We start from the raw sequence: 57,671 nt of genomic DNA on the forward strand, positions 1-57,671 counted from the left end.
GGGGGGGGCTCTTATGCCCCCGCCGGGGCCGGGTCCCGGGGGGGCCGGGGTGTTGGGGCCGTCCTGTTGGCGGCGGGGGGGGGGGGGGGGGGGGCGGCCCCCGCCCCCCCCCCCCCCCCCCCCCCCCCCCCCCCCGCTCCTACAATTGCGGTAGGGCGGGCGCGTCGTGATACCGAACGCGCGCCCGAAGACCCGCCGCCATCACCGATCCGGGACATCCCAATGCAACTCACAGGCTTCGACGGAAAGATCGCGCTCGTCACCGGCGCCGCTGGCGGTATCGGTGCTGCGGTCGTGCGGCTGCTGCATGCGAGCGGCGCGACAGTGGTGGCGACTGACCGGGAAGCACCTGTTGTGGAGGCATCTTCCGAAGCGATTGCATCAACTGGGGTGAGGGCAGGTCTCGCGACATTCCATTCCCACGCCCTCGACGTCACTGACGCGGATGCCGTCGACACCCTCGTCGCCACGATCGAGGCGGACATCGGTCCGATCGATCTTGCTGTCAACGTCGCAGGCGTGCTGTCCACCACGGCGGTCCTCGACCTCACTGCCGAAGAGTGGCGCCGCACTTTCGCGGTTAACACCGACGGCGTGCTCCACGTGTCCCAGGCCGTGGCTCGCGTGATGGCACCGCGCCGTCGCGGTGCGATGGTGACCGTCAGTTCCAACGCGGCGGGCATTCCCCGCCACAACATGGCGGCCTACGCCGCGTCCAAGGCCGCGACGACGATGTTCGTGCGCTGCCTGGGTCTGGAACTCGCGCCGCTCGGCATCCGCTGCAACATCGTCGCGCCGGGTTCGACGCGCACGCCGATGCAGACCGGGATGTGGACCGATGCAGGCGGCGAGGCGCGGACCATCGCCGGCACGCTGGAGACGTTCAAGAGCGGTATTCCGCTGGGCAAGCTGGCCGAACCCGAGGACATCGCGAATGCGGTGATGTTCTTGCTGTCCGACCAGGCCGGGCATATCGCGATGAGCGATCTCTACGTCGACGGTGGGGCGACGCTGCGCGGCTGACCTCAGCCGTGTCGTGGTGCGCGCGGCACCGGACGGTGCGTGTCGAACCTCCCTTGGCATGCGATGACGTGGACACGGCCGGCACGTGCTTGCACAAAGACGGCGCGCCCGCGGCATCCTTGGGAACGTCCGGGCAGTGATGCGATTGCGGGGGCGCCGCGTCGCCGCTCCGGTTGGACGGGGCAGACATGGCCTCCGCACGGATCCCGCGTCGCGTCGCATCGACGACGCTCTGCGCCGCATCGCGCTGCATGCATCGATCTTTCCGCAGCGCAGCAAGCCATTTTTCGAACTGCTGCTAGAGTGCAGCCATCGTCGATTTCCACCGACCGCACCCATGTCGCCAGTCGTTCCAATGCGTGTCCTTTTTTTTATCCCGGTAAATGTTAGCGCTAACTTTATTGGCCGGGCGGTGGTGCCGTGACCGTCGTCGCCGGGCTCGATGCGGGCACCCAGAGCGTCAAGCTGGTGGTCTATGACGCGGCCACCCGGCGCGTCGTTGCCGGTGCCAGTGCGCCGCTGGATCTGATCAGCGGTGAGGATGGGAGTCGCGAGCAGCATCCGGCTGCATGGGTCGACGCGATGCACGCCTGCTTCGGCGCCATCGACGTCAGCCTGCGACAGCGCATCGCCGCCGTTGGCGTGTCCGGCCAGCAGCACGGCTTCGTGCCGGTCGATGCGGCGGGCGAGGTGCTGGGCCCCGCCAAGCTGTGGTGCGACACCAGCACCAGCGCCGAATGCGGCGAGATCATGGACGCGGTCGGCGGCGCGGCGCGCTGCATCGAGACGGCCGGCAACCCGATTCTTGCCGGTTACACCGCATCGAAACTGCCCTGGACTCGTCGGCATCGTCCCGAGGTCTATGCGCGACTCGCGACCATCCTGCTGCCGCACGACTATCTCAACTTCGTCCTGACCGGCGAGCGCTTCTGCGAATACGGCGATGCGTCGGGCACCGGATGGCTCGACGTGCGCACACGCCAATGGTCGTCAGCGATGCTCGTCGCGACCGACAACACGCGCGACCTGCGCGATTGCTTGCCGCCACTGGTCGAGCCCGACGCGTCGTTCCCGATGTTGCCGGCGATCGCCAGTGCGCTCGGGCTGCCGGCAGGCGTGCGGGTCTCGGCCGGCGGCGGCGACAACATGATGGCCGCGATCGGCACTGGCTGTGTGGCCGAAGGCCGGCTCACGATGAGCCTCGGTACCTCGGGCACCTTGTTCGCCTATGCCGACCGGCCGATCGTCGATGACGGCGGCGCCTGGGCGGCGTTCTGTTCCTCGAGCGGCGGCTGGCTGCCGCTGATCTGCACGATGAACTGCACCGTGGTCACCGAGCAGGTCGCGAAGATGTTCGGCTTCAGCACGCGAGACGGCGACACGCGCATCGAGGCGACGCCGCCCGGTGCCGACGGCCTGAGCTTCCTGCCGTTCCTCAACGGCGAGCGCACGCCCGACCTGCCGCTGGGCAAGGGTGTGCTGGCGGGGCTGGGCGCGCACAACATGCGCGAGGCGCACGTCTATCGCGCGGCGATGGAGGGCGCGACCTACAGCCTGCGCTACGGCTACGACGCGTTCGTCGATGCCGGCATGGGTTTCGATCGCATCGCGCTGACCGGCGGCGGCGCCAACAGCGCGGCCTGGCGGCAGATGGTGGCCGACGTGTTCGACCTGCCGGTCGACGTGCCGGCGCAGGTCGAGAGCGCCGCGTTCGGCGCCGCACTGCAGGCCTTGTGGTCGCTGCAGCGTGCGCAGGGCGAGACCGGTTCGCTGGCCGATGTGGCCGCCGCGCATGTCGCGGTGGATCCGGCGCTGGCCTGCACGCCCGATCCGGAGCGAGTACGCGCCTACCGGCCCGCGTACGAACGTTTCCTGCGTCACCTGGACGCGGTGCGACCGCTGTACGGCGCGCCACCGCCGTCATGACCCGCCCGGCATCGACACGGGCGCGCTGCGCGCGTCCCGATGCCGTCCATCGCGGCCCGCGCCGCGCGCATCTTCCTTTCCACGCACTGCACGAGAACCCCACATGAGCGCACAGCACTTCATCGGTGGCCGCGAGTACTTCGGCGGCATCGGCACGATCCCCTTCGAAGGCCGCGATTCGGACAATCCGCTCGCGTTCAAGGTCTACGAGGCCGATCGCCGGATCGGCGGCAAGACGATGGCCGAGCACCTGCGCTTCGCGGTCTGCTACTGGCACACCTTCTGCAACTCGGGCCAGGATCCGTTCGGTCCGGGCACGCGGCGCTTTCCGTGGGACGGCGGCGCGCCGCTCGCCGCGGCCGAAGCCAAGCTCGATGCGGCGTTCGAGTTCTTCACCAAGCTCGGCGTGCCGTACTGGTGCTTCCACGACATCGATCTGTCGCCGGACGCCGACGACATCGGCGAGTACGAGAAGAACCTCAAGCACATGGTGGCGCTGGCCAAGGAGCGCCAGCAGGCGACCGGCATGCAGCTGCTGTGGGGCACGGCGAACCTGTTTTCGCATCCGCGCTACATGAACGGCGCTTCGACCAACCCGGACTTCGCGGTGGTCGCGCGCGCGGCGGTGCAGGTCAAGGCCGCGCTCGACGCGACCGTCGAGCTGGGCGGTGAGCATTACGTGTTCTGGGGCGGCCGCGAGGGTTACGCCAGCCTGCACAACACCGACATGAAGCGCGAGCTCTCGCACTTCGCACGCTTCCTGACGATGGCCCGCGACTACGGTCGCAGCATCGGGCTCAAGGGCAACTTCCTCATCGAGCCCAAGCCGATGGAGCCGATGAAGCACCAGTACGATTTCGACAGCGCCACCGTTGCCGGCTTCCTCAAGGCGCACGGGCTGGACAGGGACTTCAAGCTCAACATCGAGGCCAACCACGCCACGCTGTCGGGTCACACCTTCGAGCACGACCTGCAGGTGGCCAGCGATCACGGCCTGCTCGGCAGCATCGACGCCAACCGCGGCAATGCCCAGAACGGCTGGGACACCGACCAGTTCCCGACCGATCTCTACGACACCGTCGGCGCGATGCTGGTCGTGCTGCGCCAGGGCGGTCTGGAAGGCGGCCTGAATTTCGACGCCAAGCCGCGGCGTGAATCCACCGACATGGAAGACCTGTTCATCGCGCACATCGGCGGCATGGATGCATTCGCGCGTGGTCTGGAAGTCGCACACGCGCTGCTCGATAAGTCCCCGTGGGAGCAGTGGCGCAAGGACCGTTACGCGAGCTTCGACGCGGGTGATGGCCAGGCGTTCGAGAACGGCACGCTGTCGCTGGCCGACCTGCACGGCATCGCGTCGAAGGCCGGCGAACCGCAGCAGCGCAGCGGACGCCAGGAGGCGTACGAGAACCTGCTCAACCAGTACCTGCTGCGCTGAGGCCGCGGACGCATGACGCCGCGGGCCGCCCGCACGCATACCGGACCGACGTCCGCGCGCACGGCGGCCCGGTTCCGCGCACCGCTGCGCTCACTTCGAGCGGGGCGGGCGGGCGACCGAATCGCGCACGATCAACCGGTGGGCGATCACGTGATCGGCGAGCACGCGCGTGCTCGCGTCGTTGCGGCGGATGCCGCGCACCAGCACTTCGATGGCGGTGTTGGTCATCGCCTCGATCGGCTGGTTGATCGTGGTCAGCTCGGGCCAGACCGTGGTCGCGGCCGAGCTGTCGTCGAAGCCGACAACCGACAGGTCGCGCGGCACGTCGAGGCCGCGTCGGTGTGCGACCGAAATGGCGGCGGCGGCCATGTCGTCGTTGCTGGCGAAGATCGCGGTCGGCGGCTTGCGCAGCGCCAGCAGCGTTTCGGTGGCGGCGAGCCCGGAGCGATAGGTGTAGTCGCCCTGCTGGACGAGGCTCGCGTCGAGCGGGATGCCGGCCTCGTCGAGCGCCGCCTTGAACCCCTCGAAACGTCGCGCAGTAGCGCTGAGGTAAGTGCCGCCCTTGATGCAGGCGATGCGGGTGTGGCCGTGCTCGATCAGATGCCCGGTGATCTCCTTCGCGGCGCGGAACTCGTCGACACGGACGCAGGAGATGTCGTCGCTGAACCGTCCGGACGCGATGGCGACCACCGGCACGCCGGCGCGCACGAATTCGGTCACCGCGGCCTTGGACTCGCACAGCGGCGGCGGCAGGATCACGCCGTCGACGCGCTTGGCGAGCGCGCGCGCGGATTTGCGCTCGGCATCGGCGTCGAGCTCGTCCCAGTAGTCGATGACCAGCTGGATTGCGGTGCCCGAGGCCACGCGCAACAGGCCGAGCAGCAGTTCGCGCAGATAGGCGCCGCTGGGATTGGTGTAGACCAGTGCGATTCGCGTGTGCTGGGCCGCGGCCAGCGAACTGGCGGCGAGGTTGGGCGTGTAGTTGAGCTCGCGCACCGCGCGCATCACCCGCTCGCGGGTGCTCTCGCGCACCTTGCCCTGGCTGTTGATCACCCGGGAGATGGTCATCGGCGAAACACCGGCAAGCGCGGCCACCTCTGCGATGGTGACGCCGCGGGTCTTGCGGCGCACCGACTTCTTGGTCTTCTCCAACGTTCGTTCCTTCACTCGCCAGGCGATGGGCCGTGCCCGTCGCACGCGGCGGGCCCATGTGCATGAAAGCCGGTTCCGGGGAGGGAATCCAGATGCCGATGATGTTACCGCTAACCCGTTCAGCGGGCGAGACGCGCGGATCGCGCGCGGTCCGGTTCGCGTTGTCGTTGCTGTGCTGGATCACGCTGCTTGCCGGCGCGCCGATGTTGCAGGCCGAGGACGGCTACGACCTGTGGCTGCGTTACGCGGCGCCCGACACCGCATCCGCGACGGCGTCACCCGTTATCACGCAACTGGTGGCCGTCACCGGTTCGCCGGTGCAGGCGGCGACGCAACGTGAGCTGCAGCGTGGACTCCACGCCCTGTCGGACGCGGCGCCGGCCTACGCGAAGACGGTCACGCGCGCCGGTGCACTGCTGGTCGGCACGCCGGCCTCGTCGCCGCAGATCGCGCGCCTGGGCCTCGATCTCGACGGGCTGGGGAGCGAGGGGTACCGGATCCGCAGCGCGGTCGTCGACGGTCATGCAACGACCGTCGTGGCCGCGAACGAGGATGTCGGCGCCTTGTACGGCGCGTTCCACGTCCTGCGCCTGTTGCAGACCGGACAGCCGCTGCGCGACCTCGACATCCGCGAAACGCCGCGCATCGCGGTGCGCGTGCTCAACCACTGGGACAACCTCGACCGCTACGTCGAACGCGGCTATTCGGGCCAGTCGATCTGGGACTGGCATCGCCTGCCGGGCTGGCTCGACCCGCGCTATACCGATTACGCGCGTGCGAACGCCTCGATCGGCATCAACGGCACCGTGCTCAACAACGTCAACGCCAATGCCGAGGTGCTGACGCCGCTGTACCTGGACAAGGTCGCGGCGCTCGCCGGCGTGCTGCGCCCCTACGGCATGAAGGTCTATCTGAGCGCGCGCTTCAGTGCGCCGATGGAGATCGGCGGTCTCGCGACGGCCGATCCGCTCGATGCCGCCGTGCAGCGCTGGTGGAAGACGAAGGCCGACGAGGTCTACGCGCTGATTCCCGACTTCGGCGGCTTTCTGGTCAAGGCCAATTCGGAAGGCCAGCCCGGCCCGCAGGATTACGGCCGCAGCCATGCCGACGGCGCCAACATGCTGGCCGACGCGGTCGCGCCGCACGGCGGCATCGTGATGTGGCGCGCGTTCGTCTATTCCGACGAAGAGCCCGTGGACCGCGCCAAGCAGGCCTACAACGAGTTCGTGCCGCTCGACGGCAGCTTCCGCGACAACGTGCTGGTGCAGGTCAAGAACGGGCCGATCGATTTCCAGCCGCGCGAGCCCTTCCACCCCTTGTTCGGCGGCATGCCGAAGACGCCGCTGATGATGGAATTCCAGATCACCAAGGAATACCTCGGCTTCTCGACGCATCTGGCCTACAAGGGCCCGCTGTACGAAGACGTGCTGGACGCCGACACCCATGTGCAGGGGCCGGGCTCGACCGTCGCGCGGGTGATCGACGGCTCGCTCGACGGCCACGCACTGACCGGCATCGCCGGCGTCGCCAACATCGGCAGCGACCGCAACTGGAGCGGCTCGCACTTCGACCAGGCCAACTGGTATGCGTTCGGACGCCTGGCCTGGAATCCGGACCTGTCGTCGCGCGATATCGCCGTCGAGTGGACGCGGATGACGTTCTCCAACGATCCGGCCGTCGTCGAGCCCGTCGTCGGCATGATGATGGCCTCGCGCGAGGCGGTGGTGGACTACACCGGCGCGCTGGGCCTGCACCACGTGATGGGCCGCGGGCACCACTACGGGCCGGGACCGTGGGTCCAAGGCGGCCCGCGCGCGGACTGGACGTCGGTGTATTTCCACCGCGCCGACGCCGACGGCATCGGTTTCGATCGTACCCGGCGCGGCAGCGATGCGGTCTCGCAGTACGCGCCGCCGGTGGCCGAGGTCTTCGACGATGTGACGCGCACGCCGGAGGAGCTCCTGCTGTGGTTTCACCACGTGCCCTGGGACCACCCGATGCGCAGTGGACGCGGCTTGTGGGATGAGCTGGTGCTGCGTTACGACCGCGGCGTGGAGACCGTGCGCGGGATGCGCGCGACCTGGGCCGGCCTCGACGGCCGCATCGATGGCGAGCGCCATGCGCAGGTCGCCGCGTTCCTCGCGATCCAGCAGGACGAGGCGCAGTGGTGGCGCGATGCCAGCATCGCGTATTTCCAGTCGATCTCCGGCCGGCCGCTGCCCGCGGGCGTGGCGCCGCCGCCGCATCCGCTGGAACACTACAAGGCGCTGGAATTTCCGCATGCGCCCGGGGACACCCAGTGAGTCGCGCGTCTGCCGGCGCCGCGCGTCGACCGGCCGGCGCGCACGCACGCATCGGACTGGCGACGCTGCTGCTCGGCCTCGCACCGCTCGCGCCCGCGATGGCCGACGACGCCGGCGCCGCGCTGCTGCATCCGCTGTTCCAGGATCACGCGGTACTCCAGCGCGATCAGCCGATCCGCATCTGGGGCGACGCCGCGCCCGGTACGCACGTGCAGGTCGCACTGGCGCGCCATCGGCGCAGCGCACGTGCGGATGCCTCGGGGCGCTGGACGGTGGAACTGCCGGCGCTCCCTGCAGGTGGGCCGCACACGCTGACCGCCCGCACCGGCGATGTGTCGCGCACCGTCGCCGACGTGCTGGTCGGCGACGTCTGGCTGTGCTCCGGGCAATCGAACATGGAGCTGCAGGTCTGGCGTTCGCTGGATGCGCGCGCGGAGATCGCCGGCGCGGACAGCGACATGATCCGTCTGCTGACCGTGCCGCAGGCCGGCCACCCGGCGCCGCAGCCGCGCTTCGGCGCCGAGACGCGCTGGCATACGGTGACCCCGGACTCGATCCGCGATTTCTCCGCGGCCTGTTACTACTTCGCGCGCGAACTGCAGAAGACCGTCGACGTGCCGATGGGCCTGGTCAACGCGGCCTGGGGCGGGTCGCGCATCCAGGCCTGGACCAGTGCCGACGCGCTGCGCGCAGGCGGCGGCTACGACGCCGAGCTCGATGTGCTCGCGCTCTACGCCACCGATCCGGTCGCCGCACTCGCGCGCTGGGGGCAGGTGTGGACCGGCTGGTGGCAGCAGCGTCCGGGCATCGCCAACGACGACCGGCCCTGGGAAGGCAACGCCGATGGCGACGACTGGCGCGCCGCACCGCCGGAGCTCGGTGCATGGGAGCGCTGGGGCGTGCCGGAACTCGCCGCGTTCGACGGCATGCTCTGGTACCGGACGGCCGTGACGCTGACTCAGGCACAGGCCGCGCAGCCGGCGACCCTCGTGCTCGGGCCGGCCGACGAAATGGACACCACCTGGGTCAACGGCCAGGCGGTCGGCAGCACCTACGGCGCCGGCACACCGCGCGCCTACGCACTGCCTGAGGGCTTGCTGCGTCCCGGTGAGAACCACATTGTCGTCAACGTGCTCGATACCTACCGCGAAGGCGGGCTGGCCGGACCGGCCTCCGCGCACTTCCTGCAATTCGCCGACGGCAGCACGGCGCCATTCGACGGCGGCTGGCGCTATCGCGTGGTACCGAATGCGGTCGGCTCGCCGCCGCGTGCGCCGTGGCAGTCTGCGGCCGGGTTGTCGACGCTGTACAACGGCATGATCGCGCCGCTATCGGGCATGCGCCTGCGCGGCATGCTCTGGTACCAGGGCGAGTCCAATACCTTCGAGGCCGATGCCTACGCCGGCCTGCTGCGCGGCTTGCGTGACGACTGGCGCAGCCGCTTCGGGAATCCCGAGCAGCCCTTCCTCGTCGTCCAGCTGGCCAATTACGGCACGCCTGCCGACGCGCCCGGCGACAGCGACTGGGCGGCCCTGCGCGAGGCGCAGCGCGCCGTCGCCGACGACCCGCACACGGCGCTGGCGGTGACGATCGACATCGGCGACCGCTACGACATCCATCCGGCGAACAAGCAGGTACTCGGCAAACGGCTCTCGCGTGCCGCGCGGCATTCGGTCTACGGCGAACGGATCGCGCCGTCGGGCCCGGTGCCGCAGCAGGCGCATCGCGAGGGCGGGGACGTGGTGGTGACGTTCGCCGATGTCGAGGGTGGGCTGTTCGCCCATGGCGCCACCGGACCGGTCGGCTTCGAGCTGTGCGGTGCGGAGGCCGACAGTTGCCGCTTCGTCGATGCCCGCGTCGAAGGCAACCGCGTGCGCCTGCGCGCCGACGCCGGGCACACGCCGGTGCGCGTGCGCTACGCCTGGGCCGACGCGCCGCTGGTGAATCTGTTCGATGCCGCGGATCAGCCGGCAGGTCCGTTCGAGATCGAAATCCGCTGACCGCAACGACTGCGCCGCGTCGCCCGTGCGCGCGGCGCTGCAGGACCCGCTCCACACCATCCGAATAACCGTTCCGGGAGCCACGATGTCGACCACCAGTCCCCACGACCCGAGCCCGTACAGCTCGAACCGCGATCGCGAGATCGTCGAAGCGCGGGTCATCGTCACCTGTCCCGGCCGCAACTTCGTGACGCTGAAGATCGTCACCCGCTCGGGCGTGACCGGCCTCGGCGATGCCACGCTCAACGGACGCGAGCTCGCGGTCGCGTCGTATCTGCAGGACCACGTGGTGCCGAACCTGATCGGCCGCGACGCCGGCCGCATCGAGGACCTGTGGCAGTTCCTCTACCGCGGCGCGTACTGGCGGCGCGGACCGGTGACGATGACCGCGATCGCCGCGGTCGACGTCGCGCTGTGGGACATCCTCGGCAAAATGGCCGGCCTGCCGCTGTACCAGCTGCTCGGCGGCCGCTCGCGCGAGGGCGCGCTGGTCTATGCCCACGCCAACGGCCGCGACATCGCCGAGGCCAGCGACGCGGTCGGGGCCTACATCGACAAGGGCTTCCTCGCGGTGCGCGCGCAATGCGGCGTGCCCGGCGTCAAGAAGGCCTACGGCATCTCGTCGGGCGGCAAGCCCTACGAGCCCGCGGAGAGCGAACTGCCGGCCGAGACCGAATGGAACACGCCGCGATATCTCGAGACCGTGCCGGCGCTGTTCGAACGGGTGCGCGCCGACCACGGCAGCGGCGTCGAGCTGCTGCACGACGTGCACCACCGGCTCACCCCGATCGAAGCCGCGCGGCTCGGTCGCGAACTCGAGCCCTACCGCCTGTTCTGGATGGAGGACGCCACGCCGGCCGAGAACCAGCGCTCGTTCGAGATCATCCGCCAGCACACGGTGACGCCGCTGGCGGTGGGCGAGGTGTTCAATTCGATCTGGGACTGCAAGCACCTGATCGAGCAGCAGCTGATCGACTACATCCGCACGACCATCGTGCATGGCGGCGGCATCACCCACATCCGCCGGCTCGCGGATTTCGCCGGCCTGCACCAGGTGCGCACCGGCTTCCACGGCGCGACCGACCTGTCGCCGGTGACGATGGGCGCCGCGCTGCACTTCGATACCTGGGTGCCGAACTTCGGCATCCAGGAATACATGTTCCACAGCGAGGAGGCCAATGCCGTGTTCCCGCACGACTACGTGTTCCGCGACGGCCGGCTGCACGTCGGCGACACGCCGGGGCACGGCGTGTCGATCGACGAGACGCTGGCGGCGAAGTATCCCTACAGCCCGAAGCAGTTGCCGATCGCCCGTCTCGAAGACGGGGCGATGTGGGACTGGTGAGCAGTATGGAAAGCGCCCTCATCCGCTCCTTCGGGGCAGCTTCTGCCAGGAAGGGGGACTGATGTCCCGCATGCGGGAGAAGGGCATGTGCAACATGATTTTTCCGGTCGCTTCATTGGCCCGGATTCCGCAACAGGAGACAGGAACATGATCAATGCTGGCTTGCATCGCCCCTCTCCCGCGCGCGGGAGAGGGGTTGGGGTGAGGGCGCTCTTCGCGCGCATCGGGTCCGCGGCTCTGCTCGCAGTGCTCGCGCTGCCCGGCCTCGCCTTTGCCCAGACGCCCGATCCGGAACCCGTGCTGTTCGACTGGTTCGAATACACCGGCCGCGACCGCGCGTTCGAGCTGCCGCTGCCAGAAGGCCACTTCCGCAATCCGATCCTCGCCGGCTTCCATTCCGATCCGAGCATCGTCGCCGCGCGCGGCAAGTTCTACATGGTGCATTCCACGTTCACCTACTTCCCCGGCATCCCGGTGTTCGAGAGCGAGGACCTGGTGCACTGGACGCAAGTCGGCAGTGCGATCCATCGCCCCGGCCAGCTGGATTTCGACGGTCTGGGCCTGTCGCGCGGTGTGTTCGCGCCGACGATCGAGTACCACGACGGGACGTTCTACGTGGTCAACACCTCGGTCGACGGCGGCGGCAACTTCATCGTCACCGCGACCGATCCCGCCGGCCCATGGTCGGATCCGGTGTGGTTGCCGGGCATCGGCGGCATCGATCCGTCGCTGTTCTTCGACGACGACGGCCGCGCCTACATCCTCAACAACGACGAGCCCGAGGGGCCGCCGCGCTACGACGGTCATCGCGCGATCTGGATGCAGGCGATCGACATCGACACGCTCGAGCCTTTCGGCCCGCGCAAGGTGCTGATCGACGGTGGCGTGAAGCCGGAAGAGAATCCGATCTGGATCGAGGGCCCGCACATCTACAAGGTCGACGGCTGGTACGTGCTGTCGAATGCGGAGGGCGGCACCGGACCGCAGCATTCGCAGGTGGTGCTGCGCAGCCGCGATGTCTGGGGTCCGTACATTCCGTACGAACACAATCCGATCCTGACCCAGCGCGACCTGCCGGCCGATCGCGACCTGCCGATCACCAACGCCGGCCATGTCGACATGGTCGAAGGCCCGGACGGCAACTGGTGGGCGGTGTTCCTCGCCAGCCGCAACTACGACGTGCGCCAGTACAACACCGGGCGCGAAACCTTCCTGCTGCCGGTGACCTGGAAAGACGGCTGGCCGACGATCCTGCCGCTGGGCGAGACGATCCCGTACACGCTGCCGGCGCCGTCGTGGATGACGCGCAGCGCCGACCAGGCGCCGATGTCGGGCAACTTCACCCGGCGCGACGAGTTCGACAGTACGCAGCTCGGGCGCGAATGGATGTTCGTGCGCGTGCCCAAACGCGACTGGGCCGATCTCGCCTCGCACCCCGGCAAGCTGGCGATCCACCCCCTGCGCGAGGGGCTGGACACGCGCGGCAATCCGTCGTTCCTCGCGCGTCGCCAGCAACACCTCGTGTTCGAGGCCAGCGCCGCGCTCACGCCGCCGGCGCGAGGCGTCGCCGCAGGCCTCGCGGCGTTCCAGAGCGGCAACCACTGGTACGTCGTCGGTGCACGTCGCGATGCCGACGATGCGCTGCAACTGTTCGTCGAACGCGCCAAGGGCGAGGGCGCGCCGACCGAGGTGCTGGCCACACGCACGGTGCCGGCTGCCGATGCGCTGCGCCTGCGAATCTCGGGCGACGAGGGCGAGATCGCGTTCGCATTCGCGGCCGATGACGGTGACTGGCAGCCGCTGCTGGAAGGCGCCGACGCGACCATGCTCAGTACCGACGATGCCGGCGGCTTCGTCGGCGTGACCCTGGGCCCGTACGCGCGCGACGAGCGATGAACCTGCCGCGTCTGGCGGACGCGACGCTGGCCACGCTGCCGTCGACGGTGGCGCGGCCCGCCTTGGATCGCGCCGGCACACGCATCGGCACCGTCCATCTCGGCGTCGGCGCGTTTCATCGCGCGCACCAGGCGGTCTACATCGACGACCTGCTGGCCGACGAACCGGACTGGGCGATCTGCGGTGTGTCGCTGCGCAGTCCGGACGTGCGCGATGCGCTGCGACCGCAGGACGGCCTGTACACGCTGGCACTGCTCGATGGCGGACCGACGCTGCGCGTGATCGGTGCGCTGCGCGAGGTGCTGTGCGCGGCCGACGAACGCGATGCGGTGCTCGCGCGGCTTGCGCATCCGGATGTGCGCCTGGTGATGCTGACGGTGACCGAGAAGGGCTATTGCCTGTCGGCCGGCGGTGTCGATCTCGCGCATCCGGATATCGTCCGTGATCTCGCAACGCCGGCCTCGCCGTCGAGCGCGATCGGGTACATCGTCGCTGGGCTCGCCCTGCGGCGGGCACGCGGCTTGCCGGCGTACACGGTGCTGAGCTGCGACAACCTGACTGATAACGGCGAGCGCCTGCGGCGCGCGGTGCTGCAGTACGCGCGCCAGTTCGATGCAGGCCTCGCCGACTGGATCGATGCGCATGCAACGTTTCCGCGCTCGATGGTCGACAGCATCACCCCGGCCACCGACGACGCGCTGCGCGCCGACGTCGACGCCGCGCTCGGCCTGCACGACGCCTGGCCGGTGCAGCGCGAGCCCTACACGCAGTGGGTGGTCGAGGACGCGTTCTGCAACGGCCGGCCGCCACTGGAGCGCGCCGGCGTGATCCTAAGCGACGACATTGCCGGCTGGGACCGCGCCAAGCTGCGCCTGCTCAACGGGCCGCACAGCGCGCTGGCCTATCTCGGCCGGTTGCTGGAACTGGAGACCGTCAGCGACGCGATGCGGCATCCGGCGTTGTCCACGTTCGTGGAGCGCCTGATGCGCGAGGACATCGCACCTACGCTCGAGGCGATGGACGGCTTCGACGCCCAGGCCTACATCGGCGCGATCCTGGACCGGTTCCGCAATCCCGCGATCCGCCATCGGCTGGGCCAGATCGCCTGGGACGGCTCGCAGAAGATTCCGGTGCGCCTGCTCGGCACGATCGCCGATGCCCGCGCAGTGGGTCGATCCATCGACAGGCTGTGCCTGCCGGTCGCCGCATGGATGCACTTCGTCCGGCGCCAGGCGCAGGCCGGTGTCGCGCTGGATGATCCGATGGCGGACAGGCTGGCTTCGGTCGGCGCCACGATGATCGTCGACGCGCGCCAGGACGTGACTGCGATCCTGGCGTTGGACCCGGTGTTCGACGCGGTGGTCGATGACGCGCGGATCGTCGATGCGCTCGTGCGTGCCTATGCCGCATTCGGGGATGCGACGCCGGCCGAAGTCGCACGGGCGCTCGCCGCGGTTTGAGTCGCGGGAGCCCTGTGTGTCCGTCTGCAGATCGGGTCGTTCGACGAGGGCAGTGGTAGCGAGTGACCGGCGCCATGGCGCTAACCGCCGCTAGATGCCTGTTCCGTCATTCCCGCGAAGGCGGGAATCCATGGACTTCGAACTTGCGACCAGCAACGTCCCTGGATTCCCGCCTTCGCGGGAATGACGGCAGTGCTTTGGCGTGGTTGGCCAGAGGGCTGTCGACAGCAACTAATGCGTGTGGCGCAGCGCATGCTCGCGAACGAGCGAAGAGCCATAAGCCGCGAGCGCGGGTCTGCTCCCTTGCGGTGCGGTTCCTGTTCGCGCATGACCGCATCAGCGCGAGCCCGCCTCCACCGGTACCGCCAGCACCGCCTCCAGCGCCTGCTTCGGCTGGCCCTCGCGGTCGAACAGCAGCGTGTAGTTGATGCGACCGGGAATCGGGTAATCGTTCTTCCACGACATGCCGTCCTCTACGCCCCAGACGCTGACCCGGTCGATGACGTCGCGCTTGCGGTGGAACAGCCGGAACAGCTCGGCATAGCGATCGGCGAGCTGCTGCTGCACCTCGGCCGGCAGCCCGTCGCGGTAGGGATCAAGATAACGCTTGAACTCGGGCAGCTGGAACTGCGGGTGCAGCATGCCGGTGCCGATGATCTGGCCTTCGCGGGTCAGCGGCAGCACGTCGACGTCCAGCTCGGTGATCATCACCTTGACCCCGAGCGCGGCGTAGGCGTCGATCGAGACTTCGATGTCTTCGAGCGACGGATAATTGAGGCCCCAGTGGCCCTGCATGCCGATGCCGTCGATGCGGATGCCGGCGTCCTGCAGCATCCGCACCATGCGTACGATGCCGGCGCGTTTCTCCGGCCGCCAGGCGTTGAAGTCGTTGTAGTACAGCGCAGTATCGGGCGCATACCGGCTGGCAGCCTCGAACGCCAGGCGCACCACCGCGTCACCGTCGCCGCCGAAGGCGCGCGTCCACACGGTGTCGCGGTATTCGCCGTCCTCGCCGATGATCTCGTTGACCACGTCCCAGGCATCGACGCGGCCGGCGTAGCGTCCGGCCACCACTTCGATGTAGGCGCGCAGGCGCTCGGCCATCACTTCGGGGCCTGCAGGCGTGCCGTCGTCGGCCTCGAAGAACCAGGCGGGTGTCTGGTTGTGCCACACCAGGGTGTGGCCGATCAGGTACATGCCGTGGCGCTCGCCATAGGCGACGAACGCATCGGCCGGCCCGAAGTCCCAGACGCCGGGCTGCGGATGCAGCACCTCGGCCTTCATCACGTTCTCGGCGGTCAACGCGTTGAAGTGCCGGGGCACCAGCGCTTCGCTGCGCGGGTCGCGGCTGGCGACGATGTCGTCGTTGACCGCGGTGCCGAACAGGAAGGCGCCGCGGTAGGCGTCCTTGAGCGTCGATGCCGCTTCGCCTGCGCTGGTGGATTGCGAGGCAGTGGCCGGTTCGCGCGGCGCGGCCGTCGCCGGCAGGGTGAGGCCACAGAGCAGCGCCGCCGCGAGTGCAGATGCGAAGCAGATGCGTCGGGTCATCGGAATCTCCTTGATGCTGAAGGTGTGCCATGGCGCTGGCCGCGCTGCGACCGCGCGTGAGCGTCTGAAACCGGGCTCGTCCGGTCGTCGATCCTGCCCGCGTTCCGCAGAGCACAGCGCGACCGACGCATGCTCAAGTGGCAACGCGCTGCGTGCGTCTGCCTGGTGCTGATAGCGCGATAAGTCTGCGCAATCGGGAATCGTTCGGCTGCGAAAGAATCCATGCTGACGCCGTCCTAGAGCCGGTAAGCCCGCTTCGGCAGCCTGTAGGCGAGATCGATCGCGACCTCGGTCGCCTCGTCCTCGTCGATGCGGTGCTCGGCGACCAGCTTGGCCAGAAACGCACAGTCCACCCGGCGCGCGACATCGTGCCGCGCCGGGATCGACAGGAACGCGCGCGTGTCGTCGTTGAAGCCCACCGTGTTGTAGAAGCCGGCGCTTGCCAGCGTCTGCTCGCGGAAGCGCCACATGCCTTCGGGCGCATCGTGGAACCACCACGCCGGGCCCAGGAACAGGCAGGGGTAGTGGCCCGCCAGCGGCGCGAGCTCGCGCGCATAGGTGCTTTCGTCGAGCGTGAATACGATCAGGGTGAAGCCGGGTTCGTTGCCGACGCGGTCGAGCAGCGGCTTGAGCGCGTGCACGTAGTCGGTGCGCAGCGGGATGTCGGCGCCCTTGTCGCGGCCGTAGCGGTCGAACAGGTCGCGGTTGTGGTTGCGGAAGCAGCCGGGATGGATTTGCATGACCAGCCCGTCGTCGAGGCTCATCTTCGCCATCTCGGTCAGCATCTGCGCACGGAACAGTTCTGCCTCGGCCGGTGTCGCGTTGCCGCGCACGACGGTGTCGAACAACCGGCGCGCCTCGGCCTCGGACAGGTCCGCGGTCGCGCAGCTCGGATGGCCGTGGTCGGTCGAGGTAGCGCCATGCGCGGCGAAGAATGCACGCCGCTGGCGATGTGCGCGCAGGTAGCCGGTCCAGTCGAAGACGTCTTCACCGGTGAGCGCGCCGAACTGGCGCAGCGCATCGGGGAATTGCTCGTGCTCCGGATCGATGACCGGATCCGGACGATAGGCCGTCAGGACCCGACCGGCCCAGCCGCTTTCGCGGATCGTCGCGTGATGGGTCAGAGGATCGAGCGGCGACTCGGTGGTCGCGATGACTTCGATGTTGAAGCGCTCGAACAGGGCGCGCGGCCGGAACGCCGGCGTCTGCAGCGCTGCGGTGATGGTGTCGTAGTACTCGTCTGCGGTCGCGGCCGAGAGCCGCTGGCGCAGGCCGAAGACATCGTGGAACACGTGATCCAGCCACATCGACGACGGCGTGCCACGGAACAGCGTCCAGTGGTCGGCGAACAACCGCCACGCGTCGCGCGGATCGACCTCGGCGCGCGAGCCGTCGGCGCGCGGGATGCCCAGCGCATCCAGATCCACGCCCTGGCTGTAGAGCATGCGGAACACGTAATGGTCCGGCACCAGCAGCAGCTCGGTCGCATTGGCGAACGCGGCATCGGTCGCGAACCAGGCCGGGTCGGTGTGGCCGTGCGGGCTGACGATCGGCAGGCTGGTGACTTCGGCATGCAGGCGGCGCGCGATGTCGCGCTGCGTCGGGTCCGATGGGAACAGCCGGTAGGGGTGCAGGGTGAGGGGGCTTGGTGCGTGCGTCATGACGAGGCTCGGATCGAATGTGTTGGTGTCTGCTGGCGGGGGCGAATTGGATTCATTGCTGCAGCGGTACGCCGGATACGACGCCATCGCGCAGGTTCGTGAGCTTCGGGCCGGCGGCACGGGATGCCGGCCTGCACTCGTGAGCGTTGGTTTGCGGACGGTGCAAGGCTCCTCTGCGCAATCGATCGCCTTCGCCGCGTACGCTGTTGCTGTTGCTGTTGCTGTTGCTGTTGCTGGTGCTGTTGCTGGTGCTGGTGCTGGTGCTTTTGATCTTGATCTGATCGAGCCGTAAAGCGAGCCGAGCATCGCAGGGCGGCGGGGTCGAAGAGCAGCCCATGTCTGAGCGAAGCGAGTTTGGGCTGCGTGCCCAGTCGTCCGAGAAGCGCAGGGAACCGCCGCGGCTGTATCGCGGCGGATCGCGTCCGGCGAAGACGGTTTTGCTTACTTTTGCCAAGACAAAAGTAAGCCGCGCGACAGCGCGGAAGCCTTGTCTTTGATCCTCGCTTCTGCAGTCGATTCTTTTTTGCTTGGAACATCAAAGTCGCAAAGCGACGAGCGAAAAAGCTTGAGCAAGTGCACGGCTTTCGCCCGCTGCGCGTGCGAGTCCCTTTTGGATGGACCCAAAAGGAACCAAAAGGTCCCTTCGCCGGACGCGAGCCGATGCGATGAAGCCGCATCGGTGCCCTCCGCTCCTCGCCTGACGCGGCACGCAGCCCAAACTCGCTGCGCTCAGACATGGGCTGCTCTTCGGCCACGTCAGGCTCCGGTGCTCGGCTCGCTCTACGGCTCGATTCAAGACCAAGTGCCAAGGCAACTGCCAGAGCAGGAGCAAGAACAGGAGCAAGAACAGGAGCAGGAATAGGAGCAGGAGCAGACGCCACAGCCGAAGGCCCAGCCATCTTCGGAGCCCGATCGGGATCAGCCAGAAACGTCAACGCCGACATCACCGCCGCACACTCTCCGGCGGCCCCAGATAGCTTGGCCGCACCCCATCCCGCACGATCTCGATCCGCTGCACCACGACACCCGGATCGATCCGCCACAGCTTCAGCGTCTGCGCGCCGCCTTCGACCCGGTGCCGCGAGGTCGCCACGTGCACGCTGTCGCTCACAGCGCGCTCCCAGGCCTGGAACTGCGGATGGCCGGGTGTCGGATCGAGATGCATCGTGACCTCCTGCGGCCCGGCATCATCGAACGAGACGGCGTAGCGCAGGCCGCCGCGGTGCTGGTAGTCGAGCGTCGGCGACAGCACGACCCGGACCTCAACCTCGCCGGCGCTCGCCAGATGTACCGGGTATTTGAGCCACGCGCCGGACGCGTCCGCGGTCGTCGCGGCGGCGGTGACCGGTACCGAGGTGACCGCCGACAGCGTGCGGCCCAGGTTGGGAATCGTCTCCCAGGCAAGACCATCCGGCGCGACCGCACGCGCGTGGTGCGCGGCCTCGATTGCGATGACGCCTTCACTCTCGACGAAGCCGGTAGCCGCCGAGGCCGGTTTCGACACCGGCACGGTGACGCGCACTTCGGTGCGGTCGCTGCCGAGCAGATCGATCTGGCCGACATGGTCGCCGGCCGGCAGCGCATCCCAGTTGACGTCGATGCGCAGCGGCGTTTCGGCCGTGACTTCGCCCGAAGCCGGCGTTACCCGCAGCCACGGCTGCGAAGCCGTCGCGGTGAACTTGAACGGCGCGAGCCCGCGATTGAAGACGACGACCTCGCGTGATGGCACGCCATGCGGGTCCAGCTGTGGCAGGCGCGCACGCGTCGTCGGCACCGGCCAGCCTCGCGCATCGCCGTCGACCGCCACGCCCATCGTGCCGCGCTCGCGCACGTCGACCCGCGACAGCGCCGGCATGACATTGCGATCGGGCTGCTGCCAGTGGGTGTAGCCGATGCGCGGCTGCGACATCATGTGGATCCACTTGCCGCCGGCGATGTCCTGCTCGTAGACGCGTGCGAGTTCGGCGTCGCGGGCGAAGCGGCGTTCGGCCTCGTCGGCCCAGGCGTTCGCCGAGGCGCGCCCCTGCGCGGCATGCAGGCGGTTGCGGGCGACGGCGACGTAGAGGTGCGCGAGGTTGGCACTGGCCAGCACGGGATACTCGACCAGCTGGTACCAGGCATCGCGATGCGAGTCACCGAGGGCGGTGCCGATGCGCTGCGTGCGTTCGACCAGGTCATCCCAGTCCGCCAGTACGCGATCGGCTTCGCCGAAATTGACAAGGCTCCAGGTCTCCGGCGACTGCAGCTCGGGTTTGCGCCGCGCGTTGTACTGGGTGTAGCGGGTCAGGATCTCGCCGATCTCCGCGGCATGGGCATCGCCGAACTGCTCGGCGGCGAAGGCCTGCGGATAGGCGGTCACTGCCTCGACCGGATACGCATCGGGTGCCCAGGCGTAGTCGAGAAAGAAGCTGATCGGAAATTCCATCGGCTTGATGTCGCCGACATTGACCACCCACAGGCGGTCGGCGCCGTGCGCGTGCGCCAGGCGCATCTGCTCCCAGACGCGCTCGATCTGGGTGGTATTGATCCACTTGTAGTTGCGCGGCCCGCCGACGTAATCGAAGTGGTAGTAGACGCCGTAGCCGCCGGCGCGGGTCGCGCCGGGCGCGGGCAGGCGGCGGATGTTGCCCCAGTTGTCGTCGGCGAACAGCAGGGTCACGTCGTCCGGCACCTGCATGCCGGCGTCGAAATAGTCCTGCACTTCCTTGTACAGCGCCCACACCTGCGGCGTGGCCTCGACCGGCCGGCCGGTGACCTCGGCGAGGATGCGGCGCTGGTCGGCGACGATGGTTTCGAGCAGCGTGGTCGCGGTGGCATCGCTCATCGGTTCGTCGCCGTCGCCGCGCATGCCCAGGGTCACGACGTTCTCATTCGTGCCCATGCGGCGGATGCCGTCGCGCCAGAATTCCTGCAGGCGCTCGCGATTGCGGGTGTAGTCCCACGCGCCCTCGCCATGGCGCGACCATTCGACGTGGGCACGCATCATCGGTTCGTGATGGCTTGTGCCGATGACGACGCCCATCTCGTCGGCGAGGGCGGCGTTTTGCGGATCGTCGTCGTAGAACGCGCGGCCCCACATCGCGGGCCACAGGTAGTTGCCCTTGTGGCGCAGGATCAGCTGGAACACGCGTTCGTAGAACTGGCGGTTCGGCCCGCCGTAGGTCGCCGCCATCCAGCCGCCGAGGGCCGGATCCTCATCGTTGATGAAGATCCCGCGATAGCGCACCGCGGGCGCGTCGACGAAGCGACCCGGGGCGATGTGCAGCGCGGTCTTGCGTTCGGGCGCCACGTCGGCCCACCAGGTCCACGGCGAGACGCCGATCCGGCGCGAAAGCTCGTACAGGCCGAAGATCGTGCCGCGCTTGTCGGCACCGACGATCACCAGGGCGCGCTCGATGCCGGGTTCAGGCGCGTCGACGAGCTGCAGCGAATAGCCTTCCCACTGTCCGTCGACACCGGCGGTGTCGAGCGCATGGTCGCGCACGATGCGATCAATGCGCGGGCTGTGGCCGAGCGTGCCGGCGATGATCGCCAGCCGCGGCGTGCCGGCCGGCGCGGGCAGGGCGCGGGCCTCCACGCCCGAGACGGCGGCGAGATCCGCGCGCAGGTCCTCGGCGGCACGCGCGATGCCGGGGAAATCGGTGTCGTCGATCAATACCGGCAGCGGCTGTCCGTCTGCGATCAGCGCGAGTGCATCGGGTACCGGCTGCACGCACACCGCAGCAGGCTGCGCGCAGTCGCGGGCCTGAAGCGGTGCAACCCAGAACAGGGCCAGAAGAAGCAGCGCACCTGTAGGAGCGCGCTTGCGCGCGAAGAGGCTTTCTCCGCGGCCCGGGTTCGCGCGCGAGCGCGCTCCTACAAACGCAATCACTGCGTGAGCTCCCCGCGCACATAGCTGCGCAGCCACTCCAGCGCCGGACGCTCGCTGCCGTCTTCACGGATCAGGTAGGCGCCCTGCTCGTCGCGCCACAGGCCGCGACGGAAGCCCCACAGCGTCATGCCCTCGACGGCCGGGTGCTCCCAGAACACCGGGAACACGCGCTGGTAGCTGGCCAGCTGCACGGCGTCGTCGACACCATCGAGATCGAACTCGGTCACGTGCACCGGCAGCCCTGTCGCGCCGAGTGCATCGAGATTGGCCTTGTGCACGTCCATCGAGGTCTCTTCGGTCGTCGCGAACGCATGTCCCTGCACGCCGATCACGTCGATCAGGTTCTCGGCCTGCAGCAGGCGCACGATCTCCAGATAACGCCGCGTCGCATCCTCGCTGTTGGTCACGCTGTACTCGTTGAGCATCAGCTTCGAATCCGGGAAGTGCGTACGCGCGAGGCGGAAGGATTCGAGGATCCAGTCCCAGCCGGTCTCGCCGTCGCCGCCTAGTGCTCTGGCATAGTTCCCGCCGTCCTCGTCATCCTTCGACGGCGGATCGTTGAGCGGCTCGTTGACCACTTCGACGATGTCGATGCCGGGGTAACGCTCGGCCACGGCGGCGAACCATTCCTCGATCTCGGCGCGCTGCTCTTCGGGTGGCAGGCTGCGGATCCATTCCGGCTGCTGGTTGCCCCAGACCATCACGTGCATCTGGAACGGCAGGTCGTTGTCCTGTGCGACGCGCCAGGCGGCGTCGAGCTCGTCCCAGTTCATGACGTCGCGTTCGGCCTCGACCTCGCCCCACTTGCCGCCGTTCTCCGGTGTGACCTTGTTCCAGTAGTCGGTGAAGCCCTCGGCCTGTGGCGGACTGTGTGCGCCGCCGAGAAACTTCGCCTGGCCGGCGGCGATCGACGTGCGCGCATCCGCATCGGCTCGGGCGGCTTCCGTCGGTGACTGGCCGTCCTGCGCGCCGCAAGCGGCCAGGGCGAGCGGGAGCGCGATCAGCGCGGCAAGGGGGGCGGTTTTGAAGCGATGCATGGTGGTCATACCTCCTGGAGCGACGAACAGTGTTGAACGCCGACGGTGTGCCGCGTTCGCGGGCGGATGTTGCGGAGCGGAGATGCCGTCGCGCTCACGACGACCCGGGCGGCGCGAGATCCAGACGCGCGGGTTCGAGACGCGGCGCCAGGACATGGATCGCCAGCAGCGCGGCGAGATACGCGCCGCCGGCCATGAAGAACATCGCGGCGTAACTACCGGTATAGCCGCGTAGCCAGCCAGCGCCGAGGTTCATGAAGAAGCCGCCCATCGCGCCGGCGAAGCCGCCGATGCCGACCACGGACGCGACGACGGCGCGTGGAAACATGTCCGAGGTCAGCGTGAACAGGTTGGCCGAGAATCCCTGGTGCGCGGCGGCCGCGAGCCCGATCAGCCACACCGCGACCCACTGGCCTTCGACATGCGGCGCGAACACCACCGGCAGGATGCACAGCGCGCAGATCAGCATCGTGGTCTTGCGCGCGGCATTCGCGCTCCAGCCGCGCTGCATCAGCCGCGAACTGAACCAGCCGCCGCCCACTGAACCGACGTCCGCGAGCAGGAACACGGTCACCATCGGCAGGCCGATCGTGCGCAGGTCCACGCCGAAGCGGTCGGCCATGAACATCGGAAACCAGAACAGGTAGAACCACCACACCGAATCGCTGAGGAACTTGCCGACCGTGAACGCCCAGGTCTGCCGGAAGCGCAGCAGCTGCAGCCACGAAGCACGCACCGGCGGGTCGGGTGGATCGCTGTTGATCAGCGCCAGTTCCGCCGCCGACACCTTCGGATGTTCGGCCGGACGCCGGTAGACCGGCAGCCAGAATGCGAGCCACACCAGACCCGCGAGGCCTGTCACGACGAACGCCGTGCGCCAGCCCCAGGTGAGCGCCAGCCACGGCACCAGCAGGGGCGCCACGATCGCACCGATGTTGGAGCCGGCATTGAAGACGCCGGTCGCGAACGCGCGCTCGCGCTTGGGAAACCATTCGGCCACAGTCTTCACCGCCGCGGGGAAATTGCCTGATTCGCCGAGGCCGAGCACGAAGCGCGCGATGCTGAAACCGACGACCGACTTCGCCAGTGCATGCGCCGCGGCCGCGAACGACCACAAGGTGAGATACACGCTGTAGCCGACGCGCGTGCCCACGCGATCGATGAACCACCCGGCGAACAGGAAGCCGATCGCGTAGGCCAGGGTGAAGGACGCGCTGATCACGCCGTAGTCCTGCTCGCTCCAGCCGAACTCGACGCGCAGCGTCGGCGCCAGCACGCCCAGCACTGCACGGTCGACGTAGTTGATCGTGGTCGCGAAGAACAGCAGCGCGCAGATCACCCAGCGGTAGCGGCTGATCGTGCCCGACGGTGTGGCTGCATCCCGCACGGTGTCAACCGGCGTGCTCATGCCCGGGCGTCCTGCGCGTCGGACGCGAGCGTATGTGTCGGCACCATCGATATCCCCCGGCGGCACGCGCCCGATCAGTGATAGCGCTATCACTAACACAGGCGATTCGCGAAGGCGTTCTGCAGCGCATCAATCCCGCGATGCAGAGTTCCTAGCGACCGATATGCGCTGCAATGCAGCGTAAAAACACGATTATCGGCGCGTTGTTCGCCATGCTGCTGCGCAGCGTGACGGCGGCCGAATGATAGCGCTACCTTGAAAACGTCATCTCGGAACATCGGTTTCCGCGGGGTCGGGGTACACGCAGAACAAGCCATGCTGCCGACGCGCACGCGCGTCCGGACAGCCAGTCACCAGAAACGGGAGGGGAGTACGGTGCAAGTGAATGTCACACGAACCACATTGTCACGCGCGTTGAGTCTGGCGCTTCTGGGAATGGCGAGCGCATCCGTGCTGGCCCAGAATCCGCCGCCTCCATCCCAACCGGAGCCGACACCGCCGCAACCGGCGGAATCCGCTGCCGTCACCCAGCTCGATACGGTGTCGGTCACCGGCTACCGTCAGAGTCTGCAGTTCGCCACCGACGCGAAACGCGATTCCACCGGCTTTACCGATTCGATCTTCGCCGAAGATCTAGGCAAGTTTCCCGATACCAACATTGCCGAATCGCTGACCCGCATCCCGGGCATCCAGTTGAATCGCGACGTCAACGGCGAAGGCCTGAACATCGCCATCCGCGGGCTCGGCAGCAGTTTCACCAAGACCCTGATCAACGGCGCTTCGGTCGCCACCGCATCGATCGGCCTGGACGCGACCAACCAGAACCGCGAGGTCGATCTCAACATCTTTCCGACCGAATTCTTCAGCGACGTCACGGTGTACAAGTCGCCGCAGGCCAGCCTGCCGGAGGGCGGCGCCGCCGGTGTAGTCGACATGCGCAGCGTGCGCCCGTTCGACCGGCCGGGCACGCACGTCTCGTACCAGCTGCAGGCGGATTACAACGACGTCAGCGAGAAGACCAGTCCGCGGGCCTCGTCGATTTTCAGCTGGACCAATGATGCAGGCACCTTCGGCACCCTGGTCGGCGTGACGTCCGCGCGCGGCAAGATTGGTGTGGAGGGATTTGAAACCATCGGCTGGACCAACCCCAACCTCACCAACGCGCAATGCGGCAATGGCGGTGCCCCCGGCGGCTTCCCCGCGCTGGGGCAGCCCTGCAACGCCACCGGTGGCAATGGCTGGCGTATCCCCGATCTCGTGCCGAACAATCCATCGACGATCGCTGCAGGCCTGACGCCGGGCCAGCCGATCGATGCCGCGTGGCTGTTGGCCAACAATCCAGGACTGACGACGGCGCAGATCGGTGAGGCGCTGATACCGCGCCTCGGTCGCCCGGTCTACATGTCCGGCGACCGCGACCGAGATGCGGTGCTTACGTCGCTGGAATGGCGTCCGAACGACCGCCTGCACGTGTTCATGGATACGCTCTACACGAAGGCCAAGCGCACCAACGAGCGCATCGACATCAACTTGATCGGTCGCAACGGACAGATGATTCCGTTGGACATGCAGCTCGACGCGAACAATGTCGTCACCTCGGCAACCTTCAGCAATGCGCAGTTCGCGCTCGAGTACCGGCCCTACATCGAGGACGTGCAGTACTGGCATGTGACGCCTGGCGCGACGTTCTGGTTCACCGACGACCTCAAGCTGAGCGTCGAGGCCAACCACAGCCGCAGCTGGATGTTCCGCGAGTCGCCCACGATCATGGTCAACTCGCCCTTCACCACGCTCCAGTACGTCAATGACGGCAGCGTGCCGCGCTGGGATACCGGTCTCGACCTCAACGATCCCAACCTCGGCTGGACCTGGGCCGGCGGTGGCCGGGTCAACGTGCAGAACGAAAAGCGCGTCACCGAGACCAGTGGCGTGCGCGCGGACCTGCAGTTCGGTGAAGACCGCCGCAACGTCCGGGTCGGCATAGCCTGGGACCGCAATGCACGCACGATCCGCGGCTTCGACAACAGTCCAGCATGGGAAAACCTGGTCTGCCGCGGGCTCAACCCGGACGGCAGCGTGCCCGATCCGCGTCCCGCCTGCGATGGCAATGCAGGCGCACTGATCACCAATGCCGAGCTGGCCGCGTACCTGATGCCCGGCCCGCTGGGCTTCATCACCGTCGATGGCGACCGCTTCAAGAACGACGCCGACTACTACCGCTTCCGGGATACGGCGCCGGAATCCGGCGGTCCCAACACCGGCGGCGCGACGGGCGGCTTCACCGAGCGCACGCTGGCTGCCTATATCGAACTCAATGGCGAGACCGAGGTCTGGAACCGCAACCTGCGTTTCAACGCGGGCATGCGCTGGGCCAGCACCGATCAGGACATTGCCGGCCCGGTGACGATCGGCGGCGTACGCCAGTACCAGACGCTGACCGGCGATTACAGCGAGTGGCTGCCCTCGTTCAGCGCGGCATGGGACGTCGCCGACAAGGTGGTGCTACGCATGTCGGGTTCGCGCACCATGACCCGCCCCAATCCGAGTTCGATGCTGCCCTCGACGGTCTTCACCGACCAGTCGGCGCAGATCGCCTCCCAGGGCAACCCGGAGCTCACGCCCTACCTGTCGACGAACTTCGATCTAGGCGGCGAGTGGTACACCGGCGACGAGGGCTTCGTCGGCCTGACCCTGTTCAACAAGCGCGTCGAGGGCTACACCTTCCAGGGCGTGACCACGCGGCCGTTCCTGTCGCTCGGCATTCCGTTCGAGGATCTCACCGAGACCCAGCGCCAGGCGATCAATAACCGCGGTGGCCCGGACGTGGCCACGGTCAACGTCAATCAGCAGGTCAACGCGGATGCCGCGCTCAACATCCGTGGCTGGGAAGCGATCTGGGTGCAGCCGCTGGGCTTTGTGTTCGACGGCCTGGGTTTCATGGCCAACTACACCAAACTCGATATCTCCACCGTCGGACGTGACGCCAACGCACTCGCGGGCAACGTCTACGGCGTGGCGCCCTCGCTGTGGAACGCCACCACCTACTGGGAGAACGATGTCGCGTCATTGCGGCTGTCCTACACCTGGCAGGAAGGCGCCGTCGGCACCGGTCCCAACCAGCAGGGCATTCCGCAGGCGCAGATCTTCGGGGAGGATCGCGGACAGCTGGATCTCGCCGCCAGCTACACGCTGGCGAATCTGCCGTCGAAGCCGCAGATCACCTTCAACATCCTCAACATCACCGGGGAAGAGCGGCGGTCGAATTTCTGGTACGCCAACGCCGTGAACGATCTCTACGATCCCGGCACCACCTACACCATCGGTATCCGGGGCACGTTCTGAGCCTGTTTGCCGGTGCGCCTGTCTCCCCACGGTCTGTCCCGGCGCTCCGACGCCGGGGCGGACCGTGTTCTCTCCCGCGCGGGTCACGGCCTCGTGTCATCGATCCGCATGCCATGCGGTCTCCGATGACCGCCGGTGGACGCCCCCGTGCACTTGACGCAACGTCGGCATCGTCCGCCTCCAATCCGGATCCCCCCGCGCAATGAATCCTGTGCTTCCCCCCAGCGTGTCCGAGGTGCTGTCCGTCCGCGAGAAGGTCGGCTACAGCCTTGGCGATCTCGCCGCCAACCTGATCTTCCAGACGCTGGTCACGTATCTGGCGTTCTTCTACACCGATGTCTATGAACTGCCTGCCGCCACGGCTGCGACGATCATCTTCGTCGTCGGCCTGCTCGGCGCGTTCGTGTTCACGCCGATCATCGGCCTGCTGGCCGACCGCACCCGCACGCGCTGGGGCAAGTTCCGGCCGTGGATCCTGTGGACCGCGGTCCCGTTCGGCGTGCTGTCGCTGCTGGCCTTCAGCACGCCCGACCTCGGCGAGCGCGGCAAGGTGATCTATGCGCTGGTGACCTATACGCTTCTTGTGCTGGTCTACGGCGCCAACAACCTGCCGTATTCGGCGCTGAGCGGCGTGCTGACCGGCAACATGGACCAGCGCAACAGCCTGTCGTCTTACCGCTTCGTCGCAGTGATGGTGGCGCAGTTCGTGATCCAGGTGCTGTTGCTGCCGATGGTGCTGATCCTCGGTGACGGGGACCGCGTGCGCGGCTTCGAACAGGTCATGACGATCTTCGCCATCGTCGGCACGGTGTTCTTCCTGATCACGTTCCTGACCACCCGCGAGCGCATCGTGCCGACGGCTGCGCAATCGTCCGGCGTGCGCCAGGACCTGACCGATCTCGTCCACAACCGGCCCTGGCTGATCATGCTGACGCTGACCGTGCTGGTGTTCGTCACCCTGGCGCTGAAGGGCGGCATGACGATCTACTACTTCCAGTACTACCTCGACGCGACGGCGCTCGCGGCGTTCCTGCAGGGCACCGGCTTCAACAGCTTCATCGGCGGGCTCAACGCGACACTGACCGGCGTGGGCCTGGCCGGCTTCCAGTGGCCGGAAGACGCACCGACGTCGGCCTTCAGCCTGTTCAATGCCGGCGGCATCGTCTTCATGATCCTCGGCATCGGCCTGTCGCGGCCGCTTGCGGAGCGGTTCGGAAAACGGGACGTGTTCGGCGGCGCGCTGTTCGTGTCGACGCTGTTCGTGCTGGCGTTCTACGTCTACCCGCCCGATGCGATCTGGCTGGTGTTCGGGTCGCAGATCCTGCACGGCTTCTTCTACGGCATCACCATCCCGCTGCTGTGGGCGATGATCGCCGACGTCGCCGACTATTCCGAATGGCAGAACAACCGGCGCGCGACTGCAATCATCTTCTCGGCGATGATCTGCGGCCTGAAAGTCGGGCTCAGCATCGGCGGCGCGCTGGTCGCGGCGATCCTCGCGCGCTACGGCTACGAGACCGGCGGCGGCGCGCAATCGGCGCCGGTCGTCGATGGCATCCGCCTGGCGATCAGCCTGTACTGCGCAACGCCGTTCCTGCTCGCGGTCGGTCTGCTGTTCTTCTACCGGATCGACCGGACCATGGAGTCGCGCCTGGAGCGCGAGCTCGCCGAGCGCCGTCTGCGCGCAGGGGTGGAGGCCGTATGAGCGCACATCCCACGCCACCGCCCCCGGCGTCCGCGCCCGGAGACGAGGCGCTGTCGGCCGAACTCGAGCTGCTGGCCGGCCGTGCGATCTCGCCGCCGCTAGTGACCCATCTCTACACCGCCGATCCCTCGGCGCATGTGTTCGAGGGACGCCTTTACATCTATCCCTCGCACGACATCGATGCCGGCACGCCGTTCGACGACGAGGGCGGGCACTTCGGCATGGAGGATTACCACGTGCTGCGCATGGACACGCCCGATGGCGAGGCCGTGGACTGCGGCATCGCCCTGCACGTGCGCGACGTGCCATGGGCCGTGCGCCAGATGTGGGCGCCGGACGCCGCGTGTCGCGATGGGCGCTACTACTTCTATTTCCCCGCCAAGGACGCCGATGACATCTTCCGGATCGGTGTGGCGGTCGGTGAGCGGCCGGAAGGCCCGTTTATTCCGCAACCCGAAGCGATGGCCGGCACGTATTCGATCGATCCGGCGGTCTACGACGACGGTGACGCGCATTACCTCTACTTCGGTGGCATCTGGGGGGGGCAGCTGCAGAAGTACCGCGACAACGTCCGCGACGCCACGCACGAAGAACCCGTTGGCGGCGCGCCCGCGCTGGGCGCGCGGGTGGCCCGGCTGCGCGCGGACATGCTCGAGCTCGACGAGCCGACGCGCGAGGTGCTGATCCTCGACGAACACGGAGCGCCGCTGCGCGCCGACGACGACACGCGACGTTTCTTCGAAGGGCCGTGGGTGCATAAGCATGCGGGCCGCTACTACTTCTCTTACTCCACCGGCAACACGCACCTGCTGTGTTACGCCGTGGGCGACAACCCCTATGGGCCGTTCACCTACCAAGGCGTGATCCTCAAGCCGGTGGTCGGCTGGACGACGCATCATTCCATCGTCGAGTTCGATGGCCGCTGGTGGCTGTACTACCACGATGCCTTGTACTCGGGCGGCGTGACCCATCTGCGCACGGTCAAGGTCACCGAACTGCATCACGACGAGACGGGGCGGATCCGCACGATCGATCCCTATGGCGGCTGAGCCTGACGCCGCGCTGGCGCCACTCGCAGCCGGGCGGTTGCTGCGCATCGCCTGCGGCACGCTATCGGTCATCGTCGCGCCTGCGGCGGGCGGGCGTATCGCCCAGATCATCCATGACGGCGTGCCGCAGCTGGTCGGTCCCGAGGACGGGCATCCGGGCACGATCGCGTGGGGCTGCTACCCGATGGTGCCGTGGGCCGGGCGGGTGCGGGACGGCAGCTTCCGGTTCGACGGGCGCGACCATACATTGACGCCCAATCTCGGCGCGCACGCGATCCACGGCGTCGGCTTCGCGCTGCCATGGACGGTCGAACTACATACCGCCGATTGCATCGTGCTGGCGCTGCGGCTGCCGTGCGATGCGCGCTGGCCGTTCGGCGGGGCGGTGCGTCAGACGATCCGGCTCACGCCGCGACGCCTGCGTCTGACGCTGCGCCTGGATGCGGGACAGGATGCAATGCCCGCGGTCATCGGCTGGCATCCCTGGTTCCGCAAGCCGGACCGTGTGGCGTTCGCGCCGGCGCAGGTGTACCCGCGCGATGCCGAGGGTCTCGCGACGCTGCCGCTGGGGCCGATTCCGACACCACCGTGGGACGACTGTTTCGTCGGTGCCACAGGCGCGGTGCTGCATCGTGAAGGCCACCGTCTGCAGCTGAGCTCGGACTGCAGCCACTGGGTTGTCTACGACGCGCCCGCGCACGCGACCTGCATCGAGCCCCAGAGCGGCCCGCCCGATGGGTTCAATCTGGAGCCGTTTCGGCTTGAGGCAGGCGCGCGCCTGTCGCGGTGGTTCGAGATGGCGTGGGGCGCACGTCACGCGTGATCGCCCGGCGGCAGGTGCGTCGAGACGGGTCAAATGCCCACGCTATAACCGTCCTTAGTGCGGAGTGCTTCGCCGGAACGGGCCGCATCGGGTCCGTGCCCGATAGCCGCGCATGATTTCTGGAGCGGCCCATCGCGATAGATGCGCGAAGCCGGCAGTGGCGAGGGCCGTATCCTGTATCGATTCCACTTCAGCGCGTTGCAGGACAAGGCGACCAGATGACCGGAGACACACAGGCGATACGCGTCGGCGTCGGCGTGATCATCGTCCGCGATGGCAACGTGCTGCTCGGCGAACGTGCCGGCTCGCATGGCGCGGGCACCTGGGCCTTGCCGGGTGGGCATCTGGAGTTCGGCGAAACGGTCGCCGATTGCGCGCGGCGCGAAGTGCTGGAGGAAACCGGTCTCGCGATACACGACATCGTATCCGCGCCGTACACCAGCGACGTCTTCGTGGCCGAGGGCCGTCACTACGTCACCCTGTTCGTCACTGCCGGGGCGACCGGTGACCCGGTGGCGCTCGAACCTGACAAGTGTCTGGGCTGGCACTGGTTCCAATGGGCCGATCTGCCGCGGCCCCTGTTCGCGCCCCTGCAGACGCTTTACGACTCGGGCTTCGTGCCCGCAGGCGTCGCCTGAGAGGGTTCGCTGCGGGCATCGGATTCCGCAGGCACGCAACACTCGGCAGGCGATACCGGCTGGACGGCGAAGGAGCGCACAGATGGGAATCACGCAGGAACGCAAGACGAATGTGGCGCGGATTCTTTGGCGTGGCTCCGCACAGCTCGTGCTGCTGGTCGTCTGCGCACAAGCCGGTGCCACGCACACCATGTGTGATTTCGAAGCCAGGGGCGGCGGTCGGGAATACGGTTTCGAGTTCATCGGGGGCGATTCCATCGCGATGATCCAGGTCAACGCGCCACGTGGTGCGCGGCTGGGTGCCTACGAGATCACCACGCTCGACCAGCGCACGCAGCGGATACGGATGATCCACACGGCATCTGCGTCGGCCGACACCTTGCCGTCGTTTGTGCTTGAGGGCACCGGCGAACATGTGTGGCTCCGTTCTGCAGACCATGCGATCAAGGGCGTGTTGCGGTGTCAGCTTGCATACGTCGGATGATTCCACTGCGCGGTGTTCTGCCGGCGCTCCCGGGTTTCGAGCGATGCGCGACGACGCCGGCATCAACGGCACGCCTTCATCAGCGATTGCGCTGTCGTATGCGTGCAGGCGGCTGAAGCGTGCCTACCTGCTGCATGCGTTCTGGTTCATGACCATGTGCGGGTTCGCCTGGCTGCACCGTGACGGGCCCGGTCTGAAAATCGCGGTCCTGCTGGCGCTGCTGACCGTGCCGCCGGTGCTGGTCTGTGCCTCGCGGGTTCACCGTCTGTGCCGAGCGATCGATCCGCGTGCGGGCACGATCGGCCTGGCGCCGATGCTGGTCATGACGGTCGTGTTCACCCCGTTCGAGTCCGGTCTGATCGTGCCGGCGAAGAACTGGTGGGTGGCGCGGCGCCTGCTGCGCAGATTCGCCGCAGCACACGAAGCGTTCGCCGCGTCCGGCCCGGCGCAATGCGGCATGATCCTCGGACCACAACCGGAGCCCATGTCCATGCCCGCCCACGCAAAACTCGACTACGTTGAATTCCCCGCCCGAGACCTGGACGCGACAAAGCGCTTCTTCGCGCAAGCGTTCGACTGGACGTTCGAGGACTACGGGCCCGATTACGTCGCGTTCGCGAACCAGGGGCTCGACGGCGGCTTCTACCGCGCCGACCTGCAGGCGCGCAGCGAAGCGGGCAGTGCGCTGCTGGTGTTCTACAGCGCACGCATCGAAGAGACGCTGGCGAAGGTCGAAGCGGCGGGCGGCACGATCCTCAAGCCGGTGTTCGAGTTTCCGGGCGGTCGCCGCTTCCATTTCGCCGAGCCCAGCGGCAACGAGTTCGCGGTGTGGTCCGATCCGGCGGATTGATCGAAGCCTCCACCCGATCGAACGTCGCAAGTGCATATCCGCTTGCGCGGATCAAGTGGAGGTTTTCATCGGGGATGCGCGCGTGGCGATTTTTTGACCGCATCGAAAAAGGCCGCTTCCGATGCGGCCTCGCGGCGCTTATCCACACCTTTGTCATCAGAGCATCCACACCCGGTGTGGACAACCGGCGCCGGGTGATTCGATGGCCGCGCGTCAAGCACGTTCGCTCGCGCAATATGTGCAGCTCGCATCGCCTTGATTCGGCGGCGAGGGCCGTCAATCTCGATGCGCGCTGTGCGACGTCGGGCGCTCAGTGCACGCATGCACGTTGCAATGCGCGGATCAAGAGTGACGTGGTGTGCGCAAGACGCCGGTGGTGAAAGATTGATCAGTCGTTTCCGGGCCGCCGGCGGAGCGGGTTCGCGAGGCTTATCCACACCTTTGTCAGCAGACCGTCCACACCCGGTGTGGACAACGCTTCGGGAACCCAGCAGTTCGACGCGGTCAAGCGCAAGCAGACACCGTACCCGGCATCAGTGCGCCGGGCTGTCGTCCGGATCCACCAGCGACATCGCGACAGCGCGTCCGCTGTCGGTGAGGTGTGCGAGTGTTCGCGCGCCGTCTTCGACCGTGCGCACCCAGCCTGGTCCCTGCGCATCGCCGATGCGTTCATCACCCAGGTAGGCGAGGGTGCGCAGCAGCACGCTCATGCGGATGCCCAGGCGCTTGCACAGCCGCGGCAGCGACATGCCGTCGGGTGCTGCCGCCAGTTCGGTCAGCAGCGCCTGCAGCAGGGCTTCGTCAGCGGACAACGGCGGCGGGGATGTCGCGCTGGCGCGGCATGTGCGCGCCGACGTCGGTGACGTGCGGGGTGACGATGACCGGCACCGATTTGGAGGTCGGCGTGCGCGATTCGTCGGCGAAGCTCGACAGCGGTACCAGTGGATTGGTCTCCGGGTAGTAGGCCGCCAGGCACCCGCGCGGGATGTTGTACTCGACCAGCAGAAAGCGCGGCGCCTGCCGGCGCACGCCGTCCTCGCAGATGCTTTCCAGGTCCACCCAGTCGCCCGCTTTCATGCCCAGCGCGGCGATGTCGTCGGCATGCGCGAACAGCACGCGGCGCTCGCCGAACACGCCGCGGTAGCGGTCGTCGAGGCCGTAGATCGTGGTGTTGTACTGGTCGTGCGAGCGCGTGGTCGCGAGCGTGAACACCGGTTGTGTGCCGTGCATGCGGCGTGCGCGGTGGATCGGATTGTCGGTGGGCACCGGACAGGCGAAGAACACCGCCTTGCCGGCGGGGTTCGCCCATTTGCGATCGCGCGCGGTATTGGAAAGACGAAAGCCGCCGGGCACGCGCACGCGGGTGTTGAAGTCGTGGAAGTCTTCGAAGGTCATCGCGATCATGTCCCGGATGCGGTCGTAATCCTCGATTGCGCCCAGCCAGTCGATCTTCGACCGTGCGCCGAGCGTGGCGTGTGCGAGACGCGCGACGATCGCCGGTTCCGACAGCAGCGTGTCCGAGGCAGGCGGATTGATGCCCGACGACAGGTGCACCATGCTCATCGAATCCTCGACGGTCACGCCCTGCGGGCCACCTGCCTGGATGTCGATTTCGGTACGCCCCAGGCAAGGCAGAATCAGCGCGTCCTTGCCGTGGATCAGGTGGCTGCGGTTGAGTTTGGTCGTCACGTGCGCGGTCAACGCGCAGTTGCGCAGGCCGCGCGCGGTCGCGTCGGAATCGGGCGTGGCGATGGCGAAGTTGCCGCCCATGCCGAAGAACACCTGGCCGCGGCCGTCAAGCATCGCCTCGATCGCGCCGACCGTATCGAAGCCATCCTCGCGCGGCGGCTCGAAGCCGAACACGTCACGGATGCGGTCGAGGAATGCGACCGGCGGCTTCTCGTAGATCATCATCGTGCGGTCGCCCTGCACGTTACTGTGGCCGCGCACGGGGCACGCGCCGGCGCCCGGGCGGCCCAGGTTGCCGCGCAGCAGCAGCAGATTCGTCAACACGTTGATCGTTGCGACCGAATGCTTGTGCTGGGTGATGCCCATGCCCCAGCACAGGATCACGCGCTCGCAGGACAGATACAGCTCGCCGGCGCGGCGGATCTGCGCTTCGTCGAGTCCGGATTCCTCGATGATCACGTCCCACGGCTCGGCCAGCACGTCGGCGGCGAACGCGTCGAAACCGGTCGTGTGCTCGGTGATGAACGCCTGGTCGAGCAACGTCGCGCCGCCGTTGCCGGTGACCTCGATGTCGCGCTCCAGCACGTGCTTGATCATGCCTTTCACGGCCGCGAGATCGCCGCCGATCTTGAGCTGGAAGTAGTCCGAGGAGATCTGCGTCGAGCCGTAGGTCGCCATCTCCAGCTTGTCCTGCGGATCGGCGAAGCGCTCCAGACCGCGTTCGCGCAGCGGATTGAACGAGACGATTTTCGCGCCGCGCTTCGCCGCCTCGCGCAGCTCGCCGAGCATGCGCGGATGGTTGGTGCCCGGGTTCTGGCCGAAGATGAAAATGCCGTCGGCCAGCTCGAAATCGTGCAGCGAGACGGTGCCCTTGCCGACACCGATCTGCTTCTTGAGCGCGGTGCCGGACGACTCGTGGCACATGTTCGAGCAGTCGGGGAAATTGTTGGTGCCGTATTCGCGCACGAACAACTGGTAGAGGAACGCGGCTTCGTTCGAGGTGCGGCCCGAGGTGTAGAAGATCGCGTTGTCGGGCGAGGGCAGTGCATTCAAGTGCTGCGCGACCAGCCCGAGCGCCTCGTCCCAGGTCACCGGTACGTAATGATCGGTGGCCGCGTCGTAACGCATCGGCGTGGTCAGGCGGCCCTGCTGTTCCAGCCAGTAGTCGCTGTATTCGGCCAGCTGCGTGACGGTGTACTTGGCGAACAGTTCGGGGCCGGCACGGAATTTCGTTGCTTCCGCCGCCACGGCCTTGGCGCCGTTTTCGCAGAACTCGAAGGTGGAGGTGTGGTCGCGGTCGGGCCAGGCGCAGCCGGGGCAGTCGAAGCCGTCGGGCTGGTTGGCGCGCAGGAGGGTCTTGGCGCCGCTGACCGCGATCTTCTGTTCGCTCAGATGCCTGGCCACGCTCTTGAGCGCGCCCCAGCCACCGGCGGGACCGTCGTACTTGCGGATCGTGTCGTTGCTCATGGTGCGGAATTCCTGCCTGGGCGCGCGGCAGCCGGCGATGTCGCCGACGGGGGGAGCAGCCGCTGCGCGTGGGTGTACACGGCATGCCCGTCGTCGCGGGCGAAACCGATCAGGGTGAGATGGGCGCGCTGCGCCAGCGAAATCGCCAGCGCGGTCGGCGCGGAAATCGCCGCCATCAATGCGATGCCGACGCTGGCCGCCTTCATCGCCATTTCATAACTGGCGCGGCTGGTGACGACGAGGAAACCATCGGCGGGATCGAAGGTATCGGCGTGCAGCGCGCCGATGAGTTTGTCGAGCGCGTTGTGGCGGCCGACATCCTCGCGTGCGAGTTGCAGCGTGCCATCGAGCGACGCCCAGCCTGCCGCGTGCGTGGCGCCGGTGAGGGCGGCGATGGATTGCGCATCGCGCAGTGCGCGCAGTGCGCGTGCCAGCGATTCGGGTGACACGCGGACATCGGTCGTGACCGGAGCCGGATAACGCAACGCGGCTTCCAGCAGTTCGCTGCCGCAGACGCCGCAGCCACTGCGGCCGCTCATGCTGCGGCGACGCAATGCCAATGCGTCCGCGCGCGCCTCGGGAATCCGCAGGCGGATTTCGATGCCTTCGATGAAATGCTCGACGCCTTCGATCGCCACATCGCCGGGTGCATCGACGATGCCTTCGCTGATCGCGAAACCCCGCGCAAAATCCTCGAGATCCGCAGGCGTGGCCATCATCACCGCGAACGGTACGTCGTTGTAGACGAAGGCCACCGGCACTTCCTCGGCGACGTGGTCGTCGATCTGGCGCACTGCGCCGTCGCGCCAGCGTTCGACCGGACGGCGCACGGCGCCGGCAGTCGTCGGGTCGGCATGGAGATCGCTGTCGTGGGAACGTGTCATGTCAGGAGGGTACCGACGACTGCGTGAGCGGCCGCCGGTCCTGCGTCATGCCTCAGGTAAACAACACCAGGGCTTTTTCCAGCGTTTTCCAGATGCCGAATGCGAGCGGAATGCCGACCGCGGCCCAGCAGAACGCCACCAGTGCCGGGTTGCCACCTGCGCCGATGCGGTCCATCTCGTCCTGCGACACCAGCGACTTGCCCGACGCGTCGACCTTCTCGTGCGCCAGTTGCTTCTCGTGGGCGAGTTCCTCGGGCGACATGAAGTATTTGGCGTTCACCGGACGCACCAGCAGGTTGCAGATCAGGCCCAGGACCAGCATGCCGGCGAGGATGTACATCGTGGTGTTGTAGACCTGCGACGGCGGCATGCCCAGGCCCAGCTGGTACTCGCGCATGTAGCCGATGACGAACGGACCGAGGATGCCGGCCGTCGCCCAGGCGGTCAGCAGGCGGCCGTGGATCGCGCCGACGTGCTGGGTGCCGAACAGATCGGCCAGATACGCCGGCACGGTGGCGAAACCGCCGCCGTACATCGACAGGATCACGCAGAACGCCGCGACGAACAGCGCGATCGAACCCGCATTGCCGAGCGTCGGCGCAGCGGCGTAGAGCGCGATGCCGAGCACGAAGAAGATCGAATAGGTGACCTTGCGGCCGAACTTGTCCGACATCGAGGCCCAGAAGAAGCGGCCGATGATGTTGGCCAGGCTCAGCATGCCGACGAAGCCCGCGGCGATCGCGGCAATGGCCGACAGCTGCTCGGTGCTCAGTTCGCCGAAGCCCACATCGATGCCGATCAGGCGGCCGCCGAACATCTCCTGCAGCATCGGCGAGGCCAGACCCAGCACGCCGATACCGGCCGACACGTTGAGGCACAGCACCGCCCACACCAGCCAGAACTGCGGAATGCCCCAGACGCGCTTCACGTGCACGTGGCCCTGGGTGATCATCGCGTTGTCCTTCGCCGGCGGCGGTGTCCAGCCCTTGGGCTTCCAGCCGGTCGGCGGTACGCGGTAGCCGAACGCGCCGGCCATCATGAAGACGAAGTAGGCCGCGGCCATCACCAGGAAGGTTTCCTTCACGCCGACCGAGGTCGGGGTGGCGAAGTGGCGCATCAGCATGTCGGCCAGCGGGCTGCCGATCAGTGCGCCGCCGCCGAAACCCATGATCGCCATGCCGGTCGCCATGCCGCGGCGGTCCGGGAACCACTTGATCAGCGTCGACACCGGCGAGATGTAGCCCAGGCCCAGACCGATGCCGCCGATCACGCCCGAGCCCAGCCACAGCATCCAGATCTGGTGTAGGTGGACGCCGAGCGCGGAGATCAGCAGGCCGCCGCACCAGCACAGCGCCGCGACGAAGCCGGCCTTGCGCGGGCCGACGCGTTCCAGCCAGCCGCCCCAGATCGCCGCCGAGCAGCCCAGCAACACGAAGAACAGCGTGTACATCCACTGCAGCTCGCTGATGTTCCAGTCGCAGCTGGCCGAGGTGATGCGGGCGAAGAAGCCCATGTCGGGGCCGCAGGCGATCGCGGCATCGATGCCGACTGCCTTCGACAGCGGCAGCCAGAACACGCTGAAGCCGTAGGCCATGCCAATGCACAGATGGATCGCCAGGGCGGCCGGCGGCACCAGCCAGCGGTTGAAACCTGGCTTGGCGATGATGCGTTCTTTCGACAGCAGGCTGCCTTCGCGGGCGCTGCTGGCGGGATGTGTCGTTGCGGAACTGGTGGCCATGAATCCTCCCCGGGTCGATGTGCCGATATCTGACTTCTGTCGCCCACGTATGCTCTTGAATACATATTGGCTGCGACAAATCGCCGCAACCGTACTCCCGTGTTGCTTGTGCTACCAGTTCCAATGGTCGAATATCCGGCTTTCCAGAACATATTGAACCTGCGGCCCGTGCGCGCTGCGCTGCAGCAGGTTCGGAGGAAGCGCCGATGTACAAGGTCCGCGTCCAGCCGCGCTGGGAGCTGGAGAACAGCGCCGGCGCAACGCTGCCCTCGCACCTGGTCGAGCTGTTGATCGCAGTCCGCGCCACCGGCTCGCTGGCTGCGGCGGCGCGCAAGGTCGGCCTCTCCTATCGCTATGCGTGGGGGCAACTGCAGGATGCGCGCGAGGTCTTTGGCCAGCCGCTGCTGCGCATGACCCGCGGCCGTGGCGCGCGTTTGACGGCGATTGGCGAACGGCTGGTCTGGGCCGATAGCCGTATCGCCGCGCGCCTGTCGCCGATGCTCGACAGCCTCGCGACCGAGCTCGAAGCCGAGCTCGAGCGCACCGTCAGTGCGCACGCCACGCCATTGCGCATCCATGCCTCGCACGGGTTCGGCGTGGAAACGCTGCGCCGCACGATGGCCGAGGCCGGCCTCGCGCTAGATCTCAAGTACCGCAGTCCCGACGACGCGCTGGTTGCGCTGCGCAGCGGTGCCTGCGACGTCGCCGGCCTGCACCTGCCGATCGGGGAACTGGAACCGGTACTGTTCGCGCACTACCGCGACCGTCTCGATCTCGACGCCGACCGTGTGATCCATCTGGCGATGCGTCGGCAGGGCCTGGTGCTCGCGCCCGGCAATCCGCGCGCCATCCACACGCTGCAGGACCTCGAGCGCCCGGACATCCGCATGATCCACCGCCAGCCCGGCTCGGGCACGCGGCTGCTGCTCGAGTCGATGCTCGCGCGCCACGGCATTGCTTTCGAACGCATTCGCGCCTGCGATGTCGAAGAGCTCACCCACGCGGCCGTGTCGGCCTATGTCGCCAGCGGCCTGGCGGATGTCGGCTTCGCGCTGGAACCGCCGGCGCGCAAGTACGGACTGGATTTCTTCCCGCTGATCACCGAGCACTATTTTTTCCTGTGCCACAGCGACATGCTCGACGCCGGCCGGCTGGTCGACCTGCTGACGCTGCTGCGCAGCGATCGCTTCCGGCGCGAACTCGGGCTGCTGCCGGGCTACGACCCGAGCTACTGCGGAAACGTGCAGACGCTGGGCGAAGCGTTCGCGTCGGCGCGCATCTAGTGGCAGTGAGATGCGGTCGGGGCGGATCGACACGGCACAGCGGGCGCGATAGTTGAGGACAGGCATGCGATGGATTCGCGTGCGGCAGGCGCGCACGCATGGCCCGATGCGTGTATCCCGGCGATTTCAGTCTGACCCAGGCGCCTGCGCCGGGCGCGCGTATCACGCCTGTTCTCGACCAGGGCATGCCGGCTTGCCGCGCAATCAGACGTCTTGCCACCCGTTGGCATCGCACGTAGTGTGCGGCGGCGCTGTCCGTCCGGGCGGCGCGCGGACGATCCGTCCACAGGAGACGCCATGCACTGGGCGCTGCAGCTCATGGGAGTCGCGATCGGGGGCGCCCTCGGCGGCGCGGCGCGGTTCTGGCTGTCGGGCCTGGTTGCGCGCCGGATCGGCGAGACCTTTCCCTGGGGCACGCTCGTGGTCAACCTGAGCGGCGCATTCGCGATCGGCGTGCTGGCCGCGCTGCTGACCGACCGCCCCGGACATGCCGTGCTCCATGCATCGCTGTGGACCGGGCTGGTGATCGGCGTGCTCGGCAGCTACACCACCGTGTCTTCGTTCTCGCTGCAGACGCTGGCGCTGTTGCGCGACGGCGAGTACGCACGCGCCGTGGGCAATGTCGCCGCGTCGCTGATCGGATGCCTGGCCGCGGTGTCGGCAGGGTATCTGCTGATGCTGCAGGTCTGGGGCCGGGGATGAGTGCCGGGCGTGTCTATGCCGCGGTGATGCTCGGCAGCGCGCTGGGCGCGGTCGCGCGCTTTGGCTGTTCGGTGGCGGCACTCGAACTTCTGGGGCCGGGCTTTCCCTGGGGCAGCTTGGCGGTCAACGTGGTCGGTTCGTTTCTCATCGGCCTGTTTGCCGCAGTAACCGAACCCGGCGGCCGGATCTTCGCCACGCCCGCGCAGCGTCAGTTCCTGCTGGCAGGGTTCTGCGGCGGCTTCACGACTTTTTCGGTCTTCAGTCTGGAAACGCTCTACCTTGTCGAGGCGGGCGCGTTGGCATTGGCCGGCCTCAATCTGGCCGTCTCGATCAGCGCGTGGCTGCTGGCGGTGTGGGGCGGCCATGCGGTCGGCGCGCGACTCAACCGTCTCCAGGAGACCTTGTGATGAGACAGACCACCCCGGGCACATCGCTACGGATGTTCGTCGGCGAAGCCGAGACCTTCGATGGCAAGCCGTTGTACGAGGCCGTCGTGCTCAAGGCGCGCGAACTCGGCATCGCGGGCGCCACGGTGCTGCGCGGCGCATTGGGGTATGGCCACACCAGCCACCTGCATACCGGCAAGATCCTGCGCCTGTCAGACGATCTGCCAGTGATCGTCGAACTGGTGGACACGCCCGAAGCGATCGAGCGCTTCCTCGACCAGATCGAGCCGATGCTCGACCGCTGCGCGGTCACGCTAACGCCGGTCCAGCGACTTCATCGCGAAGTGCCGGCGTCGCGTCCCGGTGATTGACGCGCGGACGCGCATCGCGCGCGCCTGACAGAATCGCAGAGGCTGCCGTGCAGTGAGGGGTATCGCCGCGATCACCGCGCTGCGCGGCTTCGAATCGGGCTGATGCAACGTCTTCCGACATGGGCGCGAGCCGCGTCCGCGGATCGGACGAGCTTGCATGTGGATTTCCCGTTGCGCGCGTGTCCCGTGGAAGCCGCAAGCGCGCCGCTACAGCCCCTCTGCCGCCAGCCTGGCCTTCAACGCCGCCACCGTCGGCGCATCCCATCCATCCGAGGCCGTCGTCGCGAGCCACGCATCGACGTAGTCCTCGGCTGCGAACACATGCCCGTAGCCAGTCGGCGTCGATGTCGCGACCGCCATGTCCATGCCCAGTTGCAGAAACGTCACCACAGGGAACCAGCGCAGCGAATCGGACACATCGTCTGCGCGGGGCCCGGACAGCCACACCGGCCGGCGCAACGCCGAGCCGGGTTCGAAGAACGTGATCGGGTCGCTGGGATATTGCAGATAGACGATGCGCGGGCCGCTCCAGGCGGCATTGCCGGCCGGCGCGCCGTCCTGGGTCATGAAGCGCACGACCGAGCCGTCGCCGTAACGTGGCCGCCATGCGGGCGTGCCGGGGTCGCGCGCTTGCGTTGCATGCCGCCAGGTGCGGCTGGGGAACGGTGGGCCGGCCCACAGCGCGCCGTCGAAGGGCTCGCCCAGGATGTCGAACAGATCGACCGACAGATCCGAGTTGAGCGCGCCCAGGCTCAGCCCGTGCAGATACAGGCGCGGGCGCCGGTCGCGCGGCAGCGTGCGCCAATGGCCGTGCACGGCGGCAAACAAGGCGCGCGCCGAATCCGCGCCGTAGGTCGGGTCGACCATCAGCGCCAGCCAGCTGGCGAGATACGAGTACTGCATGGAGACCGTGGCCACATCGCCGCGCTGCAGGTACTCCATCGCCATCTGGCTCGCGGGGTCGAGCCAGCCGGTGCCGGTGGGCGTGTTGATCACCAGCATCGAGCGCTCGAACGCGCCGACGCGGATCATTTCCGCCAGCGCGAGATCGGCGCGCGCGCGGATGTCGGCGGCCGAGTTGAGGCCGACATACACACGCAGCGGCTCCTGCGCGGGCAGGCCGGTCAGCGCTTCGATCTCGGCCTGCGTGGGGCCCGCGGCCACCGCGGCACGCCCCATGCGGCCGAGCCCGGACCAGCCGATCAGCGATGCCTCGCTGCCGGTCTTCAACGGGTCCAGTGGCGGCTCGAGCGTCGTGTCGACTACCGCATCGAGCTGCCGGTACGACGAATCCAGCGCCCGCAGGCCGGCCTCGAACACCACGCCGTTGCCGATCGACCAGAACACCACGCCGGCAACTGCGACGCTGACGATCAGCGACACGCGCCGCGGCAGGTGGTGGCCGAGGCGCCGCGACAGGAAATGTACGACGCCCCGAAACAACCGACCGAGCACCAGCAGCACCAGTGCGACGCCGCTCGCCACGAGACCGACGAACACCGGACGCGCACTCGCCACCGCGTCCATGCCCATGCGCGCGCGGATGTCGTTCTGCCAGCCGGACGCCTGCGCCAGGAACACGATCACCATCGCCGCGCAGACGACGACGGCGAGCGCGGTCGCCACGCGCCCGATCGCCAGATCACGCAGTCGCGGCAATCCCAGGAAAATCCACAGCCAGCGTCCGAGCACGCCGATGCCATAGCCGGCGGCGAATGCGATGCCCGACAGCACGCCCTGCAGCAGCGCATCGCGTGGGATCAGGCTGGGCGTGAGCGATGCGGCGAAGCAGATAGTGCCGAGCCACAGGCCCATGCTGCACAGCGGATCGAGCATGCGTGCGGCGGCGTGGCGGAGTGAGGCGCGTGTGGGCATGGCGCGATGATATCGCGGGTGCGCCTTCTGCTTTGACGACGAGCAAGTCATCAAGAAATTGCGTTTCGGAACACCCGAAACTCGATCTGCTGTCTGTCAGCACGCCTCCAGACGCCGTCATCCCAGCGGCTCTCAACAGACGCATGTCTGGTCATGCTGGAGAGCTTCACAACGGCGCGCAGCGCTGGTCATCCATTTTGATTTTGCTGTCGTGCAGAAACCAAAATGGGCCCCAGCGTCCGCTGGGGCGACGATCCTAGGGTTCGTTGGGTCGACGCTAGATTGCGTTGATTGCGGCGCCGCAGATGCGGATTGCATCGATCGTCCGCATCACCGCGTTTCAGGCGCAAAATCACTGGGCCCCGGCCTGCGCCGGGGCGACGGCATTACGCAATCAAGGGTTCGGAAACCGAAACGCTTACTCGATCGTCTCGTCCAGCATCAGCTGACGCGCGAAGCGCACCGGCGGGGCGCCCTGGGCGAGCATGGCGTCGTGATACTGCTTGAGGTTGAACGCCTCGCCGGCCTTGGCTTCGGCCGCCTTGCGTGCGTCGAAGTGTTCCTGCGCGCCGACGAAGTAGGTGGCGAGCTGTGTGGACGACAGCTGCGCGCGGATCCACTTGCCTTCGGCTTCGCTGGTCTGCTGGAAGGTTTGGCGGACCATCAGATCCATCGCCTGTTCCTTGGTCCAGTTGTCGACGTGCACGCCCTGGTCGAGGATCGCGTTGGCGACGGCGCGCGCATAGAACTTCAGCTGCATCAGGCGGAACAGCGGATCGTTGTCGGCATAGCCGGCGTCGGCCATCATCCGCTCGGTGTAGACCGCCCAGCCTTCTGCGAACGGGCCTGAGCGGAACACCGCGCGCAGCGTCGAGGGGTGATTCACCGAATGCGCGCCTTCGAGGTAATGACCGGGCATCGCCTCGTGGATCGTCAGCACGTGGATCATGTGCTTGTTGTATTCGCGCAGGAACGAATCGACCTGGCCGTCGTCCCAGTCGTCGGGGATCGGCGAGATCGCGTAGTAGGTGTCCAGGCCCTTGTCGAGCGGGCCGGGCGAGTCGCAATAGGCAACCGCGACGCCGCGCTGGAATTCCGGCATCAGGATGATCTTGACCGGGTCGTCGGGCACCGTGACCAGGTCGTGCTGGCGGGTGAACTCTGTCGCCACATCCAGCGTGTGCTTGGCGAAATCGACGACTTCATCGCGGCCCGGCTTGTCGGCGTAGGCGACTTCCATCGCCGCTTCGATCGCCGCCTGGCGCTGGTCCTCGCTCGGCTGCGCAGGGGTTTCCGGTGCACCTTCGCGATCCTTCAGCACGGCCTGGGCGACGACATACATTTCGTCGCGGATGCGCACGAGTTCGGCTTCCGCGCGCTGGCGGATGTCCTGGCGGCTGAGCGAGGAATTGAGCGCGAACTTGAGCTTCTGGTCGTAGATGTCGGCGCCGACGCGGAACTCGCCCTTGGCGTTCGGCACGAGGGTGCCGTCGAGCCAGGCCTGGTGTTCGTCGACCGCGGCGCGCAGGGTTTCCACCGCGGCGTCGAGACGCGTGCGGTCCTCGCCCTGCAACTGGTCGGCGTTGGGCGTGATGAAGGTTTCGATCAGCGACAGCACGCCCTTGTTCTGCGCGGCGACGGTGCGCGCATGTGTTGCAGGCACGCGCGCCGGGTCGAGGTTCTCGCGCGCCTGGGCGAGGATTGTCGGGATCTTCTCCATGCGCGCGGTCGCCGACTTCAGGCGCTCGGGCATCGGCGCGAACTCGCGCGCCATCAGGGTGTAGATCGCGCCGCCGGCCAGGCCGCTGTACATCTGCGGATCCCAGGCCCAGCTCTGCAGTGTTTCGGTGTCCCAGATGCCGTATTCGAGCGTGTTCTTCAGGATCAGCGCATCGACATGGTTGTCGCGCGAGAGCTGGGCGAAATCGATCGCGTCGAGCTCGGTCAGGTAACGGCGGTTGAAGTCGAGCCCCGCCTGGCGGCCGGCTTCGGACACGTCATCGACTTCGCTGTCGAAACGGTGGTCCCCGATCTGCGTGGCCGAGATCGGCGACATTCGCATCGACTCGTCGAGGAAGCGCTTCGACAGTTCGGCGAATGCGGCGTCGGCTTGCGACGGCGCAGTGGCGGTCGCGCCGTCCTGCGTGGTGGCGGGCGTGGTCGGCGCCTCGCGGTTGCAGCCGGCGAGAGCGGCGGTGAGCACGGCGACAGCGAGCAGGGAACGGCGCATTCGAACGATTCCGGCAGTAGGACAGCGGGGCAGCATAGAGGCGCGCCTGCGCGCATGCATGTGCCGATCGTGTCGATACGCCGGCCGATGGCGCACCTGGGCCGGGATGCGCGAGATCCGAACGCACGCGATGCGGGTCGGCTACTGCGCCGGGCACCCCAGCAGCGACAGGTCGATGCCGTCGGCCATGCGCCGGTAGCCTGCGTCGTTGGGATGGAGATGATCGCGCGTGATCTCGTCGGGCAAGTATTCCGGGTTGTCCGGGTCACGCAGGATGTGGTCGAAGTCGATCAGTGCATCGAAACCGCTGCGGCCGCTGCGCATCCAGGTGTTGAGCGTGGTGCGCGTCGCGGCCGAGATCGGCTCGTAGCGATCCGAGCCGCCGAACGGTGTGATCGTTGCGGCGATCGCGCCGATGCCGCTGGCATGCAGGCGTTCGGCGATCTGGCGATAGCCCAGCATCATGTCCTCGGCGTTGCGGCCGGCCAACGGTGGGGTGCCGCCGTCGTGGCGGATGTCGTTGATGCCTTCGAACAGGATCACGCGGTCCACGTTCGGCAGCGCGATCACGTCGCGGTCCAGGCGCGCCAGTGCGCTGTGGCTGCGGCCGTGATCCATGACCTTGTTGCCGCTGATGCCCGCGTTGACCAGCACCACCTGGTCGGGGCAGGCCTGTTGCAGGCGGGTGGCCAGCAGTGCCGGCCAGTCGCCGTTGCTGCCGCGTGTGGCGGTGGCGCCTTCGGTGATCGAGTCGCCGAGCGCGACCACCACGACCGGCGTGTCGCTGCGTTCTGCGAGCACCACCGAGACCACGTTCTGGCGGTATGCCAGCGGCGCATCGTCGCCGACCTGGGGTTGCTGGCCGTCGGCGATGCGTAGCGCGGTGCGGCGCACGGCGGGCTTTGTGGCATCCGGGAAATACACGGTGAGCGAGACATCCGCCAGCGCGGGTACCGTTATCGCCACCGGGTCGCTGAGCAGGGCGGCGCCGACCGGCACCACCACGTCGCTGCGACCGTCGAAGGTCACCGGCTTTGCCGGTGTGGCGGCGCCGGTGAGATGGGCGGACGCACCGCCGATTCTTAGCGGCGCCTCGCCCAGTTCATTGCTGATGCGGAAACGCAGCGCCGTGGCCGAACTGGCCAGACGCATGTCCTGGCGGACCGTCTGGTGTGCGAACTGTACCGGCGCCTCCGCTGTGCCTTCCCGGCGGTCCGGTGCCGGCGATGCGGTCCATGCAGGCACCCAGACCTGGGCGTGGACCGGCAGCGCTGCGGCGCTGGTGGCAAGTGCGATCGATAACGCAGTGATCCAACGCCGCATGGCAGCCCTCCCGGGGCGGTCAGGAGAAGTAGGTGCCGCCGTTGACATCGAGGTTGGCGCCGGTGATGAAGCCGGCCGCGTCCGACGCCAGATAGACGGCGGCATCAGCGGCCTCTTCCGGACGCCCTTGGCGCCGCAGTGGCGTGTTGCCGGCGACGGCGGTGCGCACTTCGGGCTTGGTGAATTCGTCATGGAAGCGGGTGGCGATCATGCCGCAGCACAGCGCGTTGACGCGGATGCCGCGCGGGCCCAGCTCCTTGGCCATTGCGCGGGAAAACGTCATTACCGCGGCCTTGGCCGTGGCGTAGATCGCCGCGCCCGGGCCACCGCCATCGCGGCCGGCCTGCGAGGCGAAGTTCACAATCGCGCCGCCTTCGGGCATGTGCGGCACCACCGCATGGGTGGTCAGGTAGACGGAGCTCATGTTGAGGTCCATCACCTGGTGGAAGAACGCTTCGTCGATCTCGGCCAGCGGACGCCGCTGGACCATGCCACCGGCGACGTTGACCAGCACGTCGATGCGCTCGCCGAACGCGGACTGGGTGGCGGCCACCATGCCGGCAACGGCCTGCGCATCGGTGACGTCGGCGCGATGGACGATGGCGGTGCCGCCTGCGGCCTGGACCCGCTTGAGCGTGTCCTGGGCGCTGGCCTCGTCGTTGGCGTAGTTGATGCAGACCTTCGCACCGGCTGCCGCCAGCTTGAGCGAGATGTCACGGCCGATGTCACGGCCGCCGCCGGTGACGATCGCCACCTTGTCCTTGAATTGGGTCATTGAAAGCTCCAGTGAAGCGTGGGGGGAAATCAGCGGGACTCGACGGGACCGTCGAGTTTTTCGACGCGGCCGGTGATCAGCCACAGTGCGAGCAGGGAGGCCGGCACCAAGGCCGCCACCAGGATGAAGATCGGGGCATAGGACTCGCGGGTCATCGCCGGCACCAGCCAGGTGGTGATCAGCGTGCCGGCAACCGCGGCCATGCCGCCCAGGCCCGCGACCGAGCCGACCGATTTGCCGTGGAAAATGTCGCCCGGAAGGGTCTGGATGTTGCCGATGGCGATCTGGAAGCCGAACAGCACGCAAGCGATTGTCAGCACCGCCCAGACCGGATCGGTCGCCACCACCGCGCCGATCAGGGCGGGAACCATGATCGCGCCGCCCAGGGTGATCACCCATTTACGTGCGCGGTCCACGCTCCAGCCCGCGCCGATCAGGCGCCCGGACAACCAGCCGCCGCCGAGGCTGCCGATCATCGCGCCGACATAGGGCACCCAGGCGAAAATCCCGATCTGTTTGATGTCGAAACCGAAGGTGTCGGCCAGGTAGATCGGCAGCCAGGACACGAACAGCCACCAGATCGGATCGAGAAAGAAGCGCGAGGCGAGGATGCCCCAGGTCTGCCGGTGCCCGAGCAGCTGGCGCACGGTCGGCAGGTACTCCGCCCGGGGAGTGGCCGGTGCTTCGGCCGGCGCATCGAGGATTAACGCGCGCTCGGCCGCGCTCACCCACGGATGCTTGTCGGGGCCTGCGCGGTAGATGATCAGCCACGGCAGCAGCCAGACGAAGCCGATCGCACCGATCAGGATGAAGGTGCCGCGCCAGCCCAGCCACAGGAACAGCACCGCGATCAGCGGTGCGGAAACGATGGCGCCGATCGAGGCGCCGGCGTTGAACACGCCCTGTGCGAGCGCGCGCTCACGCGCGGGAAACCACTCGGCGTTGGCCTTGACCGCGCCCGGCCACGCACCGGCCTCGCTGATGCCGAGCATGGCACGCACGATGCCGAAGGACAGGATGGAGTGGGTGACCGAATGCAGGGCGATGGAGATCGACCACACCACGATCGACAGTGCGAAGCCCAGCCGTGTGCCGATGATGTCGAACACACGTCCGAACACGAACTGGCCGGCGGCGTAGAACAGCATGAAGATCGTAACCAGCAGCGCATAGTCTTCCTTGGTCGCGCCGACATCCTGCGAGATCTGCGGCCACATCACCGCCAGTGCGTTGCGGTCGATGTAGTTGATCACCGTCGCCACCGCGATCATGGCGATGATCAGCCAGCGCACGTAGGAGCGGGCGTTGGTGGTCACCTTCATTTCACGTCCTCGCCGGTGGACGTGTCGAAGCGTTTCCAGCCACCCTGCCAATGCCATCGCTGGCCATCACCACTGACTTCGTGCGCGGCGTCCGCTGCGGGGTCGTCGGCCACGCCCAGCGCGACGGTCTTGCCGCCGTCGAGATGCAGCACCAGCACGTCGGCGTCGGCGCCGCGGTAATGGGCAATGCGGTCGATGCGGCTGTTGGCGCCGCGCACGGTCTCGGCCGTGCCGTCGTAGCGGCCGTGCGGTTCGAGCACACCGTAGAACGTCGTGCTGGCCTGGCCATCCACGCGTTGCAGCAGCATCGGCTCGCGGCGCAGGTTGAATGCAGGATCGTTCGCGCCGCTCTCGCCGATCATCGCGCGCGAGGGCGCGGTGCTGGCGAAACGGTAGGTGTAGAAGCGTCCATCCAGCAGCCAGGTCAGGCTGCGCGCATCGGCGCTCGGTTCGCTGCTGGCATCGATCCACACGTGCTGGTAGCCATTGGCCTTGCCCAGGACCGGGCGCGTGGTCACCGCCGACCGAGCCTCGAAGCCCACGTCCATGATGTGACCGTTGAAATGCAGGGGCAGGTCGTAGCGCGCTGGCTCGTCGCCCTCCACGCGCAGCAGGTCCAGCACCACTGGCTCGCCAAGCGCCGGGTGGGACAGCAGCACCTGGGTGCGGGTGAAGCGCACACCTGCGTAGGCATCGTCCATGCGTGCCGAGGCGATCTGCGTGTCGTCGGTGATGTCGAACAACAGCGGTGTCGGCGCCAGCGCCTGACCCTTCTTCCAGTCGCCGCCGAAGTGACTCTGTTCGTTCACCACCAGCGTGTTGTGCGCAATCGTCTGTCGTGCCCAACTGCTGTTCTCGGGCAGATAGATGCCACCTGCCTTGGCCTCGATATTGAGGAAGCGCGCTGCGCCGTAGTCGGTGACCACGCGTTGGCCGTTGTCGTAGAACAGCCAGTTGAGCTTGTCGAAATGGCCGTGACCCATGCCCTGCTTGGTGTTCTTCATCACCAGCGTCTGGCCGTTCTCACCGCCCATGCGCAGGATCGCCAGACCGCCCTCGGTGCCGTCGGGCCCGTCGCGCAGCAGCTGTGGCCGGTAGTCGAAGGGCCTGGCTTCGCCTTCGGCCAGCGCCCGGGCGACCCGCAGCCCTTCAGGCGACAGCAGGACGCGCCCCTGTTGTTCAGCGATCGAGAGCAGGCGCGCATCACCGGTCTGTGCGTAGGCGATGCCGATGCCGGCGACCAGTTCCTCGGTGTCCAGTCCCTTGTCGAGGATGGCGTCATTGATCGGGAAGAAGTAACCGCCGTAGCTGCTCTGCACGAGCGCATCGACGGCCTTGAGCAGAACGCCGTCGCGGTGCCGGAAGATGCCGCGCTGTGGATCGTTACGCTCAATCGCGTTGGCGAACAGGATGAAGGGCGCCAGTGCGTAGCGCTGGTAATAGGGGCCCTCCTCGTAATAGCCGTCCGGCGAGAACAACTGGTCCACCTGCTTGAGGAAGCCGGCCTCGCCATCGCGCTGGGTGCCCATCAGGGCCCTATCGACGTAGCTCCGGTCGCGCAGCACATAACCGGTCATGCCGGTCGCGGCGACCGCCCAGGTTGCGTGGTTGTGGATCTTGTCGAAATTCTCCGGTGCGCCCGCCAGGAACTCGGCCATGCGCCGGAACACCTGGGTGTCGATCCTCTCGCGGCTGGCCGGGTCGATCGCTTCGCGCACCGCGTCGTAACCCTGCACCGCGGTCACCAGCCAGACCGAGTCGTTCAGGGTCTGCCAGAACAGGCGCCCGGGGATCTGCCCGCGTCCCTGCGGGTGCGGGCCGAGGGTGGGATAGAGGTCGGCGTAGCGCAGCAGCATGTCCCTGACGAAGTCGGCATAGGCCTGGTCGCCACTGAGCCGGTACAGCGCACCGGCAGCCTGGATCGCCTGGTAGTTGCGCTTGTGCTGTTCGTGCGTGTAACCGCCGCCCTTGTCCCGGGGCGCCGGCACGTCGATGCCGGCCTCCATCATCGCGCGCACGCGCCGCTCGGCGCGCTGCGCCTCGCCCGCTAACAGCGGGTAGCGCCGCACCTGCTGGCGCATCTGCTCCCATTGCGGCGCGGTGACCAGCACAGGCGCCAGTAAATCCTGGCGCGCCACGGCGCTGGACGACGGAGTGGCCGCCGATGCGATGCAGACCGGGGCAAGGAGCAGGCCGAGGGCGAGGATCAGGGGCGATGCGTTGTTCATTGGATGGCCTCGACCGGGATATCGGCCAGGATGCGTCCGCCAGCGGCGAACTGGTTGCGGGATGCCAGCAGGGACGGATCACCGACCCGATGGCTGAAGCGCACGTCGCCGCTGCGCCGGAAACGGTTGCCGTCCAGCACCGCCCGCTGCACGCCGCGCAGCCGCAGTGCGGCGTCGCCGCGGCCGGCGTCCTCGAACACGCTGTCGCGCACGATCAGCTCCGGGCCGAAGGTGCTCTCGTCGGTGCCGCCCCGGTACAGGTCGACGACCGGGCCAGCCACGCGCCGGAACCGGGAACCACCGATCTCCACGTGTTCGGCGTTGTAGGTCCCCAGGTCGTCGGTCTCGGCGGCCGCCGACAGGACCGCGCCACTGACGTCGGCCACTTCGACCCGGTGCAGCGCGATCAGGTCGGCCATGCTGCCCTTGCCGGCGTTGATCAGGTCGAAGCCGGCGTTGACGCTCAGGCCATGGATGCGGCTGTCCTCGATCCGCAACTCGTAGTTGGCCGCCTGCGAGCCCGGAGCGATGCGCACCACCGCATTGCCGGCCTGGTCCGGCGCCAGCGCACCGTCGATGTCGAGACGGGCCAGGCGCAGCGAGCCGCCGCGCTGGAGGTCGAACAGCACCGGCCGCGAGAACGCGATCCGCGCGGTGCCGCGGGTCGGACCGACCACGCTCACCGGATGCGCCACTTCCAGCGTGCGCGTGACCACGTAGCGACCCGCACCGAGCTGCAGGCGGTCGCCGGGCCCGGAAGCAGCCAGCGCGGTGCCCAGGCTGTCCTCGCCCGGCGCGACCTCGAGCGTACGTCCACCGTCCAGTGCGACGCGCTCAGCGTTCTTCGGGTACCAGTCCACGCCGACCGCTCGCCGCGCGATGAACTGCAGGTCGCGCGGCGCACCGACGCCCTCCAGCTCCAGCGGATGCTGCAGCCCGTTGGCAGCCCGCTGCAGCGTCACCTCGCGCCCCTGCACGCCACCGGGGAATCCCCCGGACGCGCGCGGGCTCTGCACGTTGTCGCGGAACGCGATGCCGGACAGGTCGCCGAGCGTGCGCAGCAGCTCGCGCTTACCAGTGCCGATGAACAGGTTCGACGCGATCGTGCTGCCGACCGGTGCGGCATTGCGCTCCTCGTCGGTCCCGGCACCGAGGAACACACTGCGCACGTCGATGAAGCTGTTGCGCTCGATCACCGCATTCTCGACCTGCCCGTAGCGGTTTAGCGGCGCGTTCCTGGTGCCGGCCATCACGGTCAGCGCGGCGGCGAAGCCATCGCCGGCCAGGCCCTGGAAGTAGTTGTCCCGCACCACCTGGTCGCGGTTGATCACGCGCACCCCGCCGGTGTGCGGCTTGCCGTTGCCGATGAACACGTTGCGCTCGACCAGGTTGCCGTTGCCGTGGCGGAGCACAAGCGAACCGCGCGATTCGAAGAACACGTTGCCGCGGTAGATGTTGCCGCCGGACTTGCTGGAGACGATCTCGACCTCGCCGTCGCAGTGCTCGAACCAGTTGTTCTCCACCAGGGTGCGCGAATCGGACAGCGAATCGCGGCTGGTGCCGATGCGGATGGTCTCGCCGCCGTTCGAGCCCAGGTTCGGTCGCGGACCGAACCAGTTGTGGTCGATCCGGTGATGGCTCTCTAGCCCGCTGGTCTCGTTCCGGACCACGACCAGGGTGCTGCCCAGATTGGTCTTGCCCGATAGCTGGCTGTGGTCGAAGCGGTTATTGCGGCCGTACAGCGCGACCCAGTGGTCGGACTGGCTGCGGTCGGGCTTGCTGTAGCCGTCGATGACGATGCCGGTGACCCGGCTGTCCTCGGCCCAGTCGGTGGAAGAACGCCGGAACGCGACGACCTCGCCCCCGGGTGCATGACCATCGCGGAAGATCAGATTGGACACTTCCAGATGCCGGCCAGCTAGGCGCAGGCGTGACTGGCCGGTCAGGACCACCTTGCCGGGAGTCTGAGAGGTCAGGCGAATTGGCTTGCCAATTTGTCCGCGCCCGCGCAGGAGCAGATCGAAGTCCCGCCACTCGCCGTCCTTTAACACGATCGTGTCCCCGGGCTTGGCCGCCTTCGCCGCCTGGGCATACTCCTCGGGCGTCGCGACCAGCAGGTCGGCCGCTTGAAGGTGGGTCGAAAGCGCCGCCAGCGCGACCAGCAACAGGCGGTGACGCAGGAATGGCCGCGCGCTGCGGCCGAGGTGGTTCGTCACGGTCTTACCCTCCCAGATCAGTTCCGTGCGGTGCGAGTGCGGCCGATGGTAGCAGAGGGATACCGATCGTCAACCAATTCACGGCATGAATTTAGTCCAATTATCAGATCAATTGTCCAGACCGAATTATGCTGCGACCGCGTATATCTAGTCGTATCTAGTCAGGCAATATGGACAATAGAAAGGTTAGTACCAATTTATTGACATTGGTCGAAATGCATCGCACGCTCCGGGCCGACATCCGTGCAAACGGACCATCATCCTGGGAGGGAGATCGTCATGCAGCACCGCACCATGCGCACCGGACTGGCCGGCATGCGCCGCAGCATCCTCTGTACCGCCCTGCTCTCCACACTGGGCGCTGCCGTCCCGGCCAGCGCGCAGCAGTCCGACCCGACCACCCTCGACGAGGTGCGGGTGCAGGGCATTCGAGAGTCGATCCAGACCTCGATCAACAAGAAGCGCGACGACACGGTCATCTCCGACGTGCTGTCGGCCGACGACATCGGCGACCTGCCGGCCGCCTCGCTGGCCGACGCGATCGAAACACTGACCGGCGCCTCGTCCACCCGCGACAAGACCGGCGCGTCGGAGATCTCAATCCGCGGCCTCGGCGCCTACCTAAGCAACACCACCTTCAACGGCCGCGAAATCACCAACGGCAGCGGCGACCGCTCGGTGAACTTCAACATGTTCCCTTCGGAACTGATCAACACCGTGGCCATCTACAAGACCCAGCGCGCCGACCTGATCGAAGGCGGGGTGGCCGGTTCGATGGCGCTGGAGGCGGTGCGCCCGCTCGACTACGGCAAGCGCTCGATCCAGGTCGAGGGCAAGGGCAGCTGGGCGGAGTTCGACAGCCGCTACGCGCGTAAGGACGGGATCGGCTGGCGCGGCACCGGCAGCTACGTGGACCAATTCACGTTCGCCAACGGCGGCAGGCTCGGCGTGTCGATCGGCGTGCAGGCGCTGGACGGCACCGATCCGGAGGAGAGCATGACCACCGGGTCGACCTGGTATCCCTGCCCGGTGACGGGCAATGGAACGGCCAACTGCGTCCCGCTGACTCCGCAGCAGATCGCCGCTGGGGCCGACTACGTGCTGGTGCCAAGCAGCCGGATCTACCGCCTCAAGCAAGAGCGCAACGACCGCCAGAGCGAGTTCGCCTCGCTGCAGTGGCGTCCGAACGACCAGCTTGAGATCAACCTCGACTACCAGCACACAGACCGCAACTGGGATGAGAACCGCTCCGACTTCAGCCTGGCGAACGGCAACCGCAACATCCGCAACGTGATCGTCGACGGCAACGGCATCGCACGTCACCTGACCGGCAGCAGTGCCATCGACAGCAGTTCGACCGTGTACAGTCGCAACGAGAACTACGCCGGCGGCGGCCTGAACGTGATCTTCCGCCCCGACGAGGCCTGGGAACTGTCGGGCGATCTGTCCTACTCGCGCACCGAGCGCACCGACACCCAGCGCGTGGTCAGGTTCCGCGCCAACCGCACCGACATCGACGGCAACATCGTGCCCGGCATCAGCAGCGGCACCACCGGCTACGTGAACTACGATTGGGACTGGCACGGCGACGTGCCCAGCATCACCCTGGATCCGTTGTTCGACCGCTACGACCACGACGCCTACGCCGGCGCCGCACGCGTCACCTCGCGGGTGACCGCCCACGAGCACCGCATCCGCGCCGGCCGCTTCGATGTCGGTTACCTGCCGGCCGACGGCTTCCTGACCCGGGTCAAGGCCGGCGCACGCGTCAGCGAGGCCGACTACACCTACCAGGACCAGACCCGGCAGACCGACTACGCGCAGAACAACGCGGCCAGCCGGGCCCTGATCATCGCCGCCAACCGCGCGTGCCGCACCGGCTTCCCGCAGACCGACTTCCTGGATTCGGCCAGCGGCAACACCATCTCCAGCTGGGCCTATTTCGACCCGGCCTGCGCGTACGAGGTGTTCCGGGGCACCAGCGCGCTCGGCCTGGACCCGGATTACCAGGATCCTGCCAACGTCGACGTCACCGAGAAAACCCGCTCCGTCTACCTGATGGGCGAGTTCCGCAGCGAGCTGTTCGGCATTCCGCTCAGCGGCAACGCCGGCGTGCGCTGGGTCAGGACCGAGGCGGAGTCGACCGGCGTGCGTTCGGAACTGGAACTGACCGCCAACGGGGACGGCACCGTGTACCTGCGCTCGACCGGCGCCTACTCGACCTTCACCGAGGACTCCGGCAACGATCGCCTGCTGCCCAGCGTCAACGCGGCCTTCGAACTGCGCAACGACCTGCTGCTGCGCGTCGGCGCGTTCCGCGCGATGTCGCGCCCTGACATCGCCGCCCTGGGGGCCGGTCTGGACCTGGGCATCAGCGAGGCCGGCGGCGACTACACCAGCCTGGCCGAGGCGTTGGCCAATGTCGACGCCAAGGGCAACCCGCAGGCGACGCCGATGATGTCGTGGAACGGCGACTTGTCGCTGGAGTGGTACGTCAACGCCGACACCCTGCTGGCCGGTGCGGTGTACTGGAAGCAGTTCAACGGCGGCACCGAGATCGTCCAGTCGAACGAGGACTTCGTGATCGACGGCGAACCGGTCGTGGTGCCGGTGGCGCGCGAAATCACCACCGACGCCAGGAGCCGGCTGACCGGTTTCGAGCTGACCGCCGCGCACCGTTTCTCCTACCTGCCCGCGCCGTTCGACGGGCTCGGCCTGAAGTTCAGCTACAACTACGCCGACACCGACTACCAGACCCAGGACTTCAGCCTGGGCGAACGCACCACCGACGACGGCACGGTGCTGCCGGCGATCGTGGCGCCGGCCGGCCTGAGCGGTTCGTCGCGGCATGTGGCGTCCGGTTCGGTCTACTGGGACATCGGCCGCTTCAACATGCAGGTCATCGGCAAGTACCGCTCGCAGTACTACCAAGACTTCACCGGCAACGCCTCGCAGCACAACCGCTACTACGACGACAATTTCAGCGTCGATTTCCGCGCGCGCTACAAGGTCAACCGCCACCTGTCGCTGTCGCTGGAACTGATGAATCTGACCGACGAGCCGCGCGTGGCCTACCAGCCTGCGTTCGGCAACTTCCGCGAGTATGTCAGCTACGGGCGACGCGCGTTTTTGGGTGTACGATACCGGTTCTGAACGCAGCGGCGCGGCCCTCCGGCCGCGCCGTTTGTTCGAGTCGGATCAGGCCCGCGTCACATGCCGGGCTGATGCGCAAGACACCAGACAGGGTTCAGCTCGAATGTCCGAGAACCGCCTCTACCAGACCATCGCCGGCGAGATCCGCAAGCTGATCGACCGTGGCGAGTTTCCGCCCGGTTCGCGCCTACCGGGCGAACGCGACCTGGCCGAACGTTTCGGCGTCAGCCGGGTCACGGTCCGCGAAGCGGAGATCGCGCTGGAGGCGCGGGGGCTGATCAGCATCCGGATCGGTTCCGGCGTCTACGTCAAGGCGCGCTCGGCGCAGGCGCCCGGCGGGCTGCCGGATGTGACCGCGTTCGACCTGACCGCCGCGCGTGCGGTGATCGAGGCCGAGGCGGCGGCGATGGCGGCCAGCCGCGTCACCGATGCCGACCTGTGCGAACTGGAAACCCTTGTCCTGGCGTTGTCGGATCCGGCTGCCAGCACCGAGGCGGTCAGCGAGGCCGACCGCCGCTTCCATCTGGCCATCGCCCGCATCGCCGGCAATCCGGTGGTCGAGCACTGCGTGCAGCTGATCTGGCGCATCCGCGGCGAAGTGCCGCGCGTGCGCGAGGTGCATGCCAGGGTCTGCCACGACGACGGCGACACCCGCCGCGAGGAACACATGGCGATCTTCGATGCGCTGCGTCGCCGCGACCCGGCCGGCGCGCGCACGGCCATGCGCAATCACTTCCAGCGGCTGTTCGAATCGATGCTCGAGGCGACGGAGAGCGAAGCACTGGCTGAAATCCGTCGACGCACCCAGCAGGATCGCGAACGGTTCATGGCCACCACTGGGCTCTGAGCCTGTCGCGGCATCGCCGCTGATTTGCCACCGGATTGTTCTCTCCTTCGCAAAGCCGGCAGCCGATGGGCGATTGATTGCGCGCCGCCCTTGATCTGTTCAATGCGTTTTGACCCGGCGCGGCCCCTGCGATTTGACGTGCACGTGGAACGCACCGAAGAATCGGGCGGTGTGCGGCCATCGCCGCGGGGAGAGTGCAATGCGGCGTCGTGACTTCATGGCC

40 protein-coding genes (1 of these 40 running past the window's edge) are annotated in these 57,671 nt (G+C 67.5%); 23 read left to right on the top strand and 17 right to left on the bottom strand.

Annotation, left to right across the window (positions count from 1 at the left end; all coding sequences use genetic code 11):
• Positions 1 to 222 precede the first annotated feature (222 nt).
• From J2X52_RS10195 to xylA, 3 genes are all read left to right on the top strand, one after another.
• Positions 223 to 1,023, top strand: coding sequence for a 2,3-dihydro-2,3-dihydroxybenzoate dehydrogenase (locus J2X52_RS10195; RefSeq protein ID WP_310152506.1), 801 nt, complete (start codon positions 223 to 225; stop codon positions 1,021 to 1,023).
• A gap of 420 nt (positions 1,024 to 1,443) precedes the next feature.
• Positions 1,444 to 2,949 carry a xylulokinase gene (xylB, locus tag J2X52_RS10200; RefSeq protein WP_310152508.1) on the top strand — a complete coding sequence of 502 codons (1,506 nt, stop codon included), beginning with the start codon at positions 1,444 to 1,446 and terminating at the stop codon, positions 2,947 to 2,949.
• A gap of 103 nt (positions 2,950 to 3,052) precedes the next feature.
• Positions 3,053 to 4,387, top strand: coding sequence for a xylose isomerase (gene xylA, locus J2X52_RS10205; RefSeq protein ID WP_310152512.1), 1,335 nt, complete (start codon positions 3,053 to 3,055; stop codon positions 4,385 to 4,387).
• 90 nt (positions 4,388 to 4,477) lie between these two features.
• Here xylA and J2X52_RS10210 read toward each other — a convergent pair whose 3' ends face one another.
• Complete coding sequence (locus J2X52_RS10210) at positions 4,478 to 5,539, bottom strand: LacI family DNA-binding transcriptional regulator (protein WP_310152516.1); 1,062 nt, start codon at positions 5,537 to 5,539, stop codon at positions 4,478 to 4,480.
• A gap of 203 nt (positions 5,540 to 5,742) precedes the next feature.
• On the opposite strand from J2X52_RS10210, the gene J2X52_RS10215 reads away from it, so the two are divergent.
• From J2X52_RS10215 to J2X52_RS10235, 5 genes are all read left to right on the top strand, one after another.
• Positions 5,743 to 7,842, top strand: coding sequence for an alpha-glucuronidase family glycosyl hydrolase (locus J2X52_RS10215; RefSeq protein ID WP_310152958.1), 2,100 nt, complete (start codon positions 5,743 to 5,745; stop codon positions 7,840 to 7,842).
• A 98-nt stretch (positions 7,843 to 7,940) separates the two neighbouring features.
• Complete coding sequence (locus J2X52_RS10220) at positions 7,941 to 9,842, top strand: sialate O-acetylesterase (RefSeq protein ID WP_310152961.1); 1,902 nt, start codon at positions 7,941 to 7,943, stop codon at positions 9,840 to 9,842.
• A gap of 85 nt (positions 9,843 to 9,927) precedes the next feature.
• Positions 9,928 to 11,187 (top strand): D-mannonate dehydratase ManD, encoded by a 1,260-nt coding sequence (manD, locus tag J2X52_RS10225; RefSeq protein WP_310152519.1) that lies wholly within the window; start codon positions 9,928 to 9,930, stop codon positions 11,185 to 11,187.
• 246 nt (positions 11,188 to 11,433) lie between these two features.
• Complete coding sequence (locus J2X52_RS10230; protein ID WP_310152963.1) at positions 11,434 to 13,083, top strand: glycoside hydrolase family 43 protein; 1,650 nt, start codon at positions 11,434 to 11,436, stop codon at positions 13,081 to 13,083.
• Positions 13,080 to 14,543 (top strand): mannitol dehydrogenase family protein, encoded by a 1,464-nt coding sequence (locus tag J2X52_RS10235; protein ID WP_310152521.1) that lies wholly within the window; start codon positions 13,080 to 13,082, stop codon positions 14,541 to 14,543. The genes J2X52_RS10230 and J2X52_RS10235 overlap by 4 nt, the downstream gene beginning before the upstream one ends.
• A 336-nt stretch (positions 14,544 to 14,879) precedes the next feature.
• Here J2X52_RS10235 and J2X52_RS10240 read toward each other — a convergent pair whose 3' ends face one another.
• Positions 14,880 to 16,091, bottom strand: coding sequence for an endo-1,4-beta-xylanase (locus J2X52_RS10240; RefSeq protein ID WP_310152524.1), 1,212 nt, complete (start codon positions 16,089 to 16,091; stop codon positions 14,880 to 14,882).
• Between the two features lie 236 nt (positions 16,092 to 16,327).
• Complete coding sequence (gene uxaC / locus J2X52_RS10245; protein WP_310152527.1) at positions 16,328 to 17,752, bottom strand: glucuronate isomerase; 1,425 nt, start codon at positions 17,750 to 17,752, stop codon at positions 16,328 to 16,330.
• Between the two features lie 46 nt (positions 17,753 to 17,798).
• On the opposite strand from uxaC, the gene J2X52_RS10250 reads away from it, so the two are divergent.
• Positions 17,799 to 18,044: a hypothetical protein gene (locus tag J2X52_RS10250; RefSeq protein WP_310152530.1), complete on the top strand. Its 246-nt coding sequence runs from the start codon at positions 17,799 to 17,801 to the stop codon at positions 18,042 to 18,044.
• Positions 18,045 to 18,695: 651 nt separating this feature from the next.
• Here J2X52_RS10250 and J2X52_RS10255 read toward each other — a convergent pair.
• From J2X52_RS10255 to J2X52_RS10265, 3 genes are all read right to left on the bottom strand, one after another.
• Positions 18,696 to 21,464: a glycosyl hydrolase 115 family protein gene (locus tag J2X52_RS10255; protein WP_310152533.1), complete on the bottom strand. Its 2,769-nt coding sequence runs from the start codon at positions 21,462 to 21,464 to the stop codon at positions 18,696 to 18,698.
• 155 nt (positions 21,465 to 21,619) lie between these two features.
• Complete coding sequence (locus J2X52_RS10260) at positions 21,620 to 22,660, bottom strand: endo-1,4-beta-xylanase (protein WP_310152535.1); 1,041 nt, start codon at positions 22,658 to 22,660, stop codon at positions 21,620 to 21,622.
• 94 nt (positions 22,661 to 22,754) lie between these two features.
• Positions 22,755 to 24,068 carry an MFS transporter gene (locus tag J2X52_RS10265; RefSeq protein WP_310152538.1) on the bottom strand — a complete coding sequence of 438 codons (1,314 nt, stop codon included), beginning with the start codon at positions 24,066 to 24,068 and terminating at the stop codon, positions 22,755 to 22,757.
• Positions 24,069 to 24,443: 375 nt separating this feature from the next.
• Here J2X52_RS10265 and J2X52_RS10270 point away from each other — a divergent pair, with 375 nt between their 5' ends.
• From J2X52_RS10270 to J2X52_RS10300, 7 genes are all read left to right on the top strand, one after another.
• Positions 24,444 to 27,410: a TonB-dependent receptor gene (locus J2X52_RS10270; protein WP_310152541.1), complete on the top strand. Its 2,967-nt coding sequence runs from the start codon at positions 24,444 to 24,446 to the stop codon at positions 27,408 to 27,410.
• 202 nt (positions 27,411 to 27,612) lie between these two features.
• Positions 27,613 to 29,115, top strand: coding sequence for an MFS transporter (locus tag J2X52_RS10275; RefSeq protein WP_310152544.1), 1,503 nt, complete (start codon positions 27,613 to 27,615; stop codon positions 29,113 to 29,115).
• Positions 29,112 to 30,164 carry a glycoside hydrolase family 43 protein gene (locus J2X52_RS10280; protein ID WP_310152548.1) on the top strand — a complete coding sequence of 351 codons (1,053 nt, stop codon included), beginning with the start codon at positions 29,112 to 29,114 and terminating at the stop codon, positions 30,162 to 30,164. The genes J2X52_RS10275 and J2X52_RS10280 overlap by 4 nt, the downstream gene beginning before the upstream one ends.
• Entirely contained in the window at positions 30,154 to 30,987 is an 834-nt protein-coding gene (locus tag J2X52_RS10285) for an aldose epimerase (protein ID WP_310152550.1), read from the top strand. The genes J2X52_RS10280 and J2X52_RS10285 overlap by 11 nt, the downstream gene beginning before the upstream one ends.
• A 218-nt stretch (positions 30,988 to 31,205) precedes the next feature.
• Entirely contained in the window at positions 31,206 to 31,625 is a 420-nt protein-coding gene (locus J2X52_RS10290; RefSeq protein WP_310152552.1) for an NUDIX hydrolase, read from the top strand.
• A gap of 82 nt (positions 31,626 to 31,707) precedes the next feature.
• Entirely contained in the window at positions 31,708 to 32,109 is a 402-nt protein-coding gene (locus tag J2X52_RS10295; protein WP_310152555.1) for a hypothetical protein, read from the top strand.
• A gap of 43 nt (positions 32,110 to 32,152) precedes the next feature.
• A complete protein-coding gene (locus J2X52_RS10300; RefSeq protein WP_310152558.1) occupies positions 32,153 to 32,959 on the top strand; it encodes a VOC family protein in 807 nt (268 codons plus the stop codon).
• 533 nt (positions 32,960 to 33,492) lie between these two features.
• Here J2X52_RS10300 and J2X52_RS10305 read toward each other — a convergent pair.
• The 4 genes from J2X52_RS10305 to J2X52_RS10320 are packed head-to-tail and all read right to left on the bottom strand — an operon-like array spanning position 33,493 to position 38,737.
• Entirely contained in the window at positions 33,493 to 33,771 is a 279-nt protein-coding gene (locus tag J2X52_RS10305) for a hypothetical protein (protein ID WP_310152560.1), read from the bottom strand.
• A complete protein-coding gene (locus J2X52_RS10310) occupies positions 33,761 to 36,115 on the bottom strand; it encodes an FdhF/YdeP family oxidoreductase (RefSeq protein ID WP_310152562.1) in 2,355 nt (784 codons plus the stop codon). The genes J2X52_RS10305 and J2X52_RS10310 overlap by 11 nt, the downstream gene beginning before the upstream one ends.
• The gene (fdhD, locus tag J2X52_RS10315; protein WP_310152565.1) at positions 36,112 to 36,999 is read right to left on the bottom strand and encodes a formate dehydrogenase accessory sulfurtransferase FdhD; all 888 of its coding nucleotides are present in this window, start codon (positions 36,997 to 36,999) and stop codon (positions 36,112 to 36,114) included. The genes J2X52_RS10310 and fdhD overlap by 4 nt, the downstream gene beginning before the upstream one ends.
• Before the next feature lie 52 nt (positions 37,000 to 37,051).
• Positions 37,052 to 38,737 carry an OFA family MFS transporter gene (locus J2X52_RS10320; RefSeq protein ID WP_310152567.1) on the bottom strand — a complete coding sequence of 562 codons (1,686 nt, stop codon included), beginning with the start codon at positions 38,735 to 38,737 and terminating at the stop codon, positions 37,052 to 37,054.
• 206 nt (positions 38,738 to 38,943) lie between these two features.
• Here J2X52_RS10320 and J2X52_RS10325 point away from each other — a divergent pair, with 206 nt between their 5' ends.
• The 4 genes from J2X52_RS10325 to J2X52_RS10340 all read left to right on the top strand — a co-directional run bounded on the left by J2X52_RS10325 (position 38,944) and on the right by J2X52_RS10340 (position 41,479).
• The gene (locus tag J2X52_RS10325; protein WP_310152570.1) at positions 38,944 to 40,020 is read left to right on the top strand and encodes a substrate-binding domain-containing protein; all 1,077 of its coding nucleotides are present in this window, start codon (positions 38,944 to 38,946) and stop codon (positions 40,018 to 40,020) included.
• Between the two features lie 297 nt (positions 40,021 to 40,317).
• Entirely contained in the window at positions 40,318 to 40,722 is a 405-nt protein-coding gene (gene crcB / locus J2X52_RS10330; RefSeq protein ID WP_310152571.1) for a fluoride efflux transporter CrcB, read from the top strand.
• Positions 40,719 to 41,129: a CrcB family protein gene (locus J2X52_RS10335; protein ID WP_310152574.1), complete on the top strand. Its 411-nt coding sequence runs from the start codon at positions 40,719 to 40,721 to the stop codon at positions 41,127 to 41,129. The genes crcB and J2X52_RS10335 overlap by 4 nt, the downstream gene beginning before the upstream one ends.
• Complete coding sequence (locus J2X52_RS10340; RefSeq protein WP_310152578.1) at positions 41,129 to 41,479, top strand: DUF190 domain-containing protein; 351 nt, start codon at positions 41,129 to 41,131, stop codon at positions 41,477 to 41,479. The genes J2X52_RS10335 and J2X52_RS10340 overlap by 1 nt, the downstream gene beginning before the upstream one ends.
• Before the next feature lie 207 nt (positions 41,480 to 41,686).
• Here the strand turns inward: J2X52_RS10340 and J2X52_RS10345 are convergent, their stop codons facing one another.
• From J2X52_RS10345 to J2X52_RS10375, 7 genes are all read right to left on the bottom strand, one after another.
• Positions 41,687 to 43,354: an alpha/beta-hydrolase family protein gene (locus tag J2X52_RS10345; RefSeq protein WP_310152581.1), complete on the bottom strand. Its 1,668-nt coding sequence runs from the start codon at positions 43,352 to 43,354 to the stop codon at positions 41,687 to 41,689.
• A 418-nt stretch (positions 43,355 to 43,772) separates the two neighbouring features.
• A complete protein-coding gene (locus tag J2X52_RS10350) occupies positions 43,773 to 45,584 on the bottom strand; it encodes a DUF885 domain-containing protein (protein WP_310152584.1) in 1,812 nt (603 codons plus the stop codon).
• A 141-nt stretch (positions 45,585 to 45,725) separates the two neighbouring features.
• Positions 45,726 to 46,907, bottom strand: coding sequence for a GDSL-type esterase/lipase family protein (locus J2X52_RS10355; RefSeq protein ID WP_310152587.1), 1,182 nt, complete (start codon positions 46,905 to 46,907; stop codon positions 45,726 to 45,728).
• Between the two features lie 19 nt (positions 46,908 to 46,926).
• Positions 46,927 to 47,682 carry a glucose 1-dehydrogenase gene (locus tag J2X52_RS10360; RefSeq protein WP_310152589.1) on the bottom strand — a complete coding sequence of 252 codons (756 nt, stop codon included), beginning with the start codon at positions 47,680 to 47,682 and terminating at the stop codon, positions 46,927 to 46,929.
• 29 nt (positions 47,683 to 47,711) lie between these two features.
• Complete coding sequence (locus tag J2X52_RS10365; protein ID WP_310152591.1) at positions 47,712 to 49,004, bottom strand: MFS transporter; 1,293 nt, start codon at positions 49,002 to 49,004, stop codon at positions 47,712 to 47,714.
• Positions 49,001 to 51,232: an oligoalginate lyase gene (locus J2X52_RS10370; RefSeq protein ID WP_310152595.1), complete on the bottom strand. Its 2,232-nt coding sequence runs from the start codon at positions 51,230 to 51,232 to the stop codon at positions 49,001 to 49,003. Before J2X52_RS10370 ends, J2X52_RS10365 begins: the two co-directional genes overlap by 4 nt.
• On the bottom strand, positions 51,229 to 53,448 hold the full coding sequence (locus tag J2X52_RS10375) for a polysaccharide lyase 6 family protein (protein WP_310152598.1): 2,220 nt from the start codon (positions 53,446 to 53,448) through the stop codon (positions 51,229 to 51,231). Before J2X52_RS10375 ends, J2X52_RS10370 begins: the two co-directional genes overlap by 4 nt.
• 279 nt (positions 53,449 to 53,727) lie before the next feature.
• On the opposite strand from J2X52_RS10375, the gene J2X52_RS10380 reads away from it, so the two are divergent.
• The 3 genes from J2X52_RS10380 to J2X52_RS10390 form a co-directional block, all read left to right on the top strand.
• Entirely contained in the window at positions 53,728 to 56,601 is a 2,874-nt protein-coding gene (locus J2X52_RS10380; protein WP_310152600.1) for a TonB-dependent receptor, read from the top strand.
• Between the two features lie 103 nt (positions 56,602 to 56,704).
• Entirely contained in the window at positions 56,705 to 57,448 is a 744-nt protein-coding gene (locus J2X52_RS10385) for a FadR/GntR family transcriptional regulator (protein WP_310152602.1), read from the top strand.
• Between the two features lie 199 nt (positions 57,449 to 57,647).
• Positions 57,648 to 57,671, top strand: partial view of a TldD/PmbA family protein gene (locus J2X52_RS10390; protein WP_310152606.1) — the start only. 1,608 nt of this gene lie beyond the right edge of the window; 24 of the gene's 1,632 nt are visible here — the first part of the coding sequence; the start codon lies at positions 57,648 to 57,650; its stop codon lies beyond the right edge, outside the window.

The organism is Luteimonas sp. 3794, assembly GCF_031456825.1.
Lineage (GTDB): Bacteria > Pseudomonadota > Gammaproteobacteria > Xanthomonadales > Xanthomonadaceae > Luteimonas.

Excerpts from the sequence above, each read along its gene's own strand:
- J2X52_RS10195 (WP_310152506.1), top strand. The coding sequence starts at position 223 with ATGCAACTCACAGGCTTCGACGGAAAGATCGCGCTCGTCACCGGCGCC.
- xylA (WP_310152512.1), top strand. The coding sequence starts at position 3,053 with ATGAGCGCACAGCACTTCATCGGTGGCCGCGAGTACTTCGGCGGCATC.
- J2X52_RS10215 (WP_310152958.1), top strand. The coding sequence starts at position 5,743 with ATGTTGCAGGCCGAGGACGGCTACGACCTGTGGCTGCGTTACGCGGCG.
- J2X52_RS10220 (WP_310152961.1), top strand. The coding sequence starts at position 7,941 with ATGGCCGACGACGCCGGCGCCGCGCTGCTGCATCCGCTGTTCCAGGAT.
- manD (WP_310152519.1), top strand. The coding sequence starts at position 9,928 with ATGTCGACCACCAGTCCCCACGACCCGAGCCCGTACAGCTCGAACCGC.
- J2X52_RS10235 (WP_310152521.1), top strand. The coding sequence starts at position 13,080 with ATGAACCTGCCGCGTCTGGCGGACGCGACGCTGGCCACGCTGCCGTCG.
- J2X52_RS10240 (WP_310152524.1), bottom strand. The coding sequence starts at position 16,091 with ATGACCCGACGCATCTGCTTCGCATCTGCACTCGCGGCGGCGCTGCTC.
- uxaC (WP_310152527.1), bottom strand. The coding sequence starts at position 17,752 with ATGACGCACGCACCAAGCCCCCTCACCCTGCACCCCTACCGGCTGTTC.
- J2X52_RS10260 (WP_310152535.1), bottom strand. The coding sequence starts at position 22,660 with ATGCATCGCTTCAAAACCGCCCCCCTTGCCGCGCTGATCGCGCTCCCG.
- J2X52_RS10265 (WP_310152538.1), bottom strand. The coding sequence starts at position 24,068 with ATGAGCACGCCGGTTGACACCGTGCGGGATGCAGCCACACCGTCGGGC.
- J2X52_RS10275 (WP_310152544.1), top strand. The coding sequence starts at position 27,613 with ATGAATCCTGTGCTTCCCCCCAGCGTGTCCGAGGTGCTGTCCGTCCGC.
- J2X52_RS10280 (WP_310152548.1), top strand. The coding sequence starts at position 29,112 with ATGAGCGCACATCCCACGCCACCGCCCCCGGCGTCCGCGCCCGGAGAC.
- J2X52_RS10285 (WP_310152550.1), top strand. The coding sequence starts at position 30,154 with ATGGCGGCTGAGCCTGACGCCGCGCTGGCGCCACTCGCAGCCGGGCGG.
- J2X52_RS10290 (WP_310152552.1), top strand. The coding sequence starts at position 31,206 with ATGACCGGAGACACACAGGCGATACGCGTCGGCGTCGGCGTGATCATC.
- J2X52_RS10295 (WP_310152555.1), top strand. The coding sequence starts at position 31,708 with ATGGGAATCACGCAGGAACGCAAGACGAATGTGGCGCGGATTCTTTGG.
- J2X52_RS10300 (WP_310152558.1), top strand. The coding sequence starts at position 32,153 with ATGCGCGACGACGCCGGCATCAACGGCACGCCTTCATCAGCGATTGCG.
- J2X52_RS10310 (WP_310152562.1), bottom strand. The coding sequence starts at position 36,115 with ATGAGCAACGACACGATCCGCAAGTACGACGGTCCCGCCGGTGGCTGG.
- fdhD (WP_310152565.1), bottom strand. The coding sequence starts at position 36,999 with ATGACACGTTCCCACGACAGCGATCTCCATGCCGACCCGACGACTGCC.
- J2X52_RS10320 (WP_310152567.1), bottom strand. The coding sequence starts at position 38,737 with ATGGCCACCAGTTCCGCAACGACACATCCCGCCAGCAGCGCCCGCGAA.
- J2X52_RS10325 (WP_310152570.1), top strand. The coding sequence starts at position 38,944 with ATGTACAAGGTCCGCGTCCAGCCGCGCTGGGAGCTGGAGAACAGCGCC.
- crcB (WP_310152571.1), top strand. The coding sequence starts at position 40,318 with ATGCACTGGGCGCTGCAGCTCATGGGAGTCGCGATCGGGGGCGCCCTC.
- J2X52_RS10335 (WP_310152574.1), top strand. The coding sequence starts at position 40,719 with ATGAGTGCCGGGCGTGTCTATGCCGCGGTGATGCTCGGCAGCGCGCTG.
- J2X52_RS10340 (WP_310152578.1), top strand. The coding sequence starts at position 41,129 with ATGAGACAGACCACCCCGGGCACATCGCTACGGATGTTCGTCGGCGAA.
- J2X52_RS10345 (WP_310152581.1), bottom strand. The coding sequence starts at position 43,354 with ATGCCCACACGCGCCTCACTCCGCCACGCCGCCGCACGCATGCTCGAT.
- J2X52_RS10350 (WP_310152584.1), bottom strand. The coding sequence starts at position 45,584 with ATGCGCCGTTCCCTGCTCGCTGTCGCCGTGCTCACCGCCGCTCTCGCC.
- J2X52_RS10355 (WP_310152587.1), bottom strand. The coding sequence starts at position 46,907 with ATGCGGCGTTGGATCACTGCGTTATCGATCGCACTTGCCACCAGCGCC.
- J2X52_RS10360 (WP_310152589.1), bottom strand. The coding sequence starts at position 47,682 with ATGACCCAATTCAAGGACAAGGTGGCGATCGTCACCGGCGGCGGCCGT.
- J2X52_RS10365 (WP_310152591.1), bottom strand. The coding sequence starts at position 49,004 with ATGAAGGTGACCACCAACGCCCGCTCCTACGTGCGCTGGCTGATCATC.
- J2X52_RS10370 (WP_310152595.1), bottom strand. The coding sequence starts at position 51,232 with ATGAACAACGCATCGCCCCTGATCCTCGCCCTCGGCCTGCTCCTTGCC.
- J2X52_RS10380 (WP_310152600.1), top strand. The coding sequence starts at position 53,728 with ATGCAGCACCGCACCATGCGCACCGGACTGGCCGGCATGCGCCGCAGC.
- J2X52_RS10385 (WP_310152602.1), top strand. The coding sequence starts at position 56,705 with ATGTCCGAGAACCGCCTCTACCAGACCATCGCCGGCGAGATCCGCAAG.